This window comes from Bacteroides bouchesdurhonensis (assembly GCF_900155865.1).
Classification (GTDB): Bacteria; Bacteroidota; Bacteroidia; order Bacteroidales; family Bacteroidaceae; genus Bacteroides; species Bacteroides bouchesdurhonensis.
On the sequence record NZ_LT707006.1, the window covers coordinates 4,054,787 to 4,112,457 of the forward strand.

54 protein-coding genes, 1 tRNA gene and 2 pseudogenes (2 of these 57 running past the window's edge) are annotated in these 57,671 nt (G+C 40.0%); 40 read left to right on the plus strand and 17 right to left on the minus strand.

The genetic code is table 11. The annotated features are described in order from the left end of the window. Nucleotides 1-46: the beginning of an amidophosphoribosyltransferase gene (locus tag CZ225_RS17705; RefSeq protein WP_077154836.1), read on the minus strand. 1,364 nt of this gene lie to the left of the window's left edge; the window shows 46 of its 1,410 coding nt (coding positions 1-46); the start codon lies at nucleotides 44-46; the stop codon falls past the left edge of the window. A gap of 241 nt (nucleotides 47-287) precedes the next feature. On the opposite strand from CZ225_RS17705, the gene crcB reads away from it, so the two are divergent. From crcB to eno, 3 genes are all read left to right on the plus strand, one after another. Then, nucleotides 288-668 carry a fluoride efflux transporter CrcB gene (gene crcB / locus CZ225_RS17710; protein WP_077154837.1) on the plus strand — a complete coding sequence of 127 codons (381 nt, stop codon included), beginning with the start codon at nucleotides 288-290 and terminating at the stop codon, nucleotides 666-668. A 25-nt stretch (nucleotides 669-693) separates the two neighbouring features. Continuing rightward, nucleotides 694-1,356 (plus strand): pentapeptide repeat-containing protein, encoded by a 663-nt coding sequence (locus tag CZ225_RS17715; RefSeq protein ID WP_077154838.1) that lies wholly within the window; start codon nucleotides 694-696, stop codon nucleotides 1,354-1,356. A 179-nt stretch (nucleotides 1,357-1,535) separates the two neighbouring features. Then, nucleotides 1,536-2,813, plus strand: coding sequence for a phosphopyruvate hydratase (gene eno / locus CZ225_RS17720; RefSeq protein WP_077154839.1), 1,278 nt, complete (start codon nucleotides 1,536-1,538; stop codon nucleotides 2,811-2,813). A gap of 895 nt (nucleotides 2,814-3,708) precedes the next feature. Here the strand turns inward: eno and CZ225_RS17725 are convergent. Next, nucleotides 3,709-3,782: transfer RNA gene (locus CZ225_RS17725), tRNA-Thr, on the minus strand. A gap of 315 nt (nucleotides 3,783-4,097) precedes the next feature. Here CZ225_RS17725 and CZ225_RS17730 point away from each other — a divergent pair. The 6 genes from CZ225_RS17730 to CZ225_RS17755 are packed head-to-tail and all read left to right on the plus strand — an operon-like array spanning nucleotide 4,098 to nucleotide 8,560. Continuing rightward, nucleotides 4,098-4,613: a DUF4199 domain-containing protein gene (locus tag CZ225_RS17730; protein ID WP_077154840.1), complete on the plus strand. Its 516-nt coding sequence runs from the start codon at nucleotides 4,098-4,100 to the stop codon at nucleotides 4,611-4,613. Nucleotides 4,614-4,669: 56 nt separating this feature from the next. After that, a complete protein-coding gene (locus CZ225_RS17735) occupies nucleotides 4,670-5,620 on the plus strand; it encodes a glycosyltransferase family 2 protein (protein WP_077154841.1) in 951 nt (316 codons plus the stop codon). A 20-nt stretch (nucleotides 5,621-5,640) separates the two neighbouring features. Then, on the plus strand, nucleotides 5,641-6,189 hold the full coding sequence (locus CZ225_RS17740; RefSeq protein WP_077154842.1) for a DUF6452 family protein: 549 nt from the start codon (nucleotides 5,641-5,643) through the stop codon (nucleotides 6,187-6,189). Continuing rightward, complete coding sequence (locus CZ225_RS17745; RefSeq protein ID WP_077154843.1) at nucleotides 6,128-6,931, plus strand: DUF6048 family protein; 804 nt, start codon at nucleotides 6,128-6,130, stop codon at nucleotides 6,929-6,931. The genes CZ225_RS17740 and CZ225_RS17745 overlap by 62 nt, the downstream gene beginning before the upstream one ends. A 6-nt stretch (nucleotides 6,932-6,937) precedes the next feature. Beyond that, nucleotides 6,938-7,519, plus strand: coding sequence for a manganese efflux pump MntP (locus CZ225_RS17750; protein ID WP_077154844.1), 582 nt, complete (start codon nucleotides 6,938-6,940; stop codon nucleotides 7,517-7,519). Nucleotides 7,520-7,543: 24 nt separating this feature from the next. Then, nucleotides 7,544-8,560 (plus strand): FAD:protein FMN transferase, encoded by a 1,017-nt coding sequence (locus CZ225_RS17755; protein WP_077154845.1) that lies wholly within the window; start codon nucleotides 7,544-7,546, stop codon nucleotides 8,558-8,560. Between the two features lie 109 nt (nucleotides 8,561-8,669). On the opposite strand, the gene CZ225_RS17760 is transcribed toward CZ225_RS17755, so the two are convergent. Both CZ225_RS17760 and CZ225_RS17765 read right to left on the minus strand, forming a co-directional pair. Then, on the minus strand, nucleotides 8,670-9,038 hold the full coding sequence (locus tag CZ225_RS17760; protein ID WP_025073838.1) for a DMT family protein: 369 nt from the start codon (nucleotides 9,036-9,038) through the stop codon (nucleotides 8,670-8,672). Between the two features lie 15 nt (nucleotides 9,039-9,053). Next, nucleotides 9,054-9,800, minus strand: coding sequence for a PP-loop family protein (locus CZ225_RS17765; RefSeq protein WP_077154846.1), 747 nt, complete (start codon nucleotides 9,798-9,800; stop codon nucleotides 9,054-9,056). A 182-nt stretch (nucleotides 9,801-9,982) separates the two neighbouring features. Between CZ225_RS17765 and CZ225_RS17770 the strand changes: the two genes are divergently transcribed. The 4 genes from CZ225_RS17770 to CZ225_RS17785 all read left to right on the plus strand — a co-directional run bounded on the left by CZ225_RS17770 (nucleotide 9,983) and on the right by CZ225_RS17785 (nucleotide 14,048). After that, nucleotides 9,983-11,410, plus strand: a complete 1,428-nt coding sequence (locus CZ225_RS17770; protein ID WP_077154847.1) for a tetratricopeptide repeat protein — start codon at nucleotides 9,983-9,985, stop codon at nucleotides 11,408-11,410. 9 nt (nucleotides 11,411-11,419) lie between these two features. After that, complete coding sequence (locus CZ225_RS17775; RefSeq protein WP_077154848.1) at nucleotides 11,420-11,890, plus strand: NfeD family protein; 471 nt, start codon at nucleotides 11,420-11,422, stop codon at nucleotides 11,888-11,890. A 25-nt stretch (nucleotides 11,891-11,915) separates the two neighbouring features. Beyond that, nucleotides 11,916-12,917 (plus strand): flotillin-like protein FloA, encoded by a 1,002-nt coding sequence (floA, locus tag CZ225_RS17780; RefSeq protein WP_077154849.1) that lies wholly within the window; start codon nucleotides 11,916-11,918, stop codon nucleotides 12,915-12,917. 252 nt (nucleotides 12,918-13,169) lie between these two features. After that, the gene (locus tag CZ225_RS17785; RefSeq protein WP_077154850.1) at nucleotides 13,170-14,048 is read left to right on the plus strand and encodes a nucleoside phosphorylase; all 879 of its coding nucleotides are present in this window, start codon (nucleotides 13,170-13,172) and stop codon (nucleotides 14,046-14,048) included. Nucleotides 14,049-14,417: 369 nt separating this feature from the next. On the opposite strand, the gene CZ225_RS17790 is transcribed toward CZ225_RS17785, so the two are convergent. Continuing rightward, nucleotides 14,418-15,077 (minus strand): NAD(P)-dependent oxidoreductase, encoded by a 660-nt coding sequence (locus CZ225_RS17790; RefSeq protein WP_129585828.1) that lies wholly within the window; start codon nucleotides 15,075-15,077, stop codon nucleotides 14,418-14,420. A 156-nt stretch (nucleotides 15,078-15,233) separates the two neighbouring features. On the opposite strand from CZ225_RS17790, the gene CZ225_RS17795 reads away from it, so the two are divergent. Further along, nucleotides 15,234-16,493 carry an ISAs1 family transposase gene (locus CZ225_RS17795; protein WP_234983026.1) on the plus strand — a complete coding sequence of 420 codons (1,260 nt, stop codon included), beginning with the start codon at nucleotides 15,234-15,236 and terminating at the stop codon, nucleotides 16,491-16,493. 208 nt (nucleotides 16,494-16,701) lie between these two features. Here CZ225_RS17795 and CZ225_RS17800 read toward each other — a convergent pair whose 3' ends face one another. After that, on the minus strand, nucleotides 16,702-18,612 hold the full coding sequence (locus tag CZ225_RS17800) for a PAS domain-containing hybrid sensor histidine kinase/response regulator (RefSeq protein ID WP_077154851.1): 1,911 nt from the start codon (nucleotides 18,610-18,612) through the stop codon (nucleotides 16,702-16,704). Nucleotides 18,613-18,747: 135 nt separating this feature from the next. Between CZ225_RS17800 and mnmE the strand changes: the two genes are divergently transcribed. The 5 genes from mnmE to CZ225_RS17825 all read left to right on the plus strand — a co-directional run bounded on the left by mnmE (nucleotide 18,748) and on the right by CZ225_RS17825 (nucleotide 23,952). After that, nucleotides 18,748-20,148, plus strand: a complete 1,401-nt coding sequence (gene mnmE / locus CZ225_RS17805) for a tRNA uridine-5-carboxymethylaminomethyl(34) synthesis GTPase MnmE (RefSeq protein ID WP_077154852.1) — start codon at nucleotides 18,748-18,750, stop codon at nucleotides 20,146-20,148. Nucleotides 20,149-20,415: 267 nt separating this feature from the next. Further along, complete coding sequence (locus CZ225_RS17810; RefSeq protein ID WP_077154853.1) at nucleotides 20,416-21,327, plus strand: helix-turn-helix domain-containing protein; 912 nt, start codon at nucleotides 20,416-20,418, stop codon at nucleotides 21,325-21,327. Nucleotides 21,328-21,411: 84 nt separating this feature from the next. Then, nucleotides 21,412-22,518, plus strand: a complete 1,107-nt coding sequence (locus CZ225_RS17815; protein ID WP_077154854.1) for a site-specific integrase — start codon at nucleotides 21,412-21,414, stop codon at nucleotides 22,516-22,518. An 8-nt stretch (nucleotides 22,519-22,526) separates the two neighbouring features. Next, nucleotides 22,527-22,889, plus strand: a complete 363-nt coding sequence (locus CZ225_RS17820) for a virulence RhuM family protein (protein ID WP_077155877.1) — start codon at nucleotides 22,527-22,529, stop codon at nucleotides 22,887-22,889. Between the two features lie 181 nt (nucleotides 22,890-23,070). Beyond that, entirely contained in the window at nucleotides 23,071-23,952 is an 882-nt protein-coding gene (locus CZ225_RS17825; RefSeq protein WP_077154855.1) for a mobilization protein, read from the plus strand. A 132-nt stretch (nucleotides 23,953-24,084) separates the two neighbouring features. Here the strand turns inward: CZ225_RS17825 and CZ225_RS17830 are convergent, their stop codons facing one another. Then, a complete protein-coding gene (locus tag CZ225_RS17830; protein ID WP_158543379.1) occupies nucleotides 24,085-25,371 on the minus strand; it encodes a tetratricopeptide repeat protein in 1,287 nt (428 codons plus the stop codon). Between the two features lie 369 nt (nucleotides 25,372-25,740). On the opposite strand from CZ225_RS17830, the gene CZ225_RS17835 reads away from it, so the two are divergent. The 11 genes and pseudogenes from CZ225_RS17835 (at nucleotide 25,741) to CZ225_RS17875 (ending at nucleotide 33,850) form a co-directional block, all read left to right on the plus strand. After that, nucleotides 25,741-26,106, plus strand: coding sequence for a helix-turn-helix domain-containing protein (locus tag CZ225_RS17835; protein WP_077154857.1), 366 nt, complete (start codon nucleotides 25,741-25,743; stop codon nucleotides 26,104-26,106). 11 nt (nucleotides 26,107-26,117) lie between these two features. After that, nucleotides 26,118-27,494, plus strand: coding sequence for a DUF3987 domain-containing protein (locus tag CZ225_RS17840; RefSeq protein WP_077154858.1), 1,377 nt, complete (start codon nucleotides 26,118-26,120; stop codon nucleotides 27,492-27,494). Between the two features lie 78 nt (nucleotides 27,495-27,572). Next, nucleotides 27,573-28,652: a DUF6371 domain-containing protein gene (locus tag CZ225_RS17845; RefSeq protein ID WP_077154859.1), complete on the plus strand. Its 1,080-nt coding sequence runs from the start codon at nucleotides 27,573-27,575 to the stop codon at nucleotides 28,650-28,652. A 138-nt stretch (nucleotides 28,653-28,790) separates the two neighbouring features. Continuing rightward, nucleotides 28,791-29,099, plus strand: a complete 309-nt coding sequence (locus tag CZ225_RS17850) for a MobC family plasmid mobilization relaxosome protein (protein WP_004316509.1) — start codon at nucleotides 28,791-28,793, stop codon at nucleotides 29,097-29,099. Then, nucleotides 29,089-30,030 (plus strand): relaxase/mobilization nuclease domain-containing protein, encoded by a 942-nt coding sequence (locus CZ225_RS17855; protein ID WP_077154860.1) that lies wholly within the window; start codon nucleotides 29,089-29,091, stop codon nucleotides 30,028-30,030. The genes CZ225_RS17850 and CZ225_RS17855 overlap by 11 nt, the downstream gene beginning before the upstream one ends. A 35-nt stretch (nucleotides 30,031-30,065) precedes the next feature. Next, nucleotides 30,066-30,464 carry a hypothetical protein gene (locus tag CZ225_RS17860; protein ID WP_074713715.1) on the plus strand — a complete coding sequence of 133 codons (399 nt, stop codon included), beginning with the start codon at nucleotides 30,066-30,068 and terminating at the stop codon, nucleotides 30,462-30,464. A gap of 54 nt (nucleotides 30,465-30,518) precedes the next feature. Further along, nucleotides 30,519-30,672: pseudogene (locus tag CZ225_RS24905) on the plus strand (restriction endonuclease subunit S); the annotation flags it as partial. Then, nucleotides 30,657-31,115: pseudogene (locus tag CZ225_RS24475) on the plus strand (restriction endonuclease subunit S); the annotation flags it as partial. The pseudogenes CZ225_RS24905 and CZ225_RS24475, both read left to right, overlap by 16 nt. Before the next feature lie 186 nt (nucleotides 31,116-31,301). Further along, entirely contained in the window at nucleotides 31,302-32,294 is a 993-nt protein-coding gene (gene xerA / locus CZ225_RS24480; RefSeq protein ID WP_049703213.1) for a site-specific tyrosine recombinase/integron integrase, read from the plus strand. A 69-nt stretch (nucleotides 32,295-32,363) separates the two neighbouring features. Beyond that, nucleotides 32,364-33,245, plus strand: coding sequence for a DNA damage-inducible protein D (gene dinD / locus CZ225_RS17870; RefSeq protein ID WP_015532556.1), 882 nt, complete (start codon nucleotides 32,364-32,366; stop codon nucleotides 33,243-33,245). Beyond that, entirely contained in the window at nucleotides 33,242-33,850 is a 609-nt protein-coding gene (locus CZ225_RS17875; RefSeq protein ID WP_077154862.1) for a restriction endonuclease subunit S, read from the plus strand. The genes dinD and CZ225_RS17875 overlap by 4 nt, the downstream gene beginning before the upstream one ends. Here the strand turns inward: CZ225_RS17875 and CZ225_RS17880 are convergent. The 5 genes from CZ225_RS17880 to CZ225_RS17900 are packed head-to-tail and all read right to left on the minus strand — an operon-like array spanning nucleotide 33,774 to nucleotide 41,145. Beyond that, nucleotides 33,774-35,033 (minus strand): restriction endonuclease subunit S, encoded by a 1,260-nt coding sequence (locus CZ225_RS17880; RefSeq protein ID WP_077154863.1) that lies wholly within the window; start codon nucleotides 35,031-35,033, stop codon nucleotides 33,774-33,776. The genes CZ225_RS17875 and CZ225_RS17880 overlap by 77 nt on opposite strands. A 12-nt stretch (nucleotides 35,034-35,045) precedes the next feature. Further along, the gene (locus CZ225_RS17885; protein ID WP_077154864.1) at nucleotides 35,046-36,050 is read right to left on the minus strand and encodes a virulence RhuM family protein; all 1,005 of its coding nucleotides are present in this window, start codon (nucleotides 36,048-36,050) and stop codon (nucleotides 35,046-35,048) included. Then, complete coding sequence (locus CZ225_RS17890; protein WP_077154865.1) at nucleotides 36,043-37,704, minus strand: HsdM family class I SAM-dependent methyltransferase; 1,662 nt, start codon at nucleotides 37,702-37,704, stop codon at nucleotides 36,043-36,045. The genes CZ225_RS17885 and CZ225_RS17890 overlap by 8 nt, the downstream gene beginning before the upstream one ends. A 5-nt stretch (nucleotides 37,705-37,709) precedes the next feature. After that, on the minus strand, nucleotides 37,710-40,940 hold the full coding sequence (locus CZ225_RS17895; protein WP_077154866.1) for a type I restriction endonuclease subunit R: 3,231 nt from the start codon (nucleotides 40,938-40,940) through the stop codon (nucleotides 37,710-37,712). A gap of 1 nt (nucleotide 40,941) precedes the next feature. Beyond that, the gene (locus tag CZ225_RS17900) at nucleotides 40,942-41,145 is read right to left on the minus strand and encodes a helix-turn-helix domain-containing protein (RefSeq protein WP_004316526.1); all 204 of its coding nucleotides are present in this window, start codon (nucleotides 41,143-41,145) and stop codon (nucleotides 40,942-40,944) included. Between the two features lie 123 nt (nucleotides 41,146-41,268). On the opposite strand from CZ225_RS17900, the gene CZ225_RS17905 reads away from it, so the two are divergent. Then, a complete protein-coding gene (locus tag CZ225_RS17905) occupies nucleotides 41,269-42,096 on the plus strand; it encodes a GIY-YIG nuclease family protein (RefSeq protein WP_008779797.1) in 828 nt (275 codons plus the stop codon). A 91-nt stretch (nucleotides 42,097-42,187) separates the two neighbouring features. Beyond that, nucleotides 42,188-42,700: a DUF6155 family protein gene (locus CZ225_RS17910; RefSeq protein ID WP_077154867.1), complete on the plus strand. Its 513-nt coding sequence runs from the start codon at nucleotides 42,188-42,190 to the stop codon at nucleotides 42,698-42,700. A gap of 101 nt (nucleotides 42,701-42,801) precedes the next feature. Here the strand turns inward: CZ225_RS17910 and CZ225_RS17915 are convergent, their stop codons facing one another. Next, nucleotides 42,802-43,077, minus strand: coding sequence for a hypothetical protein (locus tag CZ225_RS17915; RefSeq protein WP_077154868.1), 276 nt, complete (start codon nucleotides 43,075-43,077; stop codon nucleotides 42,802-42,804). Between the two features lie 877 nt (nucleotides 43,078-43,954). Between CZ225_RS17915 and CZ225_RS17925 the strand changes: the two genes are divergently transcribed. From CZ225_RS17925 to CZ225_RS17960, 8 genes are all read left to right on the plus strand, one after another. Next, nucleotides 43,955-44,833, plus strand: coding sequence for a helix-turn-helix domain-containing protein (locus CZ225_RS17925; protein ID WP_077154869.1), 879 nt, complete (start codon nucleotides 43,955-43,957; stop codon nucleotides 44,831-44,833). Nucleotides 44,834-44,949: 116 nt separating this feature from the next. Further along, the gene (locus CZ225_RS17930; RefSeq protein WP_077154870.1) at nucleotides 44,950-46,065 is read left to right on the plus strand and encodes a tyrosine-type recombinase/integrase; all 1,116 of its coding nucleotides are present in this window, start codon (nucleotides 44,950-44,952) and stop codon (nucleotides 46,063-46,065) included. Between the two features lie 168 nt (nucleotides 46,066-46,233). Then, the gene (locus CZ225_RS17935; RefSeq protein ID WP_077154871.1) at nucleotides 46,234-47,079 is read left to right on the plus strand and encodes a hypothetical protein; all 846 of its coding nucleotides are present in this window, start codon (nucleotides 46,234-46,236) and stop codon (nucleotides 47,077-47,079) included. A 99-nt stretch (nucleotides 47,080-47,178) separates the two neighbouring features. Continuing rightward, nucleotides 47,179-47,550: a helix-turn-helix domain-containing protein gene (locus CZ225_RS17940; protein WP_055236146.1), complete on the plus strand. Its 372-nt coding sequence runs from the start codon at nucleotides 47,179-47,181 to the stop codon at nucleotides 47,548-47,550. Between the two features lie 2 nt (nucleotides 47,551-47,552). After that, the gene (locus CZ225_RS17945) at nucleotides 47,553-48,623 is read left to right on the plus strand and encodes an AAA family ATPase (RefSeq protein WP_077154872.1); all 1,071 of its coding nucleotides are present in this window, start codon (nucleotides 47,553-47,555) and stop codon (nucleotides 48,621-48,623) included. Nucleotides 48,624-48,936: 313 nt separating this feature from the next. Further along, complete coding sequence (locus CZ225_RS17950; RefSeq protein WP_077154873.1) at nucleotides 48,937-49,356, plus strand: plasmid mobilization protein; 420 nt, start codon at nucleotides 48,937-48,939, stop codon at nucleotides 49,354-49,356. Continuing rightward, nucleotides 49,353-50,564 (plus strand): relaxase/mobilization nuclease domain-containing protein, encoded by a 1,212-nt coding sequence (locus CZ225_RS17955; protein ID WP_077154874.1) that lies wholly within the window; start codon nucleotides 49,353-49,355, stop codon nucleotides 50,562-50,564. The genes CZ225_RS17950 and CZ225_RS17955 overlap by 4 nt, the downstream gene beginning before the upstream one ends. Nucleotides 50,565-50,568: 4 nt before the next feature. Next, nucleotides 50,569-51,096 carry a hypothetical protein gene (locus CZ225_RS17960; protein WP_077154875.1) on the plus strand — a complete coding sequence of 176 codons (528 nt, stop codon included), beginning with the start codon at nucleotides 50,569-50,571 and terminating at the stop codon, nucleotides 51,094-51,096. A 71-nt stretch (nucleotides 51,097-51,167) separates the two neighbouring features. Here the strand turns inward: CZ225_RS17960 and CZ225_RS17965 are convergent, their stop codons facing one another. From CZ225_RS17965 to CZ225_RS17980, 4 genes are all read right to left on the minus strand, one after another. Beyond that, nucleotides 51,168-52,199: a virulence RhuM family protein gene (locus CZ225_RS17965; RefSeq protein ID WP_022276599.1), complete on the minus strand. Its 1,032-nt coding sequence runs from the start codon at nucleotides 52,197-52,199 to the stop codon at nucleotides 51,168-51,170. A gap of 17 nt (nucleotides 52,200-52,216) precedes the next feature. After that, nucleotides 52,217-53,185, minus strand: a complete 969-nt coding sequence (cap12, locus tag CZ225_RS17970) for a CBASS system CD-NTase-associated NAD(+) hydrolase Cap12 (protein WP_022276598.1) — start codon at nucleotides 53,183-53,185, stop codon at nucleotides 52,217-52,219. Then, nucleotides 53,186-54,223 carry a nucleotidyltransferase-like protein gene (locus CZ225_RS17975; RefSeq protein ID WP_022276597.1) on the minus strand — a complete coding sequence of 346 codons (1,038 nt, stop codon included), beginning with the start codon at nucleotides 54,221-54,223 and terminating at the stop codon, nucleotides 53,186-53,188. Between the two features lie 100 nt (nucleotides 54,224-54,323). Further along, nucleotides 54,324-57,671 carry the 3' portion of a type I restriction endonuclease subunit R gene (locus CZ225_RS17980; protein WP_077154876.1) on the minus strand. Its footprint extends 426 nt past the window's final position, so the window shows 3,348 of its 3,774 coding nt (coding positions 427-3,774); its start codon lies off the right edge, out of view; its stop codon occupies nucleotides 54,324-54,326.

Here is a 57,671-nt window from a genome sequence, read left to right on the forward strand (position 1 = left end):
CAGTCACACAGCTCGTTTTCGAGACTGTTCCGAAAAAACCTCCCATGTTGTTCTCTTTATTGATAAAGTTTTAAAAAAGATGGCGCAAAATTACAAAAAAGAATCCGACCGATAAAAAAAGTCTTTGCCAAAGTTTTAGTTTTCTTTGAGAAATACGTATTATTATTCATTTTCCAGAAGAGAAGCATTGTGAAGGAAACAACAGACATATCTCACAAAAAAACATAGATACATCTACATCAGAATTGCAAAAATATTACCTTTGCACAATCAACCATAAGAATAGAATGAAAGAAATACTCTATATATTTATAGGTGGAGGAATGGGAAGTGTACTCCGTTATTTAGGGCAAATAGCCATTAATGAACGGACTTCCGGTGTTGGTTTCCCTTTTTCCTGGGGAACATTCTCCGTCAATATCATCGGTTGTTTTTTAATCGGACTTTTTTATTCCTTATCCGAACGCTGGCAGTTGTCTATGGAAATCCGGTTATTTCTTACTGTTGGCATTTGTGGCGGTTTCACCACTTTTTCAACTTTCTCCAATGATGGCTTAAGTTTGCTGAAAGGAGAATTTTACGGTACGTTCATTCTATATACATTATTAAGTATAGGTATAGGATTAGTTGCAGTAATGGCAGGAGGATATTTAGGGAAACAATTTTAATTCAAAACCAACCAATCGTTACCACATGATAAAGAAAAATAACTTTAAACCTGTTCGAGTTGTACCTCCCATTTCAGAAGATCAGCAACACAGCACAATCACTTTACTAGAATGGCTCGAAAAAGAAGAAACGATCTCCGATCTTTTATTCTGCAAAAATAAAGAAGAAGAAATTAATGTTTCCCATAAGAGCATCAAAAACTGTACCTTTCAATATCAAACATTCAGCGAATGTCAATTCAATTCCTCGCAACTGACAGATATACGTTTCGAATATTGTGACTTATCCAATATTTCTTTTGCCGAAAGTTCTCTTTATCGGGTGGAGTTCATTTCATGTAAATTAGTGGGAACTAATTTATCAGGAACGACTCTCAATCATGTATTATTGCATGACTGTAACGCAAGTTATATCAACCTCGCCATGAGTAAAATGAATCAGGTTCGTTTTGCAAACAGCCTTTTCAGGAACGGTACTTTCCACGATTGCCGTTTGACACCAGTAGCTTTTGAAAGTTGTGATTTGGTCGAAGCTGATTTTTCTCATACTCCACTTAGAGGAATTGATTTGCGTACTTCACGCATCAGCGGATTAACCTTAAACATCAGTGACTTAAAAGGAGCGATCATCACCTCTTTGCAAGCCATGGATTTACTCCCATTGTTAGGAGTTATTATCGAAGACTAGTCTCACATAAAATTCATTGCATCTTATTCAAACAAAAGACATTGTCTCGTTGTTATTTATAAGATAGGACTAATGACATTTAGGGAAAGAAATCAGGAAGAATACCTATTTATAGTGATTTCCCACTCCTCGTCAAGTCCGTATTTTTGCAAAAATCTTATTCATAAACAATAGAAACGATGAAAATAGAAAAAATTGTAGCTAGAGAAATTCTCGATTCAAGAGGTAATCCCACAGTAGAAGTTGATGTAGTATTGGAGTCTGGCATTATGGGACGTGCATCCGTTCCGTCAGGTGCTTCTACAGGTGAGCACGAAGCGTTAGAACTCCGCGACGGTGATAAAATGCGTTATGGTGGCAAGGGAGTACAAAAAGCAGTTGAGAATGTTAATAAAATCATCGCTCCGAAACTGATCGGTATGTCTTCCCTCAATCAACGAGGAATTGACTATACAATGCTGGCATTAGACGGAACCAAGACTAAATCCAAACTGGGTGCTAATGCAATTCTGGGCGTTTCGCTTGCTGTAGCAAAAGCTGCCGCTAATTATCTTGATCTTCCTCTTTATCGCTATATCGGTGGAACAAATACTTATGTGATGCCTGTACCGATGATGAATATTATCAATGGCGGTTCACATAGTGATGCACCAATCGCATTTCAGGAATTTATGATCCGTCCGGTAGGGGCTCCTTCTTTCAAAGAAGGTTTAAGAATGGGTGCCGAAGTTTTCCATGCACTGAAAAAAGTATTGAAAGACCGCGGACTAACTACCGCCGTTGGTGACGAAGGTGGTTTTGCTCCTGAGTTGGAAGGGACCGAAGATGCTCTGAACTCTATCCTTGCTGCTATCAAAGCTGCTGGATATGAACCGGGTAAAGATGTAATGATCGGTATGGACTGTGCTTCTTCTGAATTCTATCATGATGGAATTTATGACTATACTAAATTTGAAGGTGAGAAAGGTAAGAAACGTACTGCCGATGAACAAATCGATTATTTGGAAGAATTGATTAACAAATATCCGATAGATTCTATTGAAGACGGCATGAGTGAAAACGACTGGGAAGGTTGGAAGAAACTAACAGAACGTATTGGTAACCGTTGCCAATTGGTCGGCGATGACTTATTCGTGACAAATGTTGACTTCCTCGCAAAAGGTATTGAAAAAGGATGCGCCAATTCTATTCTGATTAAAGTAAACCAAATCGGCTCTTTGACAGAAACATTGAATGCTATTGAAATGGCTCACCGTCATGGATACACTACTGTTACTTCCCATCGTTCCGGAGAAACAGAAGATTCTACAATTGCCGACATCGCTGTAGCAACTAATAGTGGACAGATTAAAACAGGTTCACTCAGTCGCTCTGACCGTATGGCTAAATACAATCAGCTACTCCGTATCGAAGAAGAGCTTGGCGATCTGGCTGTTTACGGATACAAGAAAATCTAATAATGTTTTTTCCCTTATGTGTTCGTATTCTTTCATTTATAAAAGGCAAAGAACAAAGGGAGATATTCATATCTAAGAGTTTCTAAACATCTTTTTTATTATCATTTATCACTTTTGTAAGGTAAAGATCTAATTATCAATTGCAAACTAGTGACAATAAGGAGTGACAATAAGGTGACAATAGACCAAAGAGAGTGTTCTATTGTCACTTTTCACTTATTAAGACCAGAGATACACATCTGATTATCAGCGGAAAGCCTTTATTTTCATATTTCAACCTTTTCTTCGTGAAAAGCCCTTTTTTCTATCGATAAATACAAAAACTACGCTTTTTGTTCCACGAGAACCTTCTTAATGAATGATTCTTGTACAAAGCTCTAAACTCTCATCTTCGAAAAGAAAGAATACAAATAAGGTATCAAGCGAATATGTGATTCAGTACCTATAATCAATTAATTCAGTTCGATTATAAGAACTCTTTGTTTCATACCGGGAAACAAACTGTTTCATATAGGGAAACTGTTAGTTTCATGTAGTGAAACCAATAGTTTCAAGCAGTTGAAACCTTTAGTTTCTCTGTGTGAAACTGTTAGTTTCATGCGGTGAAACTCTTTGTTTCCCGGTATGAAACGAATCGTTTCATGCCTTGAAACTAACAGTTAGAAAGCACTTGAACTAAACAACTTCATTATTGATTTAAAATATACCAGCTTAAAAAGCTGCAACTCAAAGATTGAATAATCACAAAAAAGCGGGAGATCCAAACAAGACAGTTATGTCTTTTAGATTTCCCGCCATCTTTTCCACCTACAAAGTGAAAAAATAAAAGGATGAGGTTGGTATTACTTTAATAAGAAAAGCATCCAGGAGAACTACCTGAATGCTTTCTTTTTTGAGCCTCTTGTCGGATTCGAACCAACGACCCCGAGATTACAAATCACGTGCTCTGGCCAACTGAGCTAAAGAGGCGGGTGGGTAAGCTTACTATATCGCGCCGCTACAACCAACTACCTTTGCTGCGATCAAGCCCTGGAGGATTCGAAGGGAGCTGGCCGTATAGGACTTACCCGTTTTGCGGTTGCAAAGGTAGATATTTTTATGGATTCTGCAATAGCTATCTAGAACTTTTTTCTTTCAGAATCATTAACCAACTACTTTTCAAGCAATTAAATCTGCAAAAAAAATATTCAATAGATGGTTTTTATTGCTTTATTAACTTTAACAACCATATTTCCTCCATCAACCGATATTATTTGTACCTTTGTGCACTATTTATAAAGAAAGATGACAGAGAACAGAAACTATCTACAAAAATACGCCATGCACTTTGGCACATATATGGGAGTCTATTGGATATTGAAATTCATTTTATTCCCATTGGCAATGCATATCCCTTTCCTCTCATTTTTATTCATAATCTTAACATTGGCAGTGCCTTTCATTGGTTATTATTATGCGAAAACATATCGCGATAAAATATGTGGAGGAAGTATTGAGTTTTCACATGCAGTTCTTTTCACTATGTTTATGTATATGTTTGCCTCACTTCTATTAGCTGTGGCATATTACATTTATTTCCAGTTTATCGATCATGGTGCCATTATAAATACTATCATAGAAGAATTGAGAAAGTTCATAAAGCCAAATGAAAACGAAGAAGTTATAAATGCAATGATAGATTCGCTTAAATCATGGAGTCCTATCAATATTACAATGCAACAATTGTCATTAAATGTGATATGGGGAAGTATTCTGGCTATTCCTACCGGACTTCTGGTAATGAAGAAAGCCAAACCGTAGAAACAACGAATCGACTCAATCATGACTTGTAATTAATAATTAGTTATTAATATAAAATGGATATATCAGTAGTAATACCATTGTTTAACGAAGAAGAATCATTGCCTGAACTTTACGCATGGATTGAACGTGTAATGAAGGCTAACGGATTCTCTTTCGAAGTGATTTTCGTTAACGATGGAAGCACTGACCATTCGTGGGAAGTGATAGAACAGCTCAAAGCCCAGTCGGACTACATAAAAGGGATCAAGTTCCGCCGTAATTACGGTAAATCTCCGGCTCTTTTTTGCGGATTTGAAGAAGCACAGGGCGATGTAGTCATTACAATGGATGCCGACCTGCAAGATAGTCCGGACGAGATTCCTGAACTTTACCGGATGATTACGAAAGAGGGTTACGATCTGGTATCCGGTTGGAAGCAAAAAAGATATGATCCATTATCAAAAACACTACCAACCAAACTTTTCAACGCCACAGCACGCAAAGTATCCGGGATTAAAAATCTGCATGACTTTAACTGTGGGTTAAAAGCCTATCGCAAAGAGGTAGTGAAAAATATCGAAGTATATGGTGAAATGCACCGATATATCCCTTATCTGGCTAAAAATGCCGGATTCAAGAAAATAGGCGAGAAAGCGGTACATCACCAAGCCCGCAAATATGGTACTACCAAATTCGGACTAAACCGTTTCGTTAATGGATATCTGGATTTGATTTCTCTCTGGTTCCTTTCTAAATTCGGAATAAAGCCCATGCACTTTTTCGGATTGCTAGGTTCACTGATGTTTTTGGTCGGAATGATTTCTGTTATCATTGTAGGCGTCAGCAAACTATATGCCATGTACAACGGCTTACCTTACCGATTAGTAACTGACTCTCCTTATTTCTATCTGTCGCTGACAGCGATGATTATTGGAACTCAATTATTCCTTGCAGGATTTTTGGGCGAATTAATCTCACGCAATGCACCAGAACGAAATAACTACCAAATAGAAAAGAAAGTTTGATTCACACTCAATAACCGATTATGAAGAATTTAATTCGTATCTTTCTATTATTAATCATCGCTGGCGGTGCTATAAGTATCTACAGTTCGTGCTCGGATGAAAATGATTGCTCGCTGGCAGGACGTCCCATGATGTATTGTACATTATACACAATTGATCCGGACACAAGGGCTATGTTGAATGACACGCTCGATTCCTTGACCATCACCGCTGCCGGAACCGATTCTATCATTCTCAACAATGAGAAGAAAGTACATACCCTGATGCTTCCGCTGCGCTATACAAATGATTCTACTATATACATTTTCCATTATGACCCTAAACGTCAGCCCAAAAATGTAGACACATTGTACATAGTGCAACAAAACACTCCATATTTCCAGTCTATGGAATGTGGCTACATGATGAAGCAGAATATTTTGAGTGCTAAACTAGGCAAACCGGGAAGACCATCCCAGCCAGATCGGATAGATTCTCTCTATTTACGAAATAAAGAAGCCAATACAAATGAAATTGAAAACTTGCAGATATTCTATAAGTACCGTGACCGTACACCTGCGATTGATTAGTCTGCTTCTGCTCTTTTGTATCGGACTTCCGGCAGCAGGACAGCAACCCAGTCAGAAGCCGACGCCTCAGAAAAGTCAGAAGCAACAGAAAAAAGAGGAAGCCGCCAAGGTCGATACCATTCCGTTATACAACGGAACGTATGTTGGTGTGGACTTATACGGCATTGGCAGTAAAGTTTTAGGAGGTGATTTTTTGAGTTCCGAAATCAGTGTCGGAGTCAATCTTAAAAACAGATTCATCCCAACCATCGAATTCGGTATGGGCGGAACAGATGCGTGGAACGAAACAGGAATACATTATAAAAGTAAAATGGCTCCCTTCTTCCGAATCGGTGTAGACTATAACACAATGGCAAAAAAGAAGGAAAAGAATAGCTATTTGTATGCCGGTCTGCGCTATGCATTCAGTTCCTTTAAATATGATGTATCTACTCTTCCTGTTCACGATCCGATCTGGGGAGACAATATCAATAATCCAAGTTTGGAAGATGACTATTGGGGCGGTAGTGTTCCTTTTGACCATCCGGGCATGAAAGCTTCTGTCCAGTGGATCGAGATTGTATTAGGTGTAAAAGTACGTATTTACAAGAATTTCAATATGGGCTGGTCGGTACGCATGAAATATAAGACAAGCGCATCTACAGGTGAATTCGGCAATCCTTGGTATGTGCCGGGCTACGGAAAGTTCAAATCAAATAATATGGGAATCACTTATTCCCTCATTTACAAACTACCTCTTTAAACAGTAATGACAGGACTAGAGATTTGGCTGCTTGCAATAGGTTTGGCGATGGATTGTTTCGCTGTTTCGATTGCAAGCGGTATCATTTTGAAACGTATTCAATGGCAGCCAATGTTAGTGATGGCATTTGCTTTCGGCTTCTTTCAGGCTATCATGCCTTTTATTGGCTGGATGTGCGCCAATACTTTCAGTCATTTGATAGAAAGTGTAGATCACTGGATAGCTTTTGCCATTTTGGCTTTTCTAGGGGGACGAATGGTTTACGAATCTTTTAAAGAAGAAGGATGCAGACAGGAGTTTAACCCGGCAAGCCCGAAAGTGGTGCTTACGATGGCTATAGCAACAAGCATTGATGCACTGGCAATCGGTGTTTCTTTTGCTTTTTTGGGGATACAAGATTATAGAGATATCCTCTCTCCTATTCTCATTATCGGATTGGTATCACTCATCATGTCTCTTGTCGGACTTATTTTCGGTATCCGATGCGGGTGCGGTTGTGCACGAGAATTGAAAGCCGAACGATGGGGGGGAATTATTCTTATTATTATCGGAATTAAAATATTGATCGAACATCTGTTCTTTCAATAAAATCTACATTAAATAGAAAGACGTATGAAAACAAAGAAAAGTTTCATTTGGCTGGCTTTCCTGATTTTAGCCACAATCTGGATCTTGGTCAGACGTAATCAACAAAATGACTATAATAGCATTACCGGTTTTGTATTCGGAACAGTATATAACATTACCTATCAATATAAAGGTGATTTAAGCTCAGAAATAGAAGCTGAATTAAAACGTTTCGACTTTTCTTTATCACCATTCAATGATAGTTCGGTAATCAGCCGGGTCAATCGCAATGAAGAATTGGTAACAGATACTTTCTTCCAGAAATGTTTCAACCGTTCCATGGAGATTTCCCGCGAGACAAAAGGTGCTTTTGATATTACGGTAGCTCCGCTTGCAAATGCCTGGGGATTCGGTTTTAAGAAAGGAGCTTTCCCCGATTCATTAATGATAGACAGTTTATTACAAATAACTGGATATGATAAGGTGAAATTGGTAGATGGTAAAGTAATCAAAGACGATCCTCGCATGATGCTGAGTTGTAGTGCTGTAGCTAAAGGATATTCGGTAGATGTGGTAGCGCATTTTCTGGATAGTAAAGGTATCAAGAATTATATTGTCGATATAGGTGGCGAAGTGGTTGTAAAAGGAAAAAATTCTCAAGGTGGTTTATGGCGTGTCGGAATTAACAAACCCATTGACGATTCTCTATCCAGACAAAAAGACTTGCAAACCATACTTGAAATTACGAATGCCGGCCTGGCAACTTCAGGTAACTATCGTAATTATTATTACAAGGATGGTAAGAAGTATGCACATACGATTGATCCCAGAACGGGATATCCTGTGCAACACAGTATTTTATCGTCTACGGTGATAGCTAAAGATTGTATGACTGCTGATGCACTCGCTACCGCTTTTATGGTAATGGGATTGGAAGAAGCGGAGAAATTTTGCAAAGCGGACCCCAACATTAACGCTTACTTCATTTATAGTGGAAAAGATGGAAAATTTGAAACTTACTTCACAGAAGGAATGAAGAAGTACATAAAAGAAATTAAATAAAAAAGAGAAAATAAGGAATAAAAAAAGGCTCTGTTTCATGTACGCAGAGCCTTTGTTCTGTCCAAACGGGCATTCAGTATCGATTGTCTATTTAAAAGGTATCAAAAAACTATTTCATGAATACGAAATACACAGCTGCAATCAGGCAGACGAATGCGGCAAAATGATTCCAATGCAACGCTTCGCCTTTAAAAAGGACAGTAGTGAATATAGTAAAAATAACAAGCGTTATCACTTCTTGAATTACTTTCAGCTGCATTAAAGTAAACGGACCTCCATTACCAATAAAACCAATTCGATTCGCCGGAATCTGACAGGAGTACTCTGCAAGTGCAATAAACCATGAGAACAATATGACTGTATAAAGAGGCCAGTTCGAAATAATTTTCATTTCCTGCAACTTCAAATGTCCGTACCAAGCAAAAGTCATAAAGACATTAGAGACAATCAGTAATAAAATGGTGTATGTCGCTTTCATAATGTAAAAGTTATATTAATCTATTTTATCCGGTAATAATTCTTCCTGAACATTCGTCATGCTTCCCCATAGACTGAATCGTGCCTCCGGATTCATTTTTTCCAACTGTTGTAGAATTCCTTTCATGTCGCTCCGGCTGGATTGTGATTCATAAGGGCAATGCTTTACTTGCTTTCGATAATTATGTAAAGCAGCCAACTCTATTAAATCTGATTCGTGCACCAAACACATCGGACGAATAATCGTCATATCGAATTTCTTCATCTCCAGTCGGGGTGGCATAGTGCTGAAAGCTCCCTGATATGTGATATTCATCAAAAGAGTTTCAAGAATATCATCCATGTGATGTCCTAAAGCAATCTTATTGCAACCTTGTTCTTTAGCAATCGTAAACAAAGCTTTCCTACGATTCCAGGAACAGAGGAAACAAGGAGACTTACGCGTATCTGTAGCAGGATCAAAAGAAGTTTCATACTGTACAAAAGGTACTCCAAATGTCTCACAATGTGCTTTCAAATATTCTGTATCACTCTGATAAGGTATATTTGTCATCACTACATGAGCTGCTACTACCGAGAAACGTGGTTTATAGATACGGGCACGTTTACCCAACAATTCGACAAGTGCCAAAGAATCTTTTCCACCCGACAGTCCAATGAGGATTTTATCCCCTTCTTCTATCAGGCCATATTGCACCACTCCTTTATTAAAACGCCGTTCAATACGGCGAATCATCTTCTCTTCTTCGGTAAACTGTGTCATAACTTCAAAAATCGGCTGCAAAAGTAAACGAAAAGAATGATTTAAAGAAGAATTAACATAATAGAATCTCTAAAAAAGAGTTTATTTCTAATAAATTTGTATTTTTGAACAGTTGATAGATTAATGAATAACTGACATACGATTGTCTTCTATAAATCTATCATTCATAAACGCTAAAAACGATGAAAAGAAAATATATTCTACTTTTAATTTGCAGCTTTTTCCTGAGTGGAATCTCTGCTCAAACCATTGAACAGGCTCGCGCCTTATATACTAAAGGTAATTATGAAGAAGCCAAACCGATCTTTAAGAAATATGTCAAATCCCAACCGTCAAATGGTAACTATAACTTTTGGTATGGAGTATGTTGTTTGAAGACTGGAGAGCCTGAAGAAGCAATTCCATATTTGGAGGTTGCTGTCAAGAAACGTGTTACTACCGGACAACTCTATTTGGGACAGGCATACAATGATAGCTATCAATTCGAAGATGCAATAGAATGCTACGAAGAGTACATTGAAGAACTGAATAAACGCAAAAAACCGACAGAAGACGTTGAAGCTCTTTTGGAAAAAAGTAAATCGGACTTGCGTATGCTAAAAGGTGTCGAAGAAGTTTGTATTATTGATAGTTTTGTGGTAGATAAGGCCAACTTTCTGGCAACCTACAAAATCAGTGAAGAATCCGGCAAGTTATTTACTTTCAACGAATTCTTTCAAACAGAAGGAAATCATCCGGGAACAGTATACGAAACTGAAATAGGAAACAAAATATATTACAGTGAGCAAGGAGAAAGGGGAAACTTGGATATATTTTCAAAAAACAAACTTGCGAATGAATGGAGTAATGGACGTCCATTGCCCGGTAGTATCAACGAATCCGGAAATGCCAATTATCCTTTTGTATTATCAGACGGACTGACTATTTATTATGCGACAGATGGTGAAGGACTAGGCGGCTATGATATTTTCGTCACCCGCTACAATACCAATACGGACAGTTATCTGACTCCGGAAAATGTAGGTATGCCATTCAATTCTCCGTACAATGATTATATGCATGTGATCGACGAATACAATAACTTAGGATGGTTTGCTTCGGACCGTTTCCAACCGGAAGGTAAAGTCTGTATTTATGTGTTCATCCCTAACTCATCTAAGAAAACATACAACTATGAAGCGATGGATACGCAGCAAATCATCCGACTATCCCAGATTCATTCACTAAAAGAAACTTGGAAAGATGAGAATGAAGTCAATGAAGCTTTGCAACGTTTGCAGGAGGCGATTAATCATAAACCTCAGGAACGTCGTACCATAGATTTTGAATTTGTTATTGATGATAACACGACCTATTATCTGTTGAACGACTTTAAATCTCCCAAAGCCAAACAGCTTTTCCAACGTTATCAACAGCTTGAAAAAGATTACTTGCAACAGGTAGACAAACTGGAAAACCAACGCCAGCAATATGCTCAAGCAAACAAACAAGGTAAAGATAAAATGGCTCCGGCTATCCTTGATTTGGAGAAAAGAGTCTTGCAAATGTCCGGAGAACTGGATACTCTCGCTGTAAGTATCCGTAATGCAGAAAAAACAAACTCTAAATAAAACAGAACTATGGATATACTAATTATCGCCGTTCTCATTATTGCCGCAGTGATACTATTTTTAGTTGAACTGTTTGTGATCCCGGGTATTAGCCTGGCAGGTATTTCAGCACTTGTCTGTATTGTCTATGCCAACTTTTATGCGTTCGCTAATCTGGGCATGGCAGCCGGATTTATCACTTTAGGAATATCGACAGTAGCTTGTATCGGCTCTTTGGTCTGGTTTATGCGATCAAAGATGTTGGACAAACTAGCTCTAAAAAAAGACATCGACTCTACTATAGACCGTAGCGCAGAAAAGAAAATAAAAGTGGGTGATACTGGAATCAGTACAACTCGTCTGGCACAAATCGGCTATGCCGACATTGACGGCAATATTGTAGAAGTAAAATCAATGGATGGTTTTCTTAATGAGAAAACTCCGATCATTGTCAGCCGGATTACCGACGGTACAATCATGGTCGAGAAGCTGAAAAACTAAATATTCACTTTAATACAAACTATCAATGGACACATCTTTTTATTTGCCTATCTTTCTGATAGTCGGAGGTATTATCTTCGTGATAATATTTTTCCATTACGTGCCGTTCTTCCTTTGGTTGTCGGCCAAAGTATCCGGAGTTAATATCTCGCTGATACAGTTATTCTTAATGCGTATTCGTAACGTTCCTCCTTATATTCTCGTTCCGGGAATGATTGAGGCTCATAAAGCGGGACTGAAAAATATTACGCGAGATGAATTGGAAGCTCACTATCTGGCGGGCGGCCATGTAGAAAAGGTTGTACATGCCCTGGTATCTGCATCGAAAGCTAACATTGAATTGCCTTTCCAAATGGCTACTGCCATTGACTTGGCCGGACGTGACGTATTCGAAGCTGTACAAATGTCTGTAAACCCGAAAGTTATTGATACTCCTCCTGTAACAGCTGTTGCAAAAGATGGTATCCAGTTGATTGCCAAAGCACGTGTAACAGTACGTGCCAACATCCGCCAGTTAGTCGGTGGTGCCGGTGAAGATACAATTCTTGCCCGCGTAGGCGAAGGGATCGTTTCTTCTATCGGTTCTTCTGAAAGCCACAAGTCAGTGCTCGAAAATCCGGATTCTATTTCCAAACTTGTACTTCGTAAAGGTTTGGATGCAGGTACTGCCTTCGAAATTCTATCCATTGATATTGCAGATATCGATATAGGTAAAAATATCGGTGCCGCTTTACAAATCGACCAAGCTAATGCTGATAAGAATATTGCTCAGGCTAAAGCGGAAGAACGTCGTGCCATGGCTGTTGCTTCCGAACAAGAAATGAAAGCTAAGGCCCAAGAAGCTCGTGCTAAAGTTATCGAGGCAGAAGCAGAAGTTCCGAAAGCAATGGCAGAAGCTTTCCGTAGCGGTAATCTGGGAATTATGGATTACTATCGGATGAAAAATATCGAAGCTGATACTTCAATGCGCGAAAATATTGCAAAACCAGCTTCTAGTGGCAATACGAACCAACCTTTGAGTAAATAAGAGACTTATCTCTGGTAAAAGAGATAAGGGAGGTGGAAATTTACTACTGATGTTTTAATAAAACTTTTCCTAGTCAGGATTGTTCTTATTTTATAAAACACAAGTAAAAATTCCACTAAAATATAAACTATAGCATTGGGAACTGATTAAAAAAAGAATCTTTTATACCCTCTCTTGCGAATAGCAGTAAAGGGAGTAAGATGAAGTTTCTAACTTTTTAGCCAGTTCCCAAATGTTTTAAATCATAGCATTATGAAAAAATACTTTCCATCCTCAGAACTGATTATCAACGAAGACGGTTCAGTATTCCATCTTCATGTTAAGCCCGAATGGTTGGCTGACAAAGTAATCCTGGTAGGTGATCCTGGTCGCGTAGCACTCGTAGCTTCTCATTTCGAAAACAAAGAATGCGAAGTGGAAAGCCGCGAGTTTAAAACTGTTACCGGAACTTATAAGGGAAAACGAATAACAGTGGTATCTACGGGTATCGGTTGCGATAACATAGATATTGTGATGAATGAACTGGATGCTCTCGCCAATATCAATTTTGAAACCCGAGAAGAAAAGGATGAATTCCGCCAGCTAGAATTAGTACGCATCGGTACTTGTGGCGGTTTACAGCCTAATACTCCGGTAGGAACGTTCATCTGTTCACAGAAATCTATTGGATTTGATGGCCTTTTAAATTTCTATGCCGGACGTAATGCAGTATGCGACCTGCCTTTTGAACGTGCTTTCATCAACCATATGGGATGGTCAGGCAATATGTGTGCTCCGGCTCCCTATGTTATTGACGCCAGCGAAGAATTAATCGAAAGAATTGCCAAAGATGATATGGTACGTGGTGTCACAATTGCTGCCGGAGGATTCTTCGGTCCACAAGGACGTGAGTTACGTATCCCTTTAGCAGATCCCAAGCAAAATGATAAGATTGAAGCATTCGAATACAAAGGTTTTAAGATTACCAATTTCGAAATGGAAAGTTCAGCACTGGCAGGACTTAGTCGTTTAATGGGACATAAAGCGATGACTGTTTGTATGGTAATAGCCAACCGACTGATAAAAGAAGCGAATACTGGTTATAAGAATACAATCGACATATTGGTAAGAACAGTTTTGGATAGAATCTAGAATTAAGAATGACTCTTAAAGTTGCTAAGAATATCTTTGTTTTTCTATAGATGTGTATAAATGAAAATATACGTACTCTTTCAAAATTAGTTTGCTATATATGGATGACCTTCGATAATATCTTTTCATTCTGAGCGTAGTGAAGAATCTTCTCTTCTTTGTATATGAAGAAGAGGAGATTCTTCACTACAGTCATCTGACTATACCATATATATATATTAAAATCAAAAGATGTTATGAGCGAAGCTAATGACGGATACTATAATTGACTATAGTATTAATTATGATGTACTACTTGGTTTTAATAACTTGACTTTTGGCAGACTTCTACCAAATTTATTAAAATAAGGTGAGTCTGTTTCAAAAGAATCAATAGCCAATCGTAAACCGTTCCCGATGATGTTGAGGATATTCTAATTCGTCAATCATTGCAGCTGCATAGTCTTCTACAGAAATATGACTATTGCCTACAATATCCACAATCATATCATCTTTTCCTAAACGATAACGTCCAGTACGTACTCCCGGTTTCATATCAGCTGCCGGAGAGAAAAACACCCAATCCACTTCCTTTTCCTTTTTCAAGAATTTCAAATAGAATTCGCCTAAAGCTTTTACTCCTGGTAAAATATTCTCCGGCACCTCTCCCGAATCCATCAATCGCAATCCCGGAGCAATAAACAATGAACCGGCTCCGCCTACCATCAGAAAACGATCCACTCCTGCTTTCTTCACTCCATCAATAATAGTCAGATAAACTTTTATGGTTTCCTCATATATATTGGGATTATTCCATCCCGGATTAAATGCACTGATTACAGCATCAGCTCCTTTACAAACTTCGCACACCTGCTCCAGCGAAGACACATCTGCTTTCACCACTTTCAGTTTTTCATTCTCAATTTTTATCTTTTCCGGATGACGAACTACGGCTGTAATCTCGAAATCACGATTCAAAGCCTCATTCAGAAGGGCAGATCCGACAAAACCACTAGCACCTAAGAGGACAATCTTTTTCACTTTCTTCATATTCCAACACGGCTTTTTCATTTAAGAAATATTGTTCATCGCTTGTTGTTGTAATAAAAATCCTTATATTCGTGCGCAGCGATGCTGAAGCACCGCCTTAGGTGTTTCTTCTTATCGTTCATTTTTATTTTTTTATAGGCGGAATTCAATAGTGGTATGATGTTTCTATTGTCTTCCGCCTTTGTTTTTGCGATAGCAAAAATACGATTTATTTCCCTGATATACAACTTTTTACGCATAATACTACTAAAGAAGAAACACCTTGACTGTCTTCGTGGCAGCATCCTGACTCATTTGAGAAAATTTGTATCCTCAGTCCCTGAATACCGCAGAACAAGCAGGGGAAACTTCAAGCACAAACTTGAAGACATACTCACGCTTGTCATATTGGGGAGGCTCAGCAAGTGTATTACCAGGGCTGAAATACTTCAATTTGGCAAACATCACTTAAAACGCCTGCAGGGGAAAGGGCTATTCCCGTATGGGCTACCCTCAGCAGCTACGCTTTGCCGTGTGTTTCAAAGCATAGACGATGAAAAGATGGCTGAGCGCATGTCTGCTTTTGCAGATGTTTTCCGCAAGGAAATATCCACTTCGGCAACTGATATCATTTGTATTGATGGCAAGGCCATGCGGGGTACCTTGTACGACAACGGACGTAACCCTGATATCGTCTCTGCCTACTCACTTGGTTCGGGCCTTACTTTGGCTACTGATATTTGCAAGGAGAAAAGTAATGAAATCAAATCCGTGCCCCGGTTATTGGACAAACTGGACGTGTCAGGATGTGTAGTCACAGCAGACGCCATGTCATTCCAAAAGGTAATAATAGACAAGATTAGAGATAAAGGAGCAGACTTCGTGATCGAACTCAAGGCGAATCAAAGGTCTTTGCGCTATGGGCTTGAAGATTCTATAAAGACCGCCACCCCGACTGATGTCTACAAGGAAGGTCCATACTTGGAACACGGCAGGATTGAGTCAAGGATATGCCGTATATACCGTGGGGAAGAACTTATTGTGGACAGGGAAAAATGGAATGGCAATTTGACAGTTATAGAAATACTCACATCTACCGAAAAAAAGTCCGATGGCAGGAGTACATTTGAACAGCGACTCTATATTTCAAGCCTGGATAGCAGTGCAGAGCGGCTTAGTCAGATAACCAAACAGCATTGGGCTATTGAAAGCATGCACTGGGATCTTGACCGCAATCTCCGGCAGGACAGCATAAAGCGTAAGGCTGAACGGGCGGCCAGGAATCTGGACACAATTCAAAGGATGGTGTTGGCATTGATTGCCGTTTGGAAGAACAGAAGGAAAAAAATATCAGATAAGCAAAAGGGTACAGCTGAGATAATAAGGGAACTATCGGTAAGCTTCACTAACGTGTTGCATTTTTTGGCTCAAAAATGAGAAAAATTTAGATTTGACATATTCGTAACGCATTGATTACCAACAACGGGATACCCGCCCATGCCGCACTGGCATGGGTAGGGGGATTGTACCCCTAAATCAAAACTTAAATGAAAAAGCCGTGATATTCCAACAAAAATTAGATTGTTATTACTATTCCTAATAACACTATGATCTTTAAAATGTTGGTCTCCCAAAGAAAGATAAGTTAGCCAATATAAGACTCTATGGTTTCCTTCAATCGTTCCAAAGAATACGGTTTGGATATTACAGCATTACATCCTGCTTGAATAGCCTGTTGTTGTTCTGTGTAGAAAGCATATGCCGTAACCGCTATAATAGGCACTGAAAGAGAAATAGTCCGTATCTTCTCCGTCGCTTGAATACCATCCATTACAGGCATACGAATATCCATCAATATCAGATCCGGTTTCTCATGAATAAAGCTATTCACAGCTTCCTGTCCGTTACGTACCCACAAAATCGTATATTCTTTCTTCAACAAAATATTCAATTGGGCAAAGTTGGACTCTATATCTTCAACAATTAATATCTTCTTATGCTGTTCAGACTGCGAATCCTTCTTAGAAGTAAGTATTCTCTCAGCCACTTCTTTCGGCATCTCCAAATAGGGCAGATAAAGTGAAAACGTACTTCCTTTTCCTAGCTCAGAACTTACTTCAATCTTACCTCCTAAACGTTCTACAATACTTTTACAAATAGAAAGTCCTAATCCAGTGCCTTGTACGAAGTCATTCAATTTTTCAAATCGGGTGAAAATACGTGGAAGCTTATCTTCCGGTATTCCACAACCAGTATCACTTACAAAAATCTTTAACCAGTCTCCTTCATGCTTCAACCCCAATGTGATAACTCCACTCTCTGTATTTTTGATAGCATTCGACAGGAAATTGAAAAGTACCTGCATCACTCGGTTACGATCAGTAGATGTCCAGAATTCTTCTGCCGGTCGAATAACCTTCAATTCAACATTGGACTTCATCTTAAGTTGATGTACTTTTTCCACTTCATCGATCAAACCGGAAATCTCAACTTGCTGAAAATGCATCTCAGACTTCCCTGATTCAATACGTGACAAATCGAGGATATCATTTATCAACTGCAACAATAAATTACTATTTTTCTGTATAATCTCTAAGTATTCATGTTTTTCTTCTTCATCTTCTGTCACCGCCATAATCTCTGAAAAGCCAACAATGGCATTTAGAGGAGTACGAATTTCGTGACTCATATTCGCAAGAAAAACCGACTTCATCCGGTCTGCATCTTCTGCCCGACGCTTAGCCTCAATCAATTCTTGAGAACGACGAATCCGGTCACCGATGTCATGTATCAGTGCGAGCACCTTATTCGATTCAAATGGAGCTATCCGTGCTTGGAAGTAATATCTTCTGCCTTCAACTTCTAATGGATATTCAATTTCCTTGAGCTTCCCGTCTGCCAGACACTCCTTAATATTACAGATAAACAATTCGCTCACTTCCTTGGAATAGATATTCCGAGCATCTGCTCCTCTCAACACTTCTACCGGATGAAGCAAAATTGTTTCCGGTGACATCAGTACATCTGTTATAAAGAAATTATCATCAAAGATAAATATGAATTCAGGCAGTGCTTCTATTATTTTACGATTGTAAACTTCGAGATGTTTTATCTGTTGCTCTTTCTCACACTGCAAAGTAACATTAACAGTATAAGCTAATAATTTATCTGGATGTCCTCCGTCATTATCTTCTCTATGAGACAAAAAATGATCCTCCAGCCAAATTATTTCTCCATGTTCACCTATACAGCGAACCCTCATCTGCGACATTTTCGACTCTGATGCAAGCATTTCCGCAAACGCTTCCTTATAAGCATCAATATCATCGGGATGCGCAAACTGATAGAAATCATCAATATCTTTAAAAATAATGCCTGCTTCTTTCAAACCCAGCACATGAAAATAATCATCCGTAAAACTACACTTCCCTGTAGGTATGTCATATTCCCATAAAGCTATTTGATGAGCTGAAAGCACAGATCGTATTTTCTGCGAATTTCCACGTATAATTTCACTATTTTCGTTTAGTGAATATAAATTTGTATCTGGCTCCATAGACGCTTATTACGTTTTGTATTGTTGTGTGTTTTTGAGTTGCAGCAAATATAAACAAATAAAGCACAACTTGTCCCTATTCTTCTTTTTTTTACTAAGAAAAAACTATCTTTGTCCATCCATAAAGAAAAAACAATGAATCAAGATACAATCTGTGCCATCGCTACTGCCCAAGGAGGAGCTATCGGAAGCATTCGTGTTTCCGGACCAGAAGCTATTTCCATTACTAGCCGCATTTTTAAACCGGGAAAATCTAACAAAAAATTCAATGAACAAAAGCCTTATACATTAACTTTCGGACGCATTTACAACGGGGAAGAAATCATTGACGAAGTACTTGTCAGCTTATTCCGTTCTCCTCATTCCTACACAGGAGAAGACTGTACGGAAATCACATGTCATGGTTCATCGTACATTCTCCAACAGGTAATGCAATTGCTCATCAAAAATGGTTGCCGTATGGCACAACCAGGTGAATATACACAACGTGCTTTTCTTAACGGAAAAATGGATTTAAGTCAAGCGGAAGCTGTAGCGGATTTGATAGCCTCATCATCTGCTGCCACTCACCGATTAGCCATGAGCCAGATGCGAGGTGGTTTCAGTAAAGAACTAACGGACCTACGTGGTAAGTTATTAGATTTCACTTCAATGGTAGAACTGGAGCTTGATTTTAGTGAAGAAGATGTGGAATTTGCCGATCGCCAAGCTTTACGTCAATTAGCAGATGAAATAGAAGAAGTCATATCCCGTTTGGTCAATTCTTTCAATGTAGGCAATGCTATTAAAAATGGTATTCCCGTTGCTATTATTGGTGAAACGAATGCTGGAAAATCCACTCTTCTGAATGTATTATTGAATGAGGATAAAGCGATTGTTAGTGATATACATGGTACTACCCGTGATGTGATTGAGGATACTGTCAATATGGGTGGTATCACTTTCCGCTTTATAGATACAGCAGGAATTCGTGAAACAAACGATACAATTGAAAGCTTGGGTATCGAACGTACTTTCCAAAAGTTAGATCAAGCAGAAATTGTACTTTGGATGATAGATGCCACAGATGCAAATTCTCAGATTATTCAACTATCTGAAAAGATTCTGCCTCGTTGTGAAGGTAAACACTTAATAGTGGTATTCAACAAAGCCGAGATCATACACGAAACCCAAAAGGATTCTCTAAGAACTTTTTTCCAACAAAACTTCTCGCAGGAACATACGGATATGATCTTTATTTCTGCAAAACAAAAGTTACACACTGATGAATTGGAAAAGATGTTAGTCAATGCTGCTCACTTACCCAATATTACACAGAATGATATTATCGTCACGAATGTCCGGCATTATGAAGCTTTAACCAAGGCATTGGAAGCAATACACCGAGTACAGGAAGGATTAGATATGCAGATTTCTGGTGATTTCCTAAGTCAGGATATTCGGGAGGTAATCTTTCATATTTCGGATATCGCGGGAGAAGTTACGAATGATATGGTGTTGCAGAATATATTTAGGAATTTCTGCATCGGAAAATAGGTAGTGATTACCAACGATTAGCATATATCACCAATGATTATTAAGGCGTTCATTTTGAGCGCCTTTCTTTTTAGCCTTATAAGTGATGGTTATCGTTTATAGGGCTTTTTCCGCTCATTTTTGTACCGCATTTGTTGCTCGCTTGTTACTCTCCGATTTTAGGTCGGAAAGGTCGTGGAGAAAGTTGACTGTGGTTGACTATGATTGACGATAGTTGAACAAAATGGAGAAATAACAAGAGAAATAAACCTCTAAAAAGTAACGAATATGGCAACAAGTAAAATGAAAACCAAAAAGGTATGCGAGTGGTGTGGCACAACATTTTATGCCCAAAAGCTAACAACACGCTTCTGTTCTCATCGGTGCAATAACCTTGCATACAAAGAAACGGTACGGCAGAAGAGAATACAAGAAGTAGAAACCAAAGTCCAAACGATCATCAGTGAACAACCCATATCCGATTTCAAGGATAAAGAATATCTATCGTTCAAAGAAGCTGCGACTTTATTAGGGCTGAGTAAACAAGCCGTATATAAAATGGTATATGCCGGAAAGCTGCAAGCATTCCGCATCAGTAGCAGGTTGTCTTTTATCCGTAAAAAAGATATTGACCGGATGGTAGAAGCTCGTCCTTATGAACAACGACATCCGAAGGACACTATTCCCATCACTGATTTCTATACCACAGCCGAAGTGAAGGAGAAATACCATGTAAACGAGTCATGGATATTCTTGGTAGCTAAGAAGAATAACATACCTCGGACTTTCAATCGTGGCAAGACCTACTGGAGCAAGAAGCACATGGACGCTTACTTTACCAAGAAAGCCCCGAATCCCGACATTACAGAATGGTACAGCACACAGGAAATGCAGGAGAAATTCGATATGACCTTATCTGCTATCTACACTTTTGTTTCCAAGAACGCCATCCCGAAGAAGAAAGAAGGCATCATGGTTTATTATTCCAAGAAGCACGTGAATATAGCCAAAGGTGTGGCTGCACCCGAAGAACCACTGTATTATACGGTAGCCGAAGCAATGGAGAAGTTCAATCTTACCCGTGACCAACTCTATCATTATGCGAAATATCATAATATCCCAAAGGTCAAGAAGGGCAAATACACACTTATCTCCAAACCTGAATTGGATAAGCTACTTGCAGCCCCAAAGATTGAATAAGTTATTTATCGGTGAATGTTGTCACCATTGAATCACCTTATTCCTTTGCACCAAACAAATGTAAGACTCTAAATATTAATCAGTATGACACACACGTGTACAAAAGTAACAGTTCGTCAGAGAGCGATTCGGAATAATCGCATCTCCTTGTATCTGGATTATTATCCGGCAGTTCGTAACCCTGAGACGATGCAGATGAGCCGTCGGGAATATCTCGGCATCTACATCTATGCCCATCCTAAAAATGAAATGGAACGGGAATTCAACAACGATATGCTGAACAAGGCAGAGGCTATCCGTTGTATCAGAGTGCAATCGCTCATCAATGAAGAGTTCGGCTTCTTAGACAAGACCAAACAGAAAGCCGACTTTCTCGCCTACTTCAAAAAGATGTGCCGAAGCAAAGACCAGAAATGGACGTTTGTCTATCAGCATTTCTACAACTTCGTCAAAGGGCAATGTACCTTCGGCGAAGTGAATGTGGATTTATGTAAGAAGTTCCGTGAGTACCTGTTGAGTGCCAAGCAGCTCAAACACAGCAATCGTCCCATATCTCTCAATTCGGCATCCGGCTACTACTCTACTTTCAGAGGATTGTTGAAGATTGCTTACCGAGACAAATGGCTTCGAGAAAACATCAATGACTATCTTGACAAGATTGAACCACAAGATGTGAAGAAAGAATATCTGACACTGGACGAAGTGAAGCAACTTGCCGTCACTCCTTGTGACATCCCAGTTCTTAAAGCCGCCTCATTGTTTGCTTGTCTGACAGGTTTACGCATCAGCGATATTCTCAATCTTCAATGGGAAGATTTTGCCATTGCTCCCGACCAAGGCTATTGCTTGCGTATCAGAACACAGAAAACCCAAACAGAAGCGACACTCCCCATCAGTTACGAAGCCTACGAACTATGTGGTACGCCCGACACAGGCAAAGTATTCAAGGGCTTAAAACGGAGCATGATTAACTATCCGCTGAAGAACTGGCTCAAAAAGGCAGGAATAACGAAGCCGATAACCTTCCACGGATTTCGTCACTCTTATGCGGTCATACAAATCTCTTTAGGCACGGATATTTACACGGTTTCAAAAATGCTAACCCACAAGAACGTTTCCACTACTCAAATCTACGCAGATTTGGTCAATGTAAAGAAAAGAGAGACAGCCAATAAGATTTCATTAAAATGAATATAGCCATGAAACGAGGAATCATAACAAACAACGGACATGGCATCCATATTTCTGATGGAGAAGTATGGATGACCGCTTGGGAGATTGCCGACTTGTTCTATACAACAGTTGGATCAATCAATTCCCGTTTAAAAGCAATATTGAAAGCCAACGTCTTAAAGGGGTATGAAGTTTGCCAATACATAAAGTTGGAGAATGGGAATAGTGCCGATGTGTATAATCTCAACATGATTATAGCCCTATCCTATCAAATAGACACTGGACATTCTGCTGAATTCAGAAAATGGCTTATCAGTAAAGTTGCCTCCAAACAAAAGGGCATATCTCTCTTTATTCCTATAAGCGCAGCTAACATACACAATTGCTAATACCTTTGCTAAAAGTCCAACTTGGTTTTTTTTCTACGTTGGACTTTTCTTTTCTATTTTGGCACAGTTGACCTAGAATAATACTACCTTTTGGTGACAAATGCTGCCACTTTCAGGGAAATGTATTTATACATCTTGCTAATGATATATATTTGCACACAAACGATTAGCATATATTATTATGAAGCAGAAAAAGATAGAACATATTACTTTGAATCTGATTGTTTTCGGGACAATCGCTATCATTGGTGTTTTAGCCCGCCAGACCGTACTTCACTATGGTTGGGATGAGTTCAGCAGTTACCTCATTTTAGTGGTATGCTCCATTATCATGGGAGCTATCTATCTCAATCTGCAAATGGTATTCAGTCAAATTCTTTCGCCAACAATAGAAAAGTGCTTTATGAGATTTGAGTGCTACCGCAATAAGTTTGTGGTAGTTGAAACTCCAATTGCACGCGCTGAACTTGTCGAAAGTTCTATTATTTCGGAATCCTGCATTTCAGAACCAAAAATTGAAATAGAAACGACATCTGACACAACAGAAGAAGTTTCTATTTCATCGTGTTCCAAACTCAACGAAGAAGTGGCAGAGCTTCCAAAGGAAGAAGCCACACCTTCTACCATCAACAATATATCCATCGAAGAATCCAATCAGCCAACAGAATACGAGATATTCCGTGCCAACGCTATGGCTGAAAAAGAACGAGCATCGCAAGAAAAATTAGATAAAGTTCTCTCATATACGAAACAGAACTTGGCTCTCTACCTTAGCGAAACTGATCTCAATCGTCTATGTGGATATATCACGGAATACTTCCTATCCGATTCCTTACCTAAAGTGGAGCAGATAAAGGTTGACACTCAATTAAGAACCATTGACATCATGCACTTTGGCTGGAATATAGGTAAGGCATTTGGCAAGCCACGCCTACAGACTGCCACATTTATAAAGAAAGTATTCGCTCATACTCTACGTGATTCGGAAATATCCACCATTGAGCGCAAAATGTCGCATACGGAATCAGAGTGCAAGATTAAGCTGGATAGAAAAATTGCATAAATAGCCCTTATACAATTATCTTTTTACTATCTGATTTCAAATAGAGCATGTGAAAATTACGGTTTTCATACTGCTCTTAAAAAGAGACTAATGAAGCCCCCCAGATGGTAAGTTTTTAGTTAAGGATATTCATCATTGTGTGCGTACAATAGTATGCGACATTGCATCAATGCGATTTATAACTTCATTGAATTCAGCGTCACAATCATGCCTATTTTGTTGTTCTGCTTCATCTAAGCCAATATGAGCAAAATACAAAGCTTCATTTATGTGTCCCATTGAGAAATGAGCAACTGAAAGATTTGAAAGATTTTGTACATTGTGAGGCTGATAAAGGAGAACGGTGTTGAAGTCATTTAATGCTTGCGGCATTTTCCCTATGAGCCTATATGCTATTCCACGTTGAAGGATTGCCATTATAAATTCCGGACGGAAGGTTGGTTCAATGACATTTGTCAACACTTCCGCTGCCTCTGCATTTTTATTGTCTTCGCGAAGTAATGCTGCTTTGTTGATATTAGAATCATAAAAATAGGGCATTATCTTGATACAGTGATTGAGATATGCCATACATTTCTCTTTCCATAATTCTTCTTTCTTCTCTTTGGTAAGTTTAGCTTTGTTATAGTATGCCATTGCTAAATCCGGATTGAATGTTAATGCCCTATCATAATAGGCATCAGCCTTAGCATATTCACCCATCGCGGAATATGAATTGGCTATATTCATCAGCAAGCTATCATCTTGCGGGTCAATTTTCAATCCTTCTTTATAAATTTCAATACTTTTGAGATAATCCTTCTTCGTGACATAATAATGTCCTAATGCAAAGAAAGGGACAACTGTCTTGGTATCTAGTTTTGCAGCCATCTCGAAATCTGATAACGCTTTGTCATCTCTTGACAACATAAGATAAGCATTCCCTCTACAGATATACACATAAGCATAATTAATACCTTCGATATCTCCGCTTGTTCTTAGGAAATGTGTATATTCTTGAACCTGCCTACCAAAATCGGGTTCATTGGCTATTCTTGTAAGAGTATCGTAGAAGTTTTGTCTGTATGTACTCTTATCCAAAATTCGCTTAATCTGTTCCTCGGCTTGCTTTACAATATCTCTCTGGGCTTTGTCAGCCTCCAGCATCACCTCACGGTTCTTGGTCTCAATGCTATCGAACTTGTCGCCAATGCTCCGTTTCATCTCATTGAGCTCTTGAATCTTCTGGTCTACATTCCAAAGGGCAAGAACTGAGAATACTAAAAACACAATGGTGGTGACTGTACCCCATAATGAAATAGCATCACTGGGAGTCAGTTCAGATATATGCCACCCTAAACCCGTCGTGTGGAACCATACAACCAGCTCAACAATAGCAAATTGCAGTATAACAAGTAAAAAGTATTTCAGATATTTCATAAAGGAGGTTTTAAAATAAATAATCATACTTGCTCTATTATTTTTGCACGTCACACCACAAATAGGCAAGATTTGCGTAAAAATACGAATAATAAATGGAGGTCTTGTCAAATCTTATCATTTTTCTTTTGATATCTGTTTATCCCCTAATAATAATCACCGTTGGAGGAATTAAAAACACTGAGACGCAGAATACTCCCAGCAACTAACATAGCCAACATTACTACGCATTAAATATTCACTTATTATCAATAACTTACCACCAATAACCACCATCAAAAAGTTATTCATCAGTTATATTTTGGTGAATGATTCCACCATTGAAACACCTGTTTCCTTTGCCATCGAACAATTAAAAACGATTGGCGTATGCAAAAAGAAACAGTAACATTTGATAAGCTGCCCGAAGCGGTAGGTTATCTGACCGAACAGGTCATCGAGTTGAAAAAGATGGTAGCAGAACTCCAGCCACCAGCATCAGACAAACACGTGTTGGTTGAAATTGAGGATGCTTGCCGTATCATACGAAAAGCCAAGCCTACCATTTATACATTGGTACGCAAAGGGCAGCTTCCTGCCTATAAGAAAGGCAAGAAACTCTATTTCTACGAAGACGAACTTCTGACATGGATTGAGAATGGTCGAAGAAAAACTTCCGAGCAAACATACGAAGAGATGCTTGCCAATATGCAAGACGGTGTCCGTCATAAACCCAAATCATCCGTGAAACTTTAATAGATGTAGCTATGGATACGTATTCTATTAATCCGGTATCTATCATTGATGAAGCGATTGATTTAAGCACAAGATTGTCCGGTACGGCATTCCCCGTCAGCATATTCCCAAACAAAATCCAACGCATCATCCGTGAAGTACACGAATGCCATAACTACCCTACTGACTATATTGCCGCAGCCATCCTCACGGCAATAGCAGTTGGCATAGGCAACACGCACCTTGCCCAAATCAAGCAAGGATGGACGGAGAGCCCCATCCTATATATGGCATTGATTGGAAGACCGGGAGCTAACAAAAGCCATCCGCTCAGCTTTGCGATGAAGCCGTTTCTTGATTATGATTACAAACAGAATCAAGAATTTGAGAAAATGCTTGCCAAGTACGATGAGCTGATGAGCATGAGTCGCAAGGAACGTGCGGAAAGCGGTAGTGAGCAATTTCCACAAGAGCCTATCCGCAAACGCTTCTTGGTTTCGGATGTAACGCCCGAAGGATTGAGCCTCATTCATGCTCAAAACAAACGTGGGTTATGCTTGTGGGCAGATGAATTATCCGCTTGGTTCAAGAATTTCAACCGCTATAACAACGGTTCGGAGGAACAGTTTTGGCTCTCAGTATTCAGTGCAAAGACTACCATATCCGACCGCAAGAACGCCAAGAGTTCCATCTTCATCAAGCGTCCGTGCATATCGGTTATTGGAACTATCCAAAAGAAAATCTTGAATGAGTTGGCTAAAGGTGAACGTTCCAGCAACGGGTTTATCGACCGCCTCCTGTTTGTAATGCCCAACCTGCAACAGAAAGCACGTTGGAATGACAAGGAACTGCTGGAAGATATAGAGCAAGAGTGGAATGCCATCATTGACAAGCTGATACAATCAGAGTGCCACCTCAATGAACATGGAGAGATTGAACCACAAATCCTTTTTTTCTCAGAGGATGCCAAGAAACGGCTTTACGAGTGGCAGCACCATTTTTCTGAGCTGTGCGACCGGGAAACAAACGACACCATCGTAAGTATCTATTGCAAGCTGGAAATATACATCATCCGTTTCTGTCTGATTATCCAATTAGCACGATGGACTTGCGGAGAATGTGATAAGACCTGTATCGACCTGTTGACAGTGGAACGAGCAATCAAACTGACGGAGTATTTCAAAGAGTCTGCATTGAACGTTCAAAATATCCTCAATGAAAATACGCTCAACAGCCAACAACAGACAATAGTCAATCTGCTTCCTCCATCCTTTACAACCGCCCAAGCTATACAGATAGCCGAGCAAAACGGGATGAAGGAGCGCACGTTTCAACGCTTTCTCAATGACAACATCGGGACATTGTTTCGCAAAGAGAAGCATGGAGAATATTCAAAGATTAACCCGTGACATTTTTGTCGGTATTGACACTATCCAAGCGAAAACGACAATAACGACAAAAGTGACACCCCCAAAAAGAAACATACAATGAGTACACATAGATTCATATTAGAACCCTACAAAGGTGTCAGCACTCGGCATACTTGCCCGAACTGTCACCGCCAAAGATGCTTTTCTAAATACATTGATACAGAGAAGCAAATCAAGTTCCCTGAATACGTGGGGCGTTGTGATCATGAGCAGAAATGCGGTTATCACTTCACGCCTCGTGATTACTTTAAGCAGAATCCATCTGAGAAAGAAAAGTTTGCAGAGAATAGCTTCGGAAGTTATACACCTATTAAAGAAGTAAAACCGATAGCCATCTCCTACATGGATTTGGATATAGTCAACCAATCATTACGAGGCTATTCTGCGAACAAGTTATTTCAGTTTCTATCGGCTCAATTCGGAGAGACGGAAACATTGAATCTTATGAAGAGATACAAGGTTGGTACATCCAAGTATTGGGATGGTGCAACTGTATTCTGGCAAACGGACAATCAGAGTAAAGTCAGAACTGGTAAGATAATGCTTTACAATTCCGAAACGGGTAAGCGAATAAAAGAACCATACAACCATGTTACGTGGGTGCACTCCGTATTACACAAAGGTGATTACAATTTGAAGCAGTGCTTCTTCGGTGAGCACCTGCTTTCCGAAGACAAAAGCTGTCCAGTTGCGCTGGTCGAAAGCGAGAAAACGGCAATTATTGCATCTTACTATCTGCCGCAATTCCTATGGATAGCATCAGGTGGAAAGAACGGTTGCTTCAATGTCAACAGCCTATCCGTTCTGGCAGGAAGAAGCGTTGTATTATTCCCTGATTTAGGTGCAACCGACTATTGGCAGAGCAAAATTAGCCTGATGAAAAGCTGCGGAATTGAAGTACAAATGTTCGATTATTTGGAAGCCAACGCTACCGAAGACGAACGCAAAGAGGGGTACGACATAGCTGATTATCTACTCAAAGTGAAGCCTGACGAAGCCATTCTTCAACAAATGATAAGGAAGAATCCTATCTTGAAAACACTGATAGATACATTCGATTTAAAGCTCATCAGCGTACAACAAGGCACTCCACGACCGAAGGTTTTACCACCCAAGAAGCGAGGATTCAGACTTTGAACTCAGGGAGAAGAATCGAGACTTTTTTACTGTAGCAAGTTAATGTCGGTGTATTACATTCCCCGACCACTTGCTCCTCAAAAAGTCTGAGGAGGCGGCTCCCGATGGTCACACATTATTCACTAAAAACAGATTCAAATGGAAAAGAAATATACAGTAACACTCCGTCTGTCATATCAGCAATACGCATGGCTTGGTGCGCTTTGCAGACGGAGCAAGCAGACTCAAAGCGAAGTGATCCGTTCGCTCATCGAAAACGGTTCGGTACGTGAACGAATCACGCAAGAGCATATTCACATCATCCGTCAACTGATTGGCGAAAGTACTAATCTTAACCAGTTGGCAAGACAGGCAAACACCTACGGTTTCTTCGCCGTAGCTGACAGATGCAAGGAAATGGCTCAGCACATTAACCTACTTATAAAACGGTTGAAAGATGATAGGTAAACAGACTAAAGGGACATCGTTCGGTGGCTGTGTTAGCTATGTTCTCAAAGAGGAGAAATCCAAATTGCTGGAAGCAGTTGGAGTAGAAGGTACACCCGAACAGATTGCGGAGCAATTTGAGTTACAATCGCTACTCAATGATAAGGTAAAGAATATTGTCGGACATACTTCGCTCAACTTCTCACCAGAAGATAGCGAACGCTTGAAACATGATGATGAACTGATGTTGCAAATTGCCCACGACTACATGAAACTGATGGGAATCGAAAACACGCAGTACATTATTGCCCGGCACATCGACCGTGAACATCCGCATTGCCACATCGTCTTTAATCGAGTGGACAATGACGGCAAAACGATTAGCGACAAAAATGACTTTCGCAGGAATGAGAAAGTTTGCAAAATGTTGACCGCCAAATATCGCTTGCATTTTGCCAATGGTAAAGACCATATCAAGGAGGAACGATTGCGCCCTTATGACCGAGCAAAGCATGAGATATACAAAGCGTTGAAAGAGGAACTGTCCCAAGTACAAAATTGGGCTGACTTAAAGGATGCACTTGCCGACCGAGACATTGATATGAAATTCAAGGTCAGCCGAACTACACGGGAAATACAGGGTGTAAAATTTGAGTACAACGGTTTTTCTTTCTCCGGCTCTAAGATTAGCCGAGAGTTCAGCTACTTGAATATCGACAACCGACTAGAAGAGAATGCTTGTGCATCCTTGTTTGAATCACCCAAACAGGAATCCAGACATAAGGAAGAAAATGTACAACAAAGCGTTTCCCATTCCGATGATGGCTCAAGCATCAGTCTCGGCTTGCTAAACGGCAACTCATCCTACGATGCCACTGCCGCAGAAGAAGCCGAGTTCAATCGGCTGATGAAAAAGAAAAAGGCTAAGCGCAAGCGAGGCTTTCATTTATAATCCACTTTTTATTAACACTTTAAATTCAATTATTTATGGAAGATTTGATTCTTGATTTCAATCTCTACTTGTGTGAGAAGTTCGGCTACAGAAACAGTTGTAGCGTGATGCAAAATGCCAATGGCTTTTGTGTGAACATCAGTGAACGTGATCTGGACTGCTACATCCGCTTTTGGGAGTATAGTTGTGGAAGAGGCAATTTCCCCGACTGGTCTATCATCATTGTGCGCAGTAACTTCAAGAAGAACCAAGAAGAAAGCCTGAAAGATTTGGCTCGCTTCTTCAAGGAGTACATGCCACGCTACGGTTACAAATACCTCTGTACCGAAGGTGATAACTACAAGTATTATCAGACACTCGGTTTAAAGCTCATCTATCGAGGATTCTTTGACCAAAACAATTATGGATTGCCGATGAAGGACTTAAATGTCTGACACATCGTTTAGAATCGAGGAGGGGGACTTTTCCTCTCCTTTTCTTATATACCGATAAATCAGAATTTAGAGGCGATGGCAAAACAGCTTTATGATTATTGGTTTGTGCAATTTGACTTTCCGAATGAAAACGGAAAACCTTATAAGTCAAGTGGTGGCAAAATGGTTTGGAATGAGAAGCTGAAAAGAGAAATTCCAAAAGGATGGAATGTCTTAAAACTTGGCGAGCATTGCTCTTTCAACAAAAGAACGAGTAACGGTTATTTCAATCACCCAATCCTTTATTTGGATACGTCAAATATCACCAATAATACAATTGATGAACTACAATTTCTGAATCCTTCGAGTGATATTATTCCGAGTAGGGCAAGGCGATTAGTGCAAGAAGGCGATATTGTTTACTCAACAGTGCGCCCAAATCTTAAGCATTTTGGCATTATTATGAATCCCGATTATAATATGGTAGTTTCCACGGGATTTGCCGTAATAACTGCAAATTGGAGTGCATATCGTTACTTCATTTATCAGTTCCTTATTCAAGCTGCAACAATAGAGAATTTATCTACTATTGCACAATCAGCCGTAAGTGCCTACCCTTCAATAAACACATCTGATATAGAAAATCTAGATTTAGTAGTACCTCCTGATTCTATGATAGAGAAGTATGCAAAAACAGCTTGTAGGTTGTATTTACAGATAGATACAAATTATAAGGAAATAAAGTCTCTTACTAAGCAGCGAGACGAACTTCTCCCACTTTTGATGAACGGTCAAGTATCGGTAAATTCTGATTTAGCAGTCTCTTATATTATATATAAGAACAAAATTATCAGAATTATGAAAGAGAACATCATTCAGGCGATAGTTGCGAAAATGCAGCGTGACTTAGATTGCCGACAAATGGCACGGCTTAAAGCTGTGCTTACATCAGAACTGCATAATGTAGAAATCATTGAAAAGAGCGATTGTGCCACTCAGCAAACGCAGGAGAATGAACATCTTCTTAACTCTTTTATATCAGCCAAAAAGATAGAGGGATGTTCAGATAAGACATTAACTTACTACCGTAATACCATTGAACGGTTGTTAGTCACGCTTTCATTGGCAATTTGTCACATTACGACAACAGATATTCGTACTTATCTATCCGATTATCAAGAAGAACACCAATCGAGCAAAGTGACCATTGACAATATGCGACGCATCTTTTCCAGCTTCTTTGCATGGTTGGAAGATGAAGATTATATCGCTAAAAGCCCGGTAAGACGCATTCACAAAGTTAAGACAGATTCACTTGTAAAAGAGGTGCTTTCTGACGAACAGTTGGAGCAACTTCGAGATAGTTGCACGACCAAACGAGACCTTGCTATTATAGACTTTCTTTCATCCACGGGCATCCGTGTGGGTGAGTTGGTCAAACTGAGCCGTGAAGATATAGATTTCCACGAACGGCAGTGCGTGGTGTTCGGAAAAGGTAACAAAGAACGTGTTGTTTACTTCAACGCCCGTACCAAACTACATTTGCAACAATATCTTAATGAGCGAACAGACAGCAATCCAGCCTTATTCGTTTCCCTCAATTCACCACACTCACGACTGACTATCAGCGGTGTGGAAGTTAGAATCAGAAAAATGGGGCAAGCCCTTTCTATGCCAAAAGTTCATCCTCACAAGTTCCGTCGTACCCTTGCAACAATGGCTATCGACAAAGGTATGCCCATTGAACAGGTACAACGTTTACTTGGTCATGTACGCATTGATACTACACTGCATTATGCCATTGTGAACCAAAACAATGTAAAGTTAGCTCATAAGAAGTATTTGGGATAATAACCGTGCTGATTTCTACTTTAAAATTTGTACTTTTGCAATCTAATATGGAACGCTAATAAAAGCACTATGGACTTGCAGAGAATCAATAAACATAAGCAATCGTTTGATGACATTTGCCATTATATCGAAGACGATAATGGAGCGGATAAAGTAGAAGTATGGTTTGCGAGAGAATTGCAGATTATATTGGGATATGCAAGATGGGAGAATTTTCAAGTAGCATTGACTCGCGCTGTTGAATCATGTAAAACACAGAATATCAACATCGACGACCATTTTCGTGAGGTCACGAAAATGGTTACTTTGGGTAGCGGAGCTAAGCGTGAAATACAAGATTTCATGCTGACTCGTTATGCGTGCTATCTTGTCGCACAGAATGGCGACCCCAAGAAAGAAGAAATAGCTTTTGCACAAGGTTATTTTGCCGTACAAACTCGACGCGCAGAACTTATTGCGGAGCATATAGAACAATTGTCGCGACTTGAAACGAGAGATCGTTTGCGTTCTTCCGAAAAACAATTATCACGTAATATTTATGAGCGCGGAGTGGATGATAAAGGTTTTGGACGCATTCGTTCTAAAGGTGATGGTGTGTTATTCGGTGGGCATACAACAGAAGATATGAAGAACCGGCTTGGCATTAAATCGACACGCCCATTAGCAGATTTTCTTCCAACTCTTACAATTGCAGCAAAAAACCTTGCCACAGAAATGACAAATTACAATGTCGAACAAAAAGACCTTTATGGTGAGCATAGTATAACTACCGAACATATGGACAACAACCGCAGCATCCGACAAATGCTCGGTCAGCGAGGCATACGCCCGGAAGAACTGCCAGCAGCTGAGGACATCAAGAAGGTAGAACGACGCGTTGCTTCCAATGAAAAGAAAATTGAGAAGTCTTCTTCAAAACTCCCTAAACTTAAACCTGAAGACAACGAATGAAATTAATTGACATTATAGAAGTATTCATTGCTGGAGATTGGGGCGAGGAAACTTACTCTAAAGAAACACCTTGTGCGGTAACTTGTGTACGTGGGGCTGATATTATTCCAATATCAGAATATGATTTCTCGGCAATTCCAGTCCGCTATATTAACCAACAAGCATATGCAAAAAAATGTCTTCAAGTAGGAGACATTATCATTGAAAAGTCAGGTGGTAGCCCAACTCAATCCACAGGGCGTGTATCTTTGGTATCACAAGAGCTGCTTGACCATGCCGGGGCTGTTATATGCTCCAATTTTTGTACTGCCTTTCGAGTAAAGAAAGGTTGGAATCCCCTCTATGTCTACTACTATCTTCAGTTTATCTATAATCTTGGGGCGTTTTTTAATTTCGAAGGCAAAACATCCGGTATAAAAAATCTCCAATTGGATGCAGCCTTTGCTGCTATACCAATTGAAGATATTAGTGAAAGCATCCAAAACAATATTGTAGCTATTCTCCAAGGTTTAGAGAGGAAAATCGCTATCAATCGTCAGATAAATCAGAATTTACCGATACTTGACCGTTCATCAAATGAGGGAGAAGTTCATCGCGTTGCTTAGTAAGAATATCTATTTCTTCTCCTAAAATCATTTGTCTATCAAACATAGGGGAACATATCTTATCAAAGGCTCTAATAACTTCATCTGAAGGAATAATAATAGGCAGACTATATAGGTCTTCTTTAGTAATAGACCCAAATGTTGTACCAGCCGCATTTCTCTGGTCAAAAGCAATCCTCAAATCATTTAATATATAATACAAGTGTGATATAGAGCCTAATTTTGAATTAATTGCAGATAAACCACGACCTATACAACAGTCATTATTTGCAATATTTATAGATCCAACTGGAGCACGAACACTCATTAGTATATCACCTTTCTTTGCAAATCGAGAAGGTGCTGTTGTGTATTGTCTAACCGAAGGAAATCTCATACCAAAATCCGTGCTTCCTTGATAAAAGAGCATACCTTCTCCAACTTCATTATAGCTAGAGCCATCAGGAGATTGTCCCATTGTTATATTTGCGATGTCGATAAGTATTCCATCATCCCATCCTTCCGGAATTTCCCTTTTCAACTTATCATTCCAAACCATCTTACCACCACTTGATTTATATGGTCTTCCGTTTTCATCTGGAAAGTCAAACTGCACAAACCAGTAATCATAGAGTTGCTTTGCCAACGCTTCTAAATTCTGATTTATCGCTCGATTAAGTTCAATCTTACGATCGAGACTACGAAGCAGCTTGCCAATACGTTTCTGCTCAGTTAATTCAGGAATCCACACGGTACAATCCCTGATTTTATCAGGCGAAGTATGACGAATTTTTGTTTGTTGGGCAGCAGCACTTAATTGTTGTTTGACTAAAGTAGAAGATATGAGATAGAAAGCGAAATCCTTGTCTAACAGTTCTTCTTTACAAATAATCTTTGCCACATCTTGACTTTGAATATATTTACCGCTTTCGGGGATAATGGCGGTAGAGCCAAGCAAACCAATAGCCTGTTCGGTCAGAGGGGTAATAATATCCCCCTCTTCCATTAAAAATTCAGGTTTGAAATCACCGATGTAGTAGAGATTATCTTTTGACTTGTTTTCTTTAAAACAATTGTTCTGATAGTCAAAGTTGCCGCAAGTCAAACGGATGTATTTTCCCTCAGTGGCGTAAAACTCGCCACTGAGACTTGCCCCTCTTGTAACATCAAGTATTTCTCCCAATTTATATTTTTTCAATTCCATCACTTCATCTTATTACTTTTCACCCAACATTCCCCTAACTTCTTTGTCGAAGTCAGAATCAATCCGTTGAGTTTTATTAAAAATATCGTATTCGCTTTCTGCCTTTGTCTTGGCTTGTGCCGCAGATATTCGTCCTTTATCCGGCAATATCTGATATTTGCGGAAGGTCAAGAACTCGTTGATACTGGCTGCAAATTGCTCCATATTGAACGTGTTTTCACGCTCTATGAGGTCTTCGATATAATCGAAATATCCCGTTACAGCACGTTCCAACCGCCGGATTTCATTCTCTTGCAAATAGTTCTTGGCTATTGACACATCCGATTTCAAGATACGCCCATCGGGAGCATTCTTCCATGTAGTCAGCCCCATGTGTTCATGGGTATGGTCAGCCTTAGTGTAGATGATTTCTGCTGCCGTTTGCCCGGTAATGGCATAATGAAAACGATTCTGTATCATGGCATAGAAATCGTGTGTGGTAGGCGAGTTCTTGTCATAGTCAATACTGCACTCTGCATATATATCGGTAATCTGTTGCCAAATACGCCGTTCACTGGCACGGATGGAACGTACCCTTTCCAACAATTCACGGAAATAGTCTTTTCCGAATACTTCCGTTCCCTGTTTTAAGCGTTCATCGTCAAGCACAAAGCCTTTCTTGATATACTCATTAAGAATCTTGGTAGCCCACTGACGGAACTTGGTAGCCTTTGGAGAAGATACACGGTAGCCAACAGCAATAATCATATCAAGATTATAGAAATCAACCAGCTCTTCAACCTCGCCTCTTATGCCTCGATTTACGACGGTTGCAATTTTTGCAACTGTCGTGTCTTGCTGTAATTCTTCCTCTCTAAATATATTGGCTATGTGGCGGCTAATACCTGATTTGTCAATACCAAAAAGCTCTGCCATAGCCTTTTGCGTACACCAAATGGTTTCGTCTTTTATAACCACCTGTACTCTTCCCTCTTTATCGGGAAGATTGTATAACAAAAACTGTATTTCGTTACTCATTGCTTCCTACATTTTCGTTGAACTGCAAAGCATCCAACTGCTTCATAATTTCCTCTTCCAACCGATGGCTTTCTTTAAATTGCTCGGAGAGTGTTTGTTTATAATTTGCCATACGGTTGTTAAACTCTTCTTCCGTTATATCTACATAATCTATCTTGATGTCGAAATATTGTCCGGCAGAAAGAGAATATCCTTTTTCCTTTATCTCATCGTAAGAAACAGCTACGGAAAAATCCTCCACTGCCTCCTTGCGCTGGAATGTGCCGACAATCTTTTCTATCTCGTCATCATTCAGACGCACCTTTTTCAATCCGTTAGCATCTTTATATTCCTCGCCCAATTTGCTGGCATCAATCAAGATTACTTTGTCAGTGGTTGCAGACTTATCAAAGAACAGCACACTGACATTCGTACCTGTATTGGCAAACACGTTGCTTGGCATGGAAACACAGCCGAACACCACTTTGTCATCTACAATTTTATGAAGAATTTTATTCTCAATACCACTTTTAGCCGTGATAAAACCTGTCGGAATGACAATTGCACCTTTGCCTGTCTTTTTCAGTGAATTAATAACGTGCTGAATAAAACAGGTATATATAGCCATAGATTCTTTCTTTTTGGCGGGTACATTGGGGACTCCAGCCCAAAAACGGGCTGGCATGGCGGCTATCTTCTCGCGAGTGTCCGAGAAGTCCATCTTGAAAGGAGGATTGCTCACCACGAAATCAAACTGGCGCAACTGCTGTCGGTCATCGCTCTTGTGATAAGGGCTTACAAGCGTGTCGCCTTGAATGGCATTATCAAGCGAAGACACAAGTCCGTTAAGCAGCAGATTAAGTTTCAACATTTTGTTGCTTCGCTGGGAAATATCTTGCGAAAAGATGGTACAGCGTTCTTCTCCTATTTGATGACTAAGTGCCATCAGAAGCGTACCTGTTCCTGCCGAGGGGTCATAACATTCCATGCTATGCAAATCAGCATTATCCCCCACTAACAGACGAGCCATAATCGTTGCTATGGCATGAGGCGTGTAATACTCCGCATATTTTCCACCTCCAGCGGTATTATAGTCCTTAATTAAATACTCAAAGATGCTGGAGAAGAAATCGTAATTCTGTGCAAACGCTTCTTCAAAGGAGAAGTTCACGAGTTTATCCACCAGAGCACGGGCGAATGGCGCACGTTGTGCCGAATCGGTCACAAACGGCGTCAATGCCTCGAACAATGGAATCTTCGTGTTGGCTGTGGTCTGTGTGGAAAATATATCCGCATTTTGTTCCGCTATATCTGTCATAGTGGAATCGAAGATAGTATCAAAATCCCCTTTTCCCTGTTGATTCCAAAGATTGGCTATCAGATGATAAGGTTCAAGCATCGGAACATCTGGAGAGATGGCACTCTGAATAAGCATACGTTCATTATCAGAAAGATTCTCGTATGCTGTTTCCCATTTTACATCCCCAGTCAGTTTCTTTGCTATTTCACTTTTCGCATTTTTTAATTCATAACCGAATTTGTCATTCAGGAATTTATAGAGAAATACCTGAGTGATAATCTTATATTCGTTACCATCGTTTCCCATACCGTATGATTGGCAGGTAGCTTTAAGTCCGTCGATGAGCCTTAATGTTTTTTCTTTAATATCTGACATAATCTTTATGAAATGCCGTAAGTGGCGTTATATTGGCTGATATACTGTTGTGAAATGCGTGTCTGAATAAATTTGTAATCCTCCATTTCGGGCTTTATTTGTGGAAAATGGAACAGACATCCATTGATAAGAGCCATTACCGTACGTCCGAAATAAGCATCCTTTTTCAGAATGTCGTTACGATCATACACTTTGGCATCCACATCCTCTTTTATAATATTGAGAATGGCAGCAATCTCTTCGTCAAGGAAAGAGAACATAGGCTTCTGTCCCTTATCTTCCCTCTGCTTATTCACTTCACGAATACGCTTGTGTACACGAGCAAATTTTTCATCGCCCTTGTACTTTTTCAACAAGACATTATTGCGTTTTTGTAAGTCTTGCAGACGACCGATGATTTCATCCAAAGCCTGTGTTTCTTCGTTGAACTTGGCTATCGTGTCAATCACAAAACCGTGTTCTTTGAAGCGTTCCATAAAGGCTTCACGCAACGAGATAAACTCCGGATCGTCTTGGTCGAAGTTTTGGGTAAATGAAGAAATGGTACGTTGCCATTTCTCTTTCAATTCCACACCACCGGATATAAGGCGCATTTCCTCTTGTCCTATTTTGGAGAAAGTGAACTCTATATCCATCATTGCCTCATTGATTAGAGTTTTCGTTTCTTCATTTGTATTGAAAGCCTCTTTCTGATTGATGATACTTATCCGTCTTTGCACTTCAGAGAGTAGTTGCGGCAACTTGGTGATTTCGAGTTTGGCAAATTGCTCTTTCATTTCATCATCACCGAATGTACGCACGATGTTCGCCATGTTCTTGGCTGATTCCAATGCCTGTTTGAGGTCGAGCAATACAGCTTTATCCTCTTCGGTGGAGATTTCAGAAGAAAATTCTTCCGCATTATCGTATGTGTAATTGAAAAGCGTTTGCCGAACTTTCTTCATCTGATTCAATATTTCTTCCTTGTCCTCAATGACTTGGGTAAAGGTATCGGTGGCAGCGGATTCGCCAGTCTCATCCACGTCATTAAAGCGGTTTAACTCTTGTAAATATGCTTCGTTGGTTTCCTTGAAGTTGCGCTTGATGTCGGCAAAGTCAATGACAAAACCGTAACGCATACCGGGATAAGGACGGTTTACACGTGTTATGGCTTGAAGCAGATTGTGGTCTTTCAATTTGCGCCCGAAGTACAGGCGTTTCAAACGCGGCGCATCAAAACCAGTCAAAAGCATATTGAAGACAATGAGAATATCCACTGTCATATTTTTCTTGAAGTCCTTGACTATCTGCTTGCGAGTTTCCTTGTCATCCGTATCGTGAAGAATGATTCCGGCTTTCAGCGGTCTGTATTTTGATTTGTAATCCACTTCTGGTTCACCCACTACATACGAACCATCGGAAAGTTTTATCTTGATGGGCTTCGGCTGATACTTCTGCCATTCTTCTTGAAATACATCATAAAGCCGCCTTGCCTGTTCGCTGGTTTCACAAATGACCATACCGCCTAAAGTATCATCTCCTTGTATCTTGCGGAACTCCTTTAAGTCCGTCATAATGAAACGGGCTAACTCGTTTACATAACTAGGATGCTCTATGATTTCCGACTTACGAATGTCTTTCTTTTGCACAAGGGTTTCCAGTTTGTCGTACACATCAGACAAACGCTCTTTATAGGAGGTTTCTATATCCTCACGTATGATTTTCAGCGTGTAGCCATCCGCAATGGATTTATCGTAATAATAGGTATGCAAATAGTTTCCGAACACCTTGCAACTGGCACGTTCCTCCTTTAACAGCGGTGTACCTGTAAGTGCGATTTTAACCGCATCGGTATCGGCATCAAAGAGGTTGGCAAGAAAGCAGCCGCCGGGTTTATACCCTCGGTGTGCCTCGTCAAGAATGAAGATGCGTTGAAGATTGGTTGCATAATCACTGATGCGTACTTTTTCTTTATCCTCGGCAAAGCGTTGAATGTTCACAACCGTGATTTCTGCCTGTCCGCTTACACCTTGTTGTGCCTGATTACTGCGGAATTGTTCCATCAGTTCGGCTCTTGTATTGGCGGTAGATACAACCAATCCACGAGCTTCAAACTCTTGTGTGGCTTGTTCCAAAAGGTCAAGGCGGTCTACTATAAAATAGAATTTGGCGACCTTATTCTGTTTGGAATAGAAATCGTTAAGAATATAGGTCAGATAATATGACAAGGCAGTTTTACCACTACCTTGTGTATGCCAGACTACGCCAGATTTCACTCCCTCTGCCAGTTTTTGGCGAATAGCTAACGATGCAAACAATTGTTGGTAACGCATGATATGCTTTTGGTCGGTAGATTCTATTTTTCCATCCACCTCACGCTCCATACGAACATAGGCAATACCATATCTAATGATATACAACAAACGTTCAGGCGAACACATGGATGTTAGGATTCTGTTTGTAGGGGTGTTGAAACCAAGATTTGTCTGGTACTCAGGACTTGTATGAATGACTTGGCAATTATAATCAGACAATATCTGTTTTTCCACCGTCTTGTCAATCTCCTTATACGGATAGTCACGATGGAACGGTGCTATTTTCTGACCGCTTAAATTTTCTTCACGGAAGCAATTGAATGGTGCGTATGAACGTGCCCCAGTACAATAGAAAGCCCCTTGTATGGGTACGATACCGCCCAACGCATCATATTCCATATTATTGCTGAATATCATCAACTGCGTAATGTTGATGAAGCGGCGAAACTTTTTATTTGGGAAGCGCTCTTTATTCATTCGTGCGCTCTCCGCCAACATACCACCATGATTGTTGGGTTTCTTCACTTCTACAAAACAAAGTGGCAATCCGTTTACGAATAAAGTAATGTCAGGACGAAATTCGTCTTGTCCGTTCTTACAGGTAAATTCGGCTGTGAAATGGAACGTATTATTCCCAATGTTATCAAAGTCTATCAGCTTTACAGGCGAAACAGCTTTGAGACGGTTGTAAAAGCCTCGACCGAGGTCATCATCGTTCAGTTCCTTACGAATATCTTTCAAAACTTGAAGAAACTCTCCCTCATGTCCGGGATTCAGATTCTTAAACTGCCGTTCAAATACCTGCAAAAGAATATTCGTGTCACTGTCATAGACCGTGCCATTCTTATCTTCACTCAACTTGCCGAAGTAAGTATATCCTATTCGGGTGAGGTGAACCATTGCAGGCATCTGCACCCGTGTAGCTTCCGAAAACTGTTTCATATCACCTATCCTTTTTGTCGGTTATCAAATCCTTCAAATCGACCTGCAATATCTCTGCTATCTGTTGCAAGGTCTCTAAATTTGGTTGAATCCTATTACAGGCATAAGCATTTACCATACTGAAACTCTTGTCGAGTTTCTTTGCCAACCATGTTTGAGAGATACCTTTTTCAGATAATACAGCCTTTATTCTATTCAGTTTCATTCTTTGATGCGATTTTATAATGCAAATATAGCGAATTATATTCGATAATAGTGTATATTTGCATTAAGAAAAGTCAGTTCTTAAATGAGTTATACCTCAAAGTAATTGAATTTTGACATATTTATGGGAAAGACTGTAACAACATATTTAATTGACGGAGATCCTAAAGGAACTCAATACGCATTCATTAGCAACAAAATTTGCCAGATGTTTGTCGTACCACGTTCTAATCTCTCCTATTTGAATACACAAGAGAAGTTACAAAAACCAGCATTCTATATATTACTGGGGGAAGATGAATCAACAAAACCGCAAGCATATATAGGTGAAACGGAAAATTTCAAAGAACGTGTAAAAGACCACGACAGCAAAAAAGCGTTTTGGCAAAAAGCACTCATATTCGTATCGAAAGACGCCGATATGACTAAAGTTGATGTGCAATACCTAGAACATAAAGCGATAGCCGAAGCCAAGAAAGCAAACGCTTTTGTTTTAAGCGACAATAAACAAATCCCTAAAGCACCGAATCTACCAGAGCATCAACAGGACTCAATGGATGAATTTTTCGAAGATGTGAAGTTTCTGGCATCGTTTATCGGTTGCAATATATTCGATGTATCACAACCCAAAGAAGAACATCTATTCTACACCAAAGGTAGAGGGTGCAATGCAAAGGGCTTCTATAGTTCCGATGGCTTTACAGTCCTAAAAGGAAGTACTGTTGCCAAAACAATGGTTCCGTCTTTCAACTGGAAAGAAAAACGAGAAAAAATGCTTCAAGATTACACTTCTACTGAGAACGGAATATTGGTATTGACGTCAGATAAAACTTTTTCAAGTCCCAGTACTGCCGCAGATTTCTGTATTGGTAGCAGTAATAATGGCTGGTTGATATGGAAAGACAAAGATGGAAACACATTGGATTCAGTTTATAGAAAACAGCTGGATTAATAACATATCAATTGGAAGCATATATGGAAGAAAAAGGATTGTTTGGAAATTAGCAGGAATGTAAAATATACAATCAATTGAAAATCAATCTATGTCAAAAGCAAAGCTAAAAAAACACTTGTTGTCACTTACAAAAGAACAGATAACCAATATTGTTCTTGAACTATACGATGCACGTAAAGAGGCAAAAGATTATCTGGAGTTTTATCTTGCCCCAGATTGCAACGCTGAATTAGAAAAGAGCAAGAAAGCTATCCGAAACGAGTTCTTCCCAACTCGTGGATTTTTCGAAAAGCCGTCATTTGCCAAATGTCGAAAAGTCATTTCCGATTTTCAAAAGCTAAAACCGGAGCCGACCACTGTTGCCGATTTAATGTTGTTCTATATCGAACAAGGATGCGAATACACACTTGAATTTGGCGATATGTGGGAACAGTTCTATACAACACTGGAGGGAAATTTCGACAAGGCTATGCGCTTTATCTTTCTCAACGGATTGTTAGCCTGTTATTACGAACGGATTGAAAAGCTTATTGATAGCGTATCGGATTGTGGCTGGGGATTTTATGATACATTACAAGATATTTATTCTGAATATCGGTAGTGGTTTTTAATCTTTGATAAAGTCTTGCCCTACACAAAAAGTAAGGAACTGAACCTGTACGCATAATGGCACAGATTTAGTTCCTATCTTGTCCCTTTAAACTACTCCATTGATTCCCGAATAATACGCAAAGTTTCTTTCTTATACTCCTTGCGGTCATATTCAAATCCTCTGCACATCCAACAACTACAGGGAGTTCCTGTCGTTTTGTAAACTTGTGCCCATTTGTCTTTTGCCAACTCAAACCAATGAGGATGTTCATAATAGCTTCCATCCTCACGAATGATGCAATGACCATAAGCGGCATACAGAATCATACGAGCCTTAAACACACGAGCCATTTGTTGGCGTCTCCACAATTTGTTTCTTTTGTCCATCGTCTCTTTCTATTAAAGTTAGGATGAACAATGATGTTACTTTGGTGAGACTTAATATATCCATAGCATAATACCTTTAATGTTATACCCTTTCGGACACAAAATTAAGACAAAATATCAACAATATACCAGTAAGGGTATAATTTGTTTGTATTTTTTAGAGGTACAGTATTTTAAGCGAATAATTCAACCTTATTACACTTTTTCCAACGAATATCACCCATTGCTCTACACTTTTTTAAGCGAATCAAACGTAAACAAAAGTTTTCAGGTTTTATGACCGATTTTCTATCATCCAATACCTTCTGGAAAATAAAAAACACACCGCAAACCACAGAAATTCCAAGAAAACCACTACCTTTGTATTCAACAAGCGTTCTGTAACATACCTGCGGAAATGTCCTATCATTCAGTACCTTGTATCTGATAGCGGACATTCCACAAAAGGGCTGAAAAGAGGCGGTACAACACGTATATGCAAAGCCATGAAATCCAACGATTTGCATTTGTCCCTGCATTCTGTGTATTTGTCAAAACAGAGGTTGTACCGATTAAAATGAATGGTCACTGATAATCAGTGATGTAAATATGCTGCATCGGTAAATGATGGCTTGGAAACAGCCGTAGCCAACCATAATCATTTAGAATAAAGTCGCTGTATATCATCGACTTTTCTGTTTTAACACTTTCCAGTACGTATTTGGAAGTAACGGTTTTTATCCATATTTTTCTATCATATTTCTACCGCGACAGAAATTCGCGGTTAGCCCGAATGTCACAGTGACGCATTAGTTGACGTGTGTTGACAGTGGTTTACATGTGTTGACAAAAATCGGGAGAAATAAGGCGAAATTACCGCCAATATAAACGAGAAAATATGGAAGTAAGAAAGATTTGCCAATGGTGCGGGAAACCATCCATAGCTCAAAAGACAACGACTTGTTATTGTAGCCACCAATGTTCCAATCTTGGCTACAAGGAACGTATTCGGGAACGTAAGCGACAGTTGAAACGGTCGCAAGAATTATTGCAACCTCGGCAAGCCGCCGAGGGACAGGATTTCTTCTCTTTTGCCCAAGCAGCAAAGTTAATGGGCGTAACCAGACAGTACATATATAAATTGGTAAAGGAATCCAAACTTCGTGCTTCACGCATCAGTGGTAAGAAGTCGCTTATTCGTCGTGCTGACATCGAACTGATGATGAAAACCAAACCTTACGAGCGTGTCGTGCCCAAAGAAGACTTCAACATCTCCGAGTATTACACAGCCGAAGAGATTGCAGACAAATACAAAGTCAACGCCAAATGGGTGTGGACTTACACACGGCAACATAAAGTGCCGAAGGTGAGAATACGCCAGTTCAACTATTATAGCAAAAAACATATCGATGCCGCCTTTGCCAAATACGAGGTGGATTCCGACCTTACTGAATGGTACACACCGGAAGAGATTCAGGAGAAGTACGGCATGACACGTGTCGCCATCCGTTCGCAAGTGTATCGGAACAACATTCCCTCCAAGAAGGAGCATGGGCAGATATTCTACTCAAAGCTCCACTTCGACCTCTCGAAGAGTTCTGAACAGGAGAGCAAAGCGGAATACTACACGGTCAAGGAGGCAATGGAGAAATTCAAGCTATCGCGCGATTCGGTTTACGGTATTCTGCAATTCCATCAGATTAACCGTGAGAAGAACGGACGCTTTGTCAGATTCCTTAAAGTGGAGTTTGACCGGGTAATGGGTGTCCGTAAGTAGCCAATTATAGGCTTCCGCAAATTATTCCAAAATTAATCTTTGCTGAAGGTTATCTGCATAGTTACATTACAGAGATTTGCCAGCGAATTAATAACAACCATAAAAAATATAACGTTATGAATGACTGTAAAACAGTAACATTAAGAACACGTCCTTTGAAGAACAGGATGCTGTCGTTCTATCTGGATTATTATCCGGGTTATCGAGACAAGGAAACGATGAAAGTTATCCGCCATGAATCGCTTGGTATTTATGTCTATGCCAATCCGAGGAACAAACGTGAGGTAAACTTCAACGAGGTAATGACCGAGAAAGCCGAAGCCATCCGTTGCCGCAGGTTTGAGTCGGTGGTGAATGAACGGTATGATTTCTTCGACAAGTACAAACTCAAAGCCGACTTCTTGGAGTATTACCGTAAGCAGCTTCGCAAACATGACCAGAAATGGGAGTTCGTCTATCTCCATTTCAGCAACTTCGTGCATGGCAAATGTACCTTTGAGGAGATTGACATCGACCTCTGCAACAAGTTCAGGGAATATTTGCTCACAGCCAAGAAGCTGAGACGCAACGGTCCTATCACACGGAACTCCGCATCGGGATATTGGTCAACTTTCAGAGGATTCCTGAAAATCCTTTACCGCAATGGAATGATAAAGACCAATGTCAATGATTTCTTGGATAAGATTGAAACGGAGGATGTAGTCAAGGAGTATCTGTCTGTAGAAGAACTGTATAAACTGGCTGAAACACCGTGCAAGAAACCCATCCTGAAAATTGCATCGCTGTTTTCGTGCATGACCAGTTTGCGAATCAGTGATATTCTCGCCTTATGTTGGGAAGACATCGTGGACTATTCTGCCGGAGGAAAATGCGTACACATCATTACGCAGAAGAACAAAGCGGAAGACATCATTCCCATCAGTGAAGAAGCATTGGGATTAATAGGCTATAGTGCTGAAAAGAAAGGTTTGGTATTCAAGGGACTTATGCGCAGTTGGACGCAAATCCCGATGAAAGAGTGGATTCGTTCTGCCGGAATTACCAAGAACATCACATTCCACTCGTACCGGAGAACATTCGCTACGTTGCAAGCTGCCGCAGGAACGGACATCCGCACCATACAGAGCATTATGGCGCACAAGAGTATCACCACCACTCAAAGGTATATCAAAGTCGTGGATGCCAACAAACGTGAAGCCAGTAAGAAAATTACCCTGACACGGCAAGACTGACAGCTGCTTTGTCCTCGATTTCTGCGGTCAGAGTATGATTTTCACCTAAAATCATACTCTGACCGTGATATTTAGCATGATACGTGGTAACTATCAATCTTTTTATTGCAACTATCTGGAATATCGATTATATCTTTAGCGCGAAACGATTCCAAATACTTGCAGACCATGACGAATAAAAAACAAATTCAGACTAAAAAGATAAGTTTTATCCTCGCACTGTCCGTTATCATTTATGCGACCATAGATACTTATCTTTTCCTTTGCCATGACATCAATATCATGCACATAACGACTCCTGTCATCCTTGGACTGGTAATAGCTATCATATTGTGCGGACTCCTGCACAAATTTTTCTATAACTGGCTGACAAAAAATCCTATCAACTTCTCTTTGGGCGAACCATATACCCCTATTGTAAAATCAGAGAACGCCATAGAATCTACGGATGCTACTGAAACACTGCCCATCGAGCAACCGATGGATTTGCTTGAACAGAAATGTCCTCCGTCCCAACAGTCGAATCAAGATACTGTAAACTCTGATTGTCCGCAAGATTCTCATTTGAATAAATATGATTCCATATTGGTGGAAATCAAAAAGAAAGAGATTGAAAGGCAAGCGAAAATTATGGATGCGATTCGGGAATATGTAACCGTCAAGACTGCCCCCTATCTCTCAAAAGAGGATATTGCCACCCTCATTTCCAATATAGAGCATATGGCTTACGATCAACCTGAGTCATATAAACCGATTCGTTCCAATATAGACAATCCGCTGAGGTCGCCGGGACTTCGCCATTTGGCATGGAATGTCGGTGAACGCTTGGGAGTGCCCTTAGCGAAAAGAGCCGTTTTTATCAAAAAATCATTTCCATACGAACTTGCAAACGCAACCCTTGAATATCTTAAACTTAATTTACGGGATAATGTCTCAAGCCAGATTCCCATTGATATACCAGATAAAGGCGACTATCGCTTCCATTTAGATGCAAACAATGATGACTCGCAATAAAAAAAGTTTGCAGACGAAATAATTAATCCGGTCTGTATTGTTCTGCAAGGTTTCATTGAGTTGGTTCGCAGCATGTTAAACGATTAAAAGAATCATAATATGGAAAAAGGCCAACTGACATTCAACGACCTGCCGACTGTGGTAGGCGAACTATGCGACAGAATCGCAAGTATGGAAAACCTGCTTACGAAGAAACTTTCCAAGCAGTACGAAAAAGAGAACACGCACGTCCCCATGACCGTACAGGAGGCTTGCAACTATCTTAAAATGCCGTTGTCGACCTTTTATTACAAGGTCAAGAAGGACGATATTCCGGTTATAAAACAAGGAAAGCATCTCTACATCTATCGTGACGAACTGGATAGATGGCTGGAATCTTCCCGGAAGAATCCGGCTCCGCAAAGTTTCGAGGACGAGAATGAATCCTTGCTCGCCTCCCATCGCCGTAAACCGAACCCTAAAAACTGGTAGCGATGGAAAAGACAGACACTATTATTCTTTCTCCGGAAGAATTGGCCGCTTACATGGCGGAGTCTACAATAAGCGTAACGAGTACATACGAACACTCCCCGGTGGTTCTGATGGTGGACGATACTGTTATCGGAACATTGGGAAACTTCAGTGCTTCCATCGGGAAAGCCAAAAGCAAGAAAACTTTCAACGTTTCAGCCATTGTCGCATCGGCATTGAGTGGTAGCACTGTGCTTCATTATCGGTCTACATTTCCCGAAAATAAGCGGAAGATTCTATACATAGACACAGAGCAGGGGCGGTATCATTGCCAACAGGTATTGAAACGCATATTACGTTTGACCGACTTGCCGGAATACAAGAATCCGGATAATCTGATTATGCTGGCTCTGCGCAAGTTTTCCCCTAAACTACGTCTGGCGATAGTCGAACAGGCCATTGGCACAATACCGGATTTGGGATTGGTCATCATAGATGGCATTCGTGATTTCCTTTACGACATCAATTCCTCCAGTGAATCCACCGACATCATCTCCAAATTCATGCAGTGGACGGATGACAGGCAAATCCATATTCACACCGTCTTGCATCAGAACAAGAATGATGAACATGCCCGTGGTCACATCGGCACGGAACTCAACAACAAAGCGGAAACCATCATGCAGGTCGAAGTGGACAAAGAGGACAAGACTGTAAGCGTGGTCAAAGCCGTCCATATCCGTGACCGTGAGTTTGAGCCTTTCGCCTTCCGCATAAACGAGGAAGCCATGCCCGAACCGATAGAGTTCTATCTGTCCAAAGAGAAGAAGACCGGACGACCAACCAAAGGACCGTTCGATCCAGACAAAGAGATTCCAAAGAATGTACATCGTCCAGCATTGGATGCCGTTTTTGCCAATGGCAACATCAGCAATTACGATGATTATATAGAACGCTTGAAAGAGGGTTACGGATTGCAGGGTATAAAACTCGGTTATAACAAGGCGGTAAAGGTCGCAACATTGCTCAGCGACAAACAAATGGTTATAAAAGAAGGGAAAGATTATGCCTTCAATCCAGAATACCATTATTGATTTCAACTTTACTTTATTGTCGGGGCGTATATATAAGAATAAAGCAAAGTCGGAGGAAGACATCATGTGAGATATTCATATTCTCCCCTCTTTTAGAGGCTCATATCATCCTATGTTTCCTGTCCGAGTGCCAGTTCACTATACGCATCCTATATGGCGTGTCGGGAAACATCAACAGGCAACTGTTGCGAGATATGCCAAGGTATAACCTCACCGCGTTACGGTTGTACATTGGTGCTCTCGCCTGCTCAGTTCCCTCGCCGGTGCGGTACTCGCAAGCTCGCACCTATTCAACCATTATAAAACGATTCAAATGAAAGAAGATATTGAAAATACATCGGACTCCTCGAAAGAAACCAGAAGTGTCTTTATCGGAGCTAAAGTCACTCCTACTCAGAAGGAGCATATAAAATCACTGGCCGGGCAATGCAGCATGACCGTAAGTGACTACATATTATCACGTGCGTATAACTTCAAGCCCAAAGCAAGGCTTACGAAAGAAGAAGCGGTACTGTTGCAGAATCTGGACGATTGTCGGTCAGACCTCGTAAAATACACCTCCGCCCTACACGGAATGTCTACAAAGCAGCGCATGGCAATGTTCAATCAGATTCCGTTTATGGTGGGCTGGCTCAAGGAACTTAGCAATGTGGCTGAAAGTGTCTGCCAGTTCCTGAATGCAGTAAAAGAGAAAAACAAGATTCCGTCTAACCCCAAAACCGAAAAAGAATGATAGCAAAAGCCAAAGCCATATCGCACGGAATAAACGACATCCGTTACATTACCGGCGAATCACAACACAAGAAACATCCGGAGAAAATCTATCGGGTATTGGACAATCTGTTGCCCTCTGAACCGGACGCTATGGGGATATGGAACTCCATGCAGTTGACCCTATCCCAACACCGGCCGATAAAGAATTCTGTAATCAGAATCGAGCTGAGTCCGTCTCCCGAACATACCCGATTCTATGACATGGAGGACTGGCAAAAACTCTGGCAAGAGTTCGCCGAGGAGTTCGACAAACAAGTGATTACCGGCAAGGACGGAAAAGTCCGTTTTTGCCAGACCAATTTGGCTAATAGCAAATATTCGGTTTGGCTACATACGGAATCCAAAGGCGAAGTCCCCCATCTCCATGCTGCGGTCTGTCGTTTGGATGAGGACGGCAATATCAACAATGATCACAACATTCATCTTCGTGCACAACGTGCCGCCGAGCGAGTGGCAAAGAAACGAGGATGGACAACTGCGGCACAAATCCGAAATCGCAACATACCACAAGTAAACCGGGATTGTATGGAGGTATTGAAAGCAATGCCATCGTGGTCATGGGATGAGTATAAGAATGCTCTTGCACGGAAAGGCTACGTCGTATATGAACGAGAGGACAAGCAAGGTATTCTCCGTGGATATGCACTCGTGCATGGGAACACCAAATACAAAGCTTCCGAATTGGGAGTCGGCAGAAATCTGATGGTCTCGAAACTTCCTGCGACATGGAAGAAGCTGCATCACCAACCAACGGTTGCTATTAGGAGCAATACTCCGCAAGCCATCCAACAGATAGCGGAACATAAAGCGGCTTCTATTGACTATACCCAATATCGCCCAAACCATCCAAATATGATTCCCTATACCCTTATCCATGAAGGCAAGGAACACCGATTCTATATTCCGGAAAAAGTACTCGACTGCTTCAATGACGAATTTGATTACAGATTTGTTGTCAACAGTCAGGAACTTACCGATATGGCAGTGGCTATTTTTGTAGGACTGCTTGAAACGCCGAATGTAGCAACCGGCGGAGGTGGTGGAGGTTCGCAAAGCGACCTTCCGTGGAGAGACAAGGACGAGGACGATTTGCAATGGGCTCGCAGATGCGCTCGTGCCGCCAGTCGTTCGTTAGGAAAGAAAACGAAAACAGGATTAAAACGATAAGCCTATGAAAAAGAAATTCGATTTTTCCGCAGAAATGAATGAAGCGAAATCCATAAAAGCCACCCCCAAGAATGAATATCTGGAAGAAGAAAAACGGCTGCTCAAAGTGAACGTCAAGGAACTTGCCAGTCTGAATGATAACGTGCATTACATGATTACAAATCTGGAAAATCTGCTCGAATTTCTACGAGAATATAAATTGGAAATTGCACAGCAAACAAAGGAAGAAGCCGAAAAATTCGGGCAATCTGTCCTTGATAAGTTCCTTCACCAAATTCAAGACAAATGTAGTGAAACTGAGCGAAATATCCGCAAGGCTGACAGCTATATTTTCATACCGCACACAACATTCTATATCTTGATTATCATACTGGTTGTACTGTTTTCTTTTTTCGCCAGCATCATAATAGCAAATGCAGAGATTTTACATTCCGCATTGATTTGGAAGACCGGTTTATGGACTGTTCTGATTGCCGTGGCTGGAATTACTGCAATGATACTACTTTTAAAAATTTTGGACAGGTCCAAATAGCAGATTACTACAAAGCGACGAGTCTTAAACCTAAAAATCAGGATTGAAACTCGTTGCTTTTTACCTCCATATCATTCTATATCCAAAGGGAGTAGATTCCCATCACTGAATCGGTCAAAGTCGGACTGGAACAGTCTGTCTTGAATAACCCTGTACTTTTCAAACTCCGTTTCCGCAAACTCTTTGGCAAATTCGGCTGACACGTTTCCGTTATCCTGTAATATCGGGAGTTCTGCCACATCAATGAATTTGTCAATACGATTTGCCCAATCCTCCATTGTCATTGGAATGTGACGCTTAGCCATATTTTCTGCCATATCAAGGGACGCATTGACTATTCTGCCCATTTCTTCCAATTCGTTTTCTCGCAAATAGTTTTTTGCAACAGACACATCTGTTTTGACAATTTTCCCATTCGGAGCCTTTTCCCAAGTTGTCAATCCCATGTGCTCTTTATCTGCATTGGCTCGTTCTACAATCAGCTCCGCAGCAGTATGTCCGTGTATAGCGTAGTGCATTTTGTTCTGTACTTTCTTGAAAAACAGACGAGTTGTCGGAGCATCCTTGTTGTAGTCTATTGCCGTAGCATAAATATCGGTCAGTTTCTGATAAAAACGACGCTCACTCAGCCTTATCTCCCTTATTTCGGCAAGCAAATGTTCAAAGTAGTCCTCACCTATGAAAGATCCGTTCTCCATTCGCTTACGATCAAGCACATATCCACGGATGGCAAACTGCCGGAGTACAAACGTACACCACTGCCGGAACTGCGTGGCACGAACAGAATTTACACGATAACCTACACTGATGATGGCATCGAGATTATAGAATTTCAGCTTACGATTTACCTGACGTCCACCTTCCACTTGAACTGCCGAGAAATACTCGGTAGTTGCGTCCTGCATCAGTTCTCCACTTTCATATATATTTTTCAAGTGAAGTCCGATATTATCTGTGGAGCAGTCAAATAATTGCGCCATAGCTTTCTGTGTACACCAAATGGTTTCATCCTTATACATCACTTGAATCCCATCCTCCTTGCCTTCAAGCATGAAGATAAGAAACTCTGCTGTACTATTCCGTATTTCTATATTCTTTGCCATAAAAAATGTTACGATGACTATATCGGTTGGTTATCATCATCTACGATTTCAACAATTTCTCTGCAAAAAGCTTCTTGCGAAATTAGCAGACTCAAAACACGTGTGAAGTTATTCAATTCTCTTTCTTCTGTAAGCTTTTGTTCTTGTGTTTTACCAATGTGGCCTACTCTGAAATACATATCAATTGCCTTGTCAATACCACTCAGGATAGTTGGCATGTCTGCAATAATTGCTTTATCCTTAACATTACCTTCAGAGGTGGATTCGACATAAATCGGATAACTACGGTGAACAGTTGTGATTGGATAAGATTCAAAATGTATTTTGCGGAAATATATTGTTGCTTGCCTTTTCATATCAGCATCAAGAGTCCTTGGGATAACAATTCTAATCTTCGCAGATTTGTATATTTTATCCCCAATTTGAATTTTATCACCTTGTCTAATTATCTCATCTGCCAACAATTTGATGAAATTTTCAAAATAAGAAATTGCGATAACAGTAGAAGGCAAAAGCCCCAGATGTCCTAAGGCAACTTTTTCATCAATTTTCTTTTTAAGATTTGACAGTTGCATTTCAAAGTCCTGATTAGGTATTTTGATCCCATCTTGGTTAGAAGTTGTCGTGTAAGATAATAATGTAACGCCTAATATATCAGATGGGATTTTAACCGTATCTTCTTTAATGATATAGGCTCTGTCAATTCCAACTCTTCCCAAAAAGAGTCCATATTCAAAAAGCACATTATCTCTTGCTGTATTATATTCTTGATTTCGGATTCTGCTAATATCGTCAGCGGCAAATATCATAAAACCAAAATCAAACAAACTTGCAGACTTAAGTAAGGTTTCCAAAAAGCCTTCATTAAATTGAAATATACCGTCATTCCAAATATAACAATCATAGTCTGGCTCAAAAAATGTTTTAATTCTTTGAGCAACAGCTAATCCCTCTGTAGAAGATCCTATAAATATCCTTGGTTTCATTTATTGTAATTCTTTATATATGTTCCAAACTTCGTTATGCAATCGTTTCAAGTTATCAAACTTAGAAGGATTATTTCTGAATATGTACTCAGTTCCATCTACAGATTTTAATCCATTTGCTTCAGATTCATTTTGGCATAAGTGATAAAGCTTGAGCCATAAAACCCGAACCAAGTCTAGATAGTAAGAATTGCGATATTCTTCAATATTAATATCATAGCAGATTGCATTTATATCAAAACTGGTTAAGTCAATATTTACCGAAGCATCCGCTTTTACATTTTTAAGGAATCGAATCATCTTTTTAAGTCGTCCTTCGGTGTATGAACTTCTCGTATTGATTCTATCTATACTGAGGAATGGATAGTCTGGTCCAAGACGTTCATTCTTTTGTTTATCATAAATGTAAATGCCTCTATATACATCACCATTTCCACTAATGTATTCAAGAGAATCATGCCATGAAGCAACGACAACGTCAACATCACGATGTAGGTTTTGGTTCGTTATGCGGATGGATTTAGGTTTCGCGATATCGCATATCACATAATGAGATTGTAAAATTCTCTCGTCTTCCAGACGAAGCTGTCTTAAATCATTATTCGCATCTCCGAAATATCTTGTAAAGTTGTTGACCCAATTTTTTATTCGCATTGTTTCTGTGTCATACGAGTAGGGATGACTTTCAACAAATGCTTTAGCTTTGCTGTAATCTGTGTCTTGAAACTTACTTGTAATTGTAAGCAAGTCAATATCACTCACACCACGAATATGAGTTCTTGTCATTACGGAACCCTGATACCGAAAATTGACACTCTGCTGTAGTTCTCTTTGTAAATGTGATTTCGCATTTTCACCTGCTTCTAAAGTCTTGTTCGTGTATATAGGATCAACTTCATTCATTGCAAGTTTTACATATTTTGCAATATCCTTATCTATGCCAGAAAGGGAATAAATGGAATTCTGTCGGACTTCTCTAAGAGAATCCGGATTGTATCTACTTTCGATACGATTAATAAGACTAGTATAATCAGCCATAATTACACTTTTAATGGTTTAACTTGATTTATCGCCACAAAATTAATTCGCATCTATGCAGCCTTTTTGCATAGCAAATTTAAAGTTGAAAAAATCACATCTAATTGCTTCCTTTTGAAGAATACTCAGAAGCCCTCTCTGCTACCATACGAGTATCAGCCTCTTCTTCCATTATGGTATATGTTTTAGGCTGCTTGTCAATATTTTTGATATTAAACTTATCTTCTACCATTTCAAGTTCTGTTATATTTTTAAATGTCACATACATAAACATTGTGGTCACAACGTAAATCCCTAATTGAATCTCTTTTGCGTTAAGGCTCTTAGCTTGGTGGTTTTCTTCGTTTCGTAAGTTCACAAGAATATCAATATACTGTGCAAACTTCCGGTCAATAGATTTGTCACTATATTGCAGTTTGTTTAATTGCATACAATACAAAGCATTACTCAGAGCCGCATATTCAACTTCACCATTTTTATCAGTAACCTCTTTGTCTTTAATAAGGAAATGAAGCTTCTTTAGGTATGATTCATACCCTGTTACAAGGGTCTTAAGATATATGCGTTTTTCTGCCAAAGTCAAGGTATTCGGACTACAATAAAGTTTGAACATTGCATTGAGTATTGTATCTGTCAAACCGTTGTACTTGTCTATGCTGAATACTTTAATTACCTTTATCATCCAGACGAATGCCTCTTCGAGTGTTCTGCTTGTTCCGGCAATACCAGCAAATTCTTCCCGGATTAAAGGAATCATTTTGCTTTGTAAATTCTCTATGGTATAGGTTTTTTCCTCTTGCTCTCGATAGCGTTCATAAATGGCATGTCCCATCTGTTGCATCAATGTCTGATAGAACTCCTGATTTTCAAACAATTTACGATAAGCATCGGTCTGTGTCGTATAGCACTGCTGAGCTGCTTTACTGAAAATATCTGGGAAAATGCTTTCTACAAATTGATTCTCATCGTTACCAACAGCTTGTTTCTGCATTTTTTTCGTTGCAGACTTCTGTATAAGGTCAAATATACCTTCCACCATTACCCGGTCAGCTTCTGAGAATTCACCACGGAACATAATATTCACCTTGGCAATAATGTTATCAAGCAAATCACGAGCGTCTTCAGGTTTACGACCTGCTCCAGGATTTTCTCCCTTAATCTCAGGCTTGTCACCATCCAAAGAGATGTGCATCATTTCATTTGCCTTGATAGTATTGTTTACAAGACGCACCTTTTTGTCCAAATCAACTCTTTCTCGCGGATTCTTGGGTAACACACGATAGAGGTAATCGGCAAATATATATGACTTCATTAACGAACGATCAAAGGTACGGGCGATCTGCGCCATATAAGCGTAGAAACGAATAAAATTCTTAATTTTGCCACGTACAGCAAAACGAGTTTCTTCGTCCAGTTCTTCAAACCTATCTACAATTGGTTTCAATGCATTGGATAATGCACCCAGTTTTGATTTGTTTGTCTTGTCCTGTGTAGCAATAAACAATTCATAGAATTTTACTTCATCTTCAGTACGCCATAGGTGATAAAGTTCGATGTCTTTGTGAAACTGATATACATAATTCACATCCACAGGATTGATTAACTCAGTACCCTTATAGAATGGCTCGAAAGCAGTTTTGATATCTTCAGAACTATTTACGAAATCAAAAACGTATGTATCTTCTTTCAAAGGATTGGCACGATTCAGACGAGATAGAGTCTGTACTGCTTTCACATTTTTCAGTTTCTTATCTACGAACATTGTGTGAAGCATCGGTTCATCAAACCCGGTTTGATACTTATCCGCCACAATCAGCATGTTGTAAAAGTCACTTGCGAAGTAGAGCGGAAGTTTATCTTCAGACATGCTCTTTTCTCCCCTCGTATTGAGTTTTGGCTCAGTGTATTCCACACCGTTATATTCCACCGTGCCGGAAAATGCCACCATCGGATTGATGTCTGTAATATGATGTTTTCTGCAATACTCCTTAACTGCAAAAAAGTAACGTACTGCATGAGCACGGCTGGAGGTTACGACCATTGCCTTAGCTCTTCCTGCCATATTTTGAAGAGTCACTTCACGAAACTTCTCAACGATAATAGCAGTCTTTTTATTGATAGTATCCTTGTGATTATCATGGAACGCTTTCAAAGCAATCGTTGCTGGCGTCTCTTCGTAATCAGGGTTATCCTCTGATTGACGGGCTATTTCGTATGAAATCTGGTACGTAGTATAGTTTTTCAACACATCTTTGATAAAGCCTTCTTCAATAGCCTGTAACATAGAATAGTTGTGATAGGCCTTGTATTTATCCTTATCGGGGGTTTCTCCCTTTTCAACTAAAATACCAAAGGTCTGAAGAGTCTTGGGCTTTGGAGTAGCTGTAAAAGCATAAAAAGAGAGATTTTTATGCTGGCCTTGACTTAGCAGGTCGAGCATCAACTTGTCTTGTTCTTTCTCCAGTTCTTCAACACTTTTTTCTTCCCAGTCAGCAAGTTCCTTCAGGGCTTCGTCTATATCAGCCAGAGCTGCTTTCAGCTTCTCCGCACTCTTTCCACTTTGACTGGAATGAGCCTCATCTACCACGACCGCATAACGATTACCACTGTGTGAAGTGATTTGCTCATAGATTTGAGGAAAGCGTTGCAGTGTTGTAATGACAATACCTGTTTTCTCTGAGTTGATGGCATCACGCAGCTTTTCACTAGCATTTGCATCTTTTTCCGTGATAGTAGTTACCGTGCCCTCTACATGTTCAAAACCGAGTATGGTGTCTTGAAGTTGTTTGTTCAATACACGTCGGTCAGTCACCACAAACACGCCTTTGAATATGTGATTGTTGTGATTGTCGTGTAGTGAAGAAAGCCGATATGTCAGCCAAGCAATGGAATTGGATTTGCCGGAACCGGCTGAGTGCTGAATCAAGTAATTGCAGCCAGAGCCCTCATGCTCAGTATCCGCAATAAGTTTTTCCACTACATCCAGTTGGTGATAGCGTGGGAATATAATCTTTACACTTTTGTCAGATACCTCTTTCTCCTTTCCATGCCTGTCTTTAATAATAGCAATTTTTTCTTCTTCCTGACGCATGATGTAGCGTTGAAGGATTGCCAACAAGACATCTCTGCGCAGTACATCTTTCCATAGATAAGATGTCACATACTCATCATCGTTACGTTGCGGATTGCCTGCACCACCCACATTACCGGATCCATTGCTACCTTGGTTAAACGGCATAAAGAATGTTTTTTCTCCTTTCAATTCGGTTGCCATTGCAGCCTCATACAGGTCGCAACCGAAATAAGCCAGAATACGATTGTCAAAATGGAATAGAGGCTCTTTCGAATTTCTATGCGTCTTCCATTGTTCGATGGAGTCATTTAAATCTTGGTTGGTAAACTGGTTTTTCAGTTCTATTGCCACTACTGGAATACCATTAAGAGAGAG

Coding starts and splice junctions, on each gene's coding strand:
- CZ225_RS17810 (WP_077154853.1), top strand. CDS start 20,416: ATGGCAACAAGTAAAATGAAAACCAAAAAGGTATGCGAGTGGTGTGGC.
- CZ225_RS17735 (WP_077154841.1), top strand. CDS start 4,670: ATGGATATATCAGTAGTAATACCATTGTTTAACGAAGAAGAATCATTG.
- CZ225_RS17955 (WP_077154874.1), top strand. CDS start 49,353: ATGATAGCAAAAGCCAAAGCCATATCGCACGGAATAAACGACATCCGT.
- CZ225_RS17965 (WP_022276599.1), bottom strand. CDS start 52,199: ATGGCAAAGAATATAGAAATACGGAATAGTACAGCAGAGTTTCTTATC.
- eno (WP_077154839.1), top strand. CDS start 1,536: ATGAAAATAGAAAAAATTGTAGCTAGAGAAATTCTCGATTCAAGAGGT.
- CZ225_RS17825 (WP_077154855.1), top strand. CDS start 23,071: ATGAAGCAGAAAAAGATAGAACATATTACTTTGAATCTGATTGTTTTC.
- CZ225_RS17935 (WP_077154871.1), top strand. CDS start 46,234: ATGACGAATAAAAAACAAATTCAGACTAAAAAGATAAGTTTTATCCTC.
- floA (WP_077154849.1), top strand. CDS start 11,916: ATGGACACATCTTTTTATTTGCCTATCTTTCTGATAGTCGGAGGTATT.
- cap12 (WP_022276598.1), bottom strand. CDS start 53,185: ATGAAACCAAGGATATTTATAGGATCTTCTACAGAGGGATTAGCTGTT.
- CZ225_RS17860 (WP_074713715.1), top strand. CDS start 30,066: ATGGAAGATTTGATTCTTGATTTCAATCTCTACTTGTGTGAGAAGTTC.
- CZ225_RS17940 (WP_055236146.1), top strand. CDS start 47,179: ATGGAAAAAGGCCAACTGACATTCAACGACCTGCCGACTGTGGTAGGC.
- CZ225_RS17890 (WP_077154865.1), bottom strand. CDS start 37,704: ATGTCAGATATTAAAGAAAAAACATTAAGGCTCATCGACGGACTTAAA.
- CZ225_RS17815 (WP_077154854.1), top strand. CDS start 21,412: ATGACACACACGTGTACAAAAGTAACAGTTCGTCAGAGAGCGATTCGG.
- CZ225_RS17785 (WP_077154850.1), top strand. CDS start 13,170: ATGAAAAAATACTTTCCATCCTCAGAACTGATTATCAACGAAGACGGT.
- CZ225_RS17730 (WP_077154840.1), top strand. CDS start 4,098: ATGACAGAGAACAGAAACTATCTACAAAAATACGCCATGCACTTTGGC.
- CZ225_RS17740 (WP_077154842.1), top strand. CDS start 5,641: ATGAAGAATTTAATTCGTATCTTTCTATTATTAATCATCGCTGGCGGT.
- CZ225_RS17845 (WP_077154859.1), top strand. CDS start 27,573: ATGAGTACACATAGATTCATATTAGAACCCTACAAAGGTGTCAGCACT.
- CZ225_RS17760 (WP_025073838.1), bottom strand. CDS start 9,038: ATGAAAGCGACATACACCATTTTATTACTGATTGTCTCTAATGTCTTT.
- CZ225_RS17900 (WP_004316526.1), bottom strand. CDS start 41,145: ATGAAACTGAATAGAATAAAGGCTGTATTATCTGAAAAAGGTATCTCT.
- CZ225_RS17840 (WP_077154858.1), top strand. CDS start 26,118: ATGGATACGTATTCTATTAATCCGGTATCTATCATTGATGAAGCGATT.
- CZ225_RS17905 (WP_008779797.1), top strand. CDS start 41,269: ATGGGAAAGACTGTAACAACATATTTAATTGACGGAGATCCTAAAGGA.
- CZ225_RS17765 (WP_077154846.1), bottom strand. CDS start 9,800: ATGACACAGTTTACCGAAGAAGAGAAGATGATTCGCCGTATTGAACGG.
- CZ225_RS17915 (WP_077154868.1), bottom strand. CDS start 43,077: ATGGACAAAAGAAACAAATTGTGGAGACGCCAACAAATGGCTCGTGTG.
- CZ225_RS17895 (WP_077154866.1), bottom strand. CDS start 40,940: ATGAAACAGTTTTCGGAAGCTACACGGGTGCAGATGCCTGCAATGGTT.
- CZ225_RS17745 (WP_077154843.1), top strand. CDS start 6,128: ATGAAATTGAAAACTTGCAGATATTCTATAAGTACCGTGACCGTACAC.
- CZ225_RS17875 (WP_077154862.1), top strand. CDS start 33,242: ATGAAATTAATTGACATTATAGAAGTATTCATTGCTGGAGATTGGGGC.
- xerA (WP_049703213.1), top strand. CDS start 31,302: ATGAAAGAGAACATCATTCAGGCGATAGTTGCGAAAATGCAGCGTGAC.
- CZ225_RS17830 (WP_158543379.1), bottom strand. CDS start 25,371: ATGAAATATCTGAAATACTTTTTACTTGTTATACTGCAATTTGCTATT.
- CZ225_RS17850 (WP_004316509.1), top strand. CDS start 28,791: ATGGAAAAGAAATATACAGTAACACTCCGTCTGTCATATCAGCAATAC.
- CZ225_RS17930 (WP_077154870.1), top strand. CDS start 44,950: ATGAATGACTGTAAAACAGTAACATTAAGAACACGTCCTTTGAAGAAC.
- CZ225_RS17800 (WP_077154851.1), bottom strand. CDS start 18,612: ATGGAGCCAGATACAAATTTATATTCACTAAACGAAAATAGTGAAATT.
- CZ225_RS17880 (WP_077154863.1), bottom strand. CDS start 35,033: ATGGAATTGAAAAAATATAAATTGGGAGAAATACTTGATGTTACAAGA.
- CZ225_RS17820 (WP_077155877.1), top strand. CDS start 22,527: ATGAAACGAGGAATCATAACAAACAACGGACATGGCATCCATATTTCT.
- CZ225_RS17795 (WP_234983026.1), top strand. CDS start 15,234: ATGATGTTTCTATTGTCTTCCGCCTTTGTTTTTGCGATAGCAAAAATA.
- CZ225_RS17885 (WP_077154864.1), bottom strand. CDS start 36,050: ATGAGTAACGAAATACAGTTTTTGTTATACAATCTTCCCGATAAAGAG.
- crcB (WP_077154837.1), top strand. CDS start 288: ATGAAAGAAATACTCTATATATTTATAGGTGGAGGAATGGGAAGTGTA.
- mnmE (WP_077154852.1), top strand. CDS start 18,748: ATGAATCAAGATACAATCTGTGCCATCGCTACTGCCCAAGGAGGAGCT.
- CZ225_RS17835 (WP_077154857.1), top strand. CDS start 25,741: ATGCAAAAAGAAACAGTAACATTTGATAAGCTGCCCGAAGCGGTAGGT.
- CZ225_RS17945 (WP_077154872.1), top strand. CDS start 47,553: ATGGAAAAGACAGACACTATTATTCTTTCTCCGGAAGAATTGGCCGCT.
- CZ225_RS17975 (WP_022276597.1), bottom strand. CDS start 54,223: ATGGCTGATTATACTAGTCTTATTAATCGTATCGAAAGTAGATACAAT.
- CZ225_RS17715 (WP_077154838.1), top strand. CDS start 694: ATGATAAAGAAAAATAACTTTAAACCTGTTCGAGTTGTACCTCCCATT.
- CZ225_RS17855 (WP_077154860.1), top strand. CDS start 29,089: ATGATAGGTAAACAGACTAAAGGGACATCGTTCGGTGGCTGTGTTAGC.
- CZ225_RS17770 (WP_077154847.1), top strand. CDS start 9,983: ATGAAAAGAAAATATATTCTACTTTTAATTTGCAGCTTTTTCCTGAGT.
- CZ225_RS17750 (WP_077154844.1), top strand. CDS start 6,938: ATGACAGGACTAGAGATTTGGCTGCTTGCAATAGGTTTGGCGATGGAT.
- CZ225_RS17950 (WP_077154873.1), top strand. CDS start 48,937: ATGAAAGAAGATATTGAAAATACATCGGACTCCTCGAAAGAAACCAGA.
- CZ225_RS17925 (WP_077154869.1), top strand. CDS start 43,955: ATGGAAGTAAGAAAGATTTGCCAATGGTGCGGGAAACCATCCATAGCT.
- CZ225_RS17790 (WP_129585828.1), bottom strand. CDS start 15,077: ATGAAGAAAGTGAAAAAGATTGTCCTCTTAGGTGCTAGTGGTTTTGTC.
- dinD (WP_015532556.1), top strand. CDS start 32,364: ATGGACTTGCAGAGAATCAATAAACATAAGCAATCGTTTGATGACATT.
- CZ225_RS17755 (WP_077154845.1), top strand. CDS start 7,544: ATGAAAACAAAGAAAAGTTTCATTTGGCTGGCTTTCCTGATTTTAGCC.
- CZ225_RS17775 (WP_077154848.1), top strand. CDS start 11,420: ATGGATATACTAATTATCGCCGTTCTCATTATTGCCGCAGTGATACTA.
- CZ225_RS17960 (WP_077154875.1), top strand. CDS start 50,569: ATGAAAAAGAAATTCGATTTTTCCGCAGAAATGAATGAAGCGAAATCC.
- CZ225_RS17910 (WP_077154867.1), top strand. CDS start 42,188: ATGTCAAAAGCAAAGCTAAAAAAACACTTGTTGTCACTTACAAAAGAA.